Annotated in this window: 50 protein-coding genes and 2 tRNA genes (2 of these 52 cut by a window edge); 39 read left to right on the top strand and 13 right to left on the bottom strand. The window is 71.8% G+C overall.

Features of this window, described 5'->3' with window-relative positions; genetic code table 11:
- On the bottom strand, nt 1–516 hold the 5' portion of the coding sequence (locus ACFYXS_RS36680) for a CGNR zinc finger domain-containing protein (RefSeq protein ID WP_389256121.1). Its footprint begins 69 nt before the window's first position; only the first 516 of its 585 coding nucleotides appear in the window; its start codon is at nt 514–516; its stop codon lies beyond the left edge, outside the window.
- Between the two features lie 157 nt (nt 517–673).
- A complete protein-coding gene (locus tag ACFYXS_RS36675) occupies nt 674–1,087 on the bottom strand; it encodes an SsgA family sporulation/cell division regulator (RefSeq protein ID WP_003959770.1) in 414 nt (137 codons plus the stop codon).
- Between the two features lie 190 nt (nt 1,088–1,277).
- On the opposite strand from ACFYXS_RS36675, the gene ACFYXS_RS36670 reads away from it, so the two are divergent.
- Together ACFYXS_RS36670 and ACFYXS_RS36665 are read left to right on the top strand one after the other, a co-directional pair.
- Nucleotides 1,278–1,757 carry a TIGR02611 family protein gene (locus ACFYXS_RS36670; RefSeq protein ID WP_389256120.1) on the top strand — a complete coding sequence of 160 codons (480 nt, stop codon included), beginning with the start codon at nt 1,278–1,280 and terminating at the stop codon, nt 1,755–1,757.
- A gap of 61 nt (nt 1,758–1,818) precedes the next feature.
- Nucleotides 1,819–1,890: transfer RNA gene (locus tag ACFYXS_RS36665), tRNA-Val, on the top strand.
- Nucleotides 1,891–2,603: 713 nt separating this feature from the next.
- Here ACFYXS_RS36665 and ACFYXS_RS36660 read toward each other — a convergent pair.
- Nucleotides 2,604–4,961 carry an SCO7613 C-terminal domain-containing membrane protein gene (locus tag ACFYXS_RS36660; RefSeq protein WP_389256119.1) on the bottom strand — a complete coding sequence of 786 codons (2,358 nt, stop codon included), beginning with the start codon at nt 4,959–4,961 and terminating at the stop codon, nt 2,604–2,606.
- A gap of 81 nt (nt 4,962–5,042) precedes the next feature.
- On the opposite strand from ACFYXS_RS36660, the gene ACFYXS_RS36655 reads away from it, so the two are divergent.
- Together ACFYXS_RS36655 and ACFYXS_RS36650 are read left to right on the top strand one after the other, a co-directional pair.
- On the top strand, nt 5,043–5,519 hold the full coding sequence (locus tag ACFYXS_RS36655; RefSeq protein ID WP_389256118.1) for an SRPBCC family protein: 477 nt from the start codon (nt 5,043–5,045) through the stop codon (nt 5,517–5,519).
- Nucleotides 5,520–5,558: 39 nt separating this feature from the next.
- Nucleotides 5,559–5,630 (top strand) — tRNA-Val (locus ACFYXS_RS36650).
- Between the two features lie 68 nt (nt 5,631–5,698).
- Here the strand turns inward: ACFYXS_RS36650 and ACFYXS_RS36645 are convergent.
- Nucleotides 5,699–6,442 carry an exonuclease domain-containing protein gene (locus tag ACFYXS_RS36645; RefSeq protein WP_389256117.1) on the bottom strand — a complete coding sequence of 248 codons (744 nt, stop codon included), beginning with the start codon at nt 6,440–6,442 and terminating at the stop codon, nt 5,699–5,701.
- 167 nt (nt 6,443–6,609) lie between these two features.
- Here ACFYXS_RS36645 and ACFYXS_RS36640 point away from each other — a divergent pair, with 167 nt between their 5' ends.
- From ACFYXS_RS36640 to thrS, 3 genes are all read left to right on the top strand, one after another.
- Complete coding sequence (locus ACFYXS_RS36640) at nt 6,610–7,176, top strand: DUF4365 domain-containing protein (RefSeq protein WP_389256116.1); 567 nt, start codon at nt 6,610–6,612, stop codon at nt 7,174–7,176.
- A complete protein-coding gene (locus ACFYXS_RS36635; protein ID WP_389256115.1) occupies nt 7,176–8,363 on the top strand; it encodes a hypothetical protein in 1,188 nt (395 codons plus the stop codon). The genes ACFYXS_RS36640 and ACFYXS_RS36635 overlap by 1 nt, the downstream gene beginning before the upstream one ends.
- A gap of 109 nt (nt 8,364–8,472) precedes the next feature.
- Nucleotides 8,473–10,455 (top strand): threonine--tRNA ligase, encoded by a 1,983-nt coding sequence (thrS, locus tag ACFYXS_RS36630; protein WP_389256114.1) that lies wholly within the window; start codon nt 8,473–8,475, stop codon nt 10,453–10,455.
- Nucleotides 10,456–10,498: 43 nt separating this feature from the next.
- On the opposite strand, the gene ACFYXS_RS36625 is transcribed toward thrS, so the two are convergent.
- Nucleotides 10,499–11,176, bottom strand: coding sequence for a potassium channel family protein (locus ACFYXS_RS36625; protein ID WP_389256113.1), 678 nt, complete (start codon nt 11,174–11,176; stop codon nt 10,499–10,501).
- 66 nt (nt 11,177–11,242) lie between these two features.
- On the opposite strand from ACFYXS_RS36625, the gene ACFYXS_RS36620 reads away from it, so the two are divergent.
- A complete protein-coding gene (locus tag ACFYXS_RS36620; RefSeq protein ID WP_389256112.1) occupies nt 11,243–11,803 on the top strand; it encodes an HIT family protein in 561 nt (186 codons plus the stop codon).
- Nucleotides 11,804–11,845: 42 nt separating this feature from the next.
- Here ACFYXS_RS36620 and ACFYXS_RS36615 read toward each other — a convergent pair whose 3' ends face one another.
- Together ACFYXS_RS36615 and ACFYXS_RS36610 are read right to left on the bottom strand one after the other, a co-directional pair.
- A complete protein-coding gene (locus tag ACFYXS_RS36615; RefSeq protein ID WP_389256111.1) occupies nt 11,846–13,540 on the bottom strand; it encodes a hypothetical protein in 1,695 nt (564 codons plus the stop codon).
- Nucleotides 13,541–13,667: 127 nt separating this feature from the next.
- Nucleotides 13,668–15,881 carry an elongation factor G-like protein EF-G2 gene (locus ACFYXS_RS36610; protein WP_389256110.1) on the bottom strand — a complete coding sequence of 738 codons (2,214 nt, stop codon included), beginning with the start codon at nt 15,879–15,881 and terminating at the stop codon, nt 13,668–13,670.
- Nucleotides 15,882–16,125: 244 nt separating this feature from the next.
- On the opposite strand from ACFYXS_RS36610, the gene pgsA reads away from it, so the two are divergent.
- The 15 genes from pgsA (at nt 16,126) to ACFYXS_RS36535 (ending at nt 31,423) form a co-directional block, all read left to right on the top strand.
- Nucleotides 16,126–16,785 carry a phosphatidylinositol phosphate synthase gene (pgsA, locus tag ACFYXS_RS36605; RefSeq protein WP_360916250.1) on the top strand — a complete coding sequence of 220 codons (660 nt, stop codon included), beginning with the start codon at nt 16,126–16,128 and terminating at the stop codon, nt 16,783–16,785.
- Nucleotides 16,782–17,777 carry a phosphatidylinositol mannoside acyltransferase gene (locus ACFYXS_RS36600; RefSeq protein ID WP_389256109.1) on the top strand — a complete coding sequence of 332 codons (996 nt, stop codon included), beginning with the start codon at nt 16,782–16,784 and terminating at the stop codon, nt 17,775–17,777. Before pgsA ends, ACFYXS_RS36600 begins: the two co-directional genes overlap by 4 nt.
- Nucleotides 17,774–18,934, top strand: coding sequence for a glycosyltransferase family 4 protein (locus tag ACFYXS_RS36595; protein WP_389256108.1), 1,161 nt, complete (start codon nt 17,774–17,776; stop codon nt 18,932–18,934). The genes ACFYXS_RS36600 and ACFYXS_RS36595 overlap by 4 nt, the downstream gene beginning before the upstream one ends.
- 58 nt (nt 18,935–18,992) lie before the next feature.
- Nucleotides 18,993–19,550, top strand: a complete 558-nt coding sequence (locus ACFYXS_RS36590) for a hypothetical protein (protein ID WP_389256107.1) — start codon at nt 18,993–18,995, stop codon at nt 19,548–19,550.
- 58 nt (nt 19,551–19,608) lie between these two features.
- Entirely contained in the window at nt 19,609–20,565 is a 957-nt protein-coding gene (gene pdxS, locus ACFYXS_RS36585) for a pyridoxal 5'-phosphate synthase lyase subunit PdxS (protein WP_389256106.1), read from the top strand.
- 75 nt (nt 20,566–20,640) lie between these two features.
- On the top strand, nt 20,641–21,258 hold the full coding sequence (pdxT, locus tag ACFYXS_RS36580) for a pyridoxal 5'-phosphate synthase glutaminase subunit PdxT (protein WP_389256105.1): 618 nt from the start codon (nt 20,641–20,643) through the stop codon (nt 21,256–21,258).
- A gap of 61 nt (nt 21,259–21,319) precedes the next feature.
- The gene (locus ACFYXS_RS36575; RefSeq protein WP_389256104.1) at nt 21,320–22,072 is read left to right on the top strand and encodes a YebC/PmpR family DNA-binding transcriptional regulator; all 753 of its coding nucleotides are present in this window, start codon (nt 21,320–21,322) and stop codon (nt 22,070–22,072) included.
- Between the two features lie 132 nt (nt 22,073–22,204).
- Nucleotides 22,205–22,741: a crossover junction endodeoxyribonuclease RuvC gene (gene ruvC / locus ACFYXS_RS36570; protein ID WP_389256103.1), complete on the top strand. Its 537-nt coding sequence runs from the start codon at nt 22,205–22,207 to the stop codon at nt 22,739–22,741.
- Complete coding sequence (gene ruvA / locus ACFYXS_RS36565) at nt 22,738–23,349, top strand: Holliday junction branch migration protein RuvA (protein ID WP_389256102.1); 612 nt, start codon at nt 22,738–22,740, stop codon at nt 23,347–23,349. Before ruvC ends, ruvA begins: the two co-directional genes overlap by 4 nt.
- Nucleotides 23,350–23,395: 46 nt before the next feature.
- Nucleotides 23,396–24,460 carry a Holliday junction branch migration DNA helicase RuvB gene (ruvB, locus tag ACFYXS_RS36560; RefSeq protein WP_389256101.1) on the top strand — a complete coding sequence of 355 codons (1,065 nt, stop codon included), beginning with the start codon at nt 23,396–23,398 and terminating at the stop codon, nt 24,458–24,460.
- A 186-nt stretch (nt 24,461–24,646) separates the two neighbouring features.
- Entirely contained in the window at nt 24,647–25,072 is a 426-nt protein-coding gene (yajC, locus tag ACFYXS_RS36555) for a preprotein translocase subunit YajC (protein WP_389256100.1), read from the top strand.
- 125 nt (nt 25,073–25,197) lie between these two features.
- Nucleotides 25,198–26,967: a protein translocase subunit SecD gene (secD, locus tag ACFYXS_RS36550; RefSeq protein WP_389256099.1), complete on the top strand. Its 1,770-nt coding sequence runs from the start codon at nt 25,198–25,200 to the stop codon at nt 26,965–26,967.
- Nucleotides 26,967–28,121 carry a protein translocase subunit SecF gene (gene secF / locus ACFYXS_RS36545; RefSeq protein WP_389256098.1) on the top strand — a complete coding sequence of 385 codons (1,155 nt, stop codon included), beginning with the start codon at nt 26,967–26,969 and terminating at the stop codon, nt 28,119–28,121. Before secD ends, secF begins: the two co-directional genes overlap by 1 nt.
- Nucleotides 28,122–28,147: 26 nt before the next feature.
- A complete protein-coding gene (locus tag ACFYXS_RS36540; protein ID WP_389256097.1) occupies nt 28,148–28,708 on the top strand; it encodes an adenine phosphoribosyltransferase in 561 nt (186 codons plus the stop codon).
- A 234-nt stretch (nt 28,709–28,942) separates the two neighbouring features.
- Complete coding sequence (locus tag ACFYXS_RS36535; protein WP_389256096.1) at nt 28,943–31,423, top strand: RelA/SpoT family protein; 2,481 nt, start codon at nt 28,943–28,945, stop codon at nt 31,421–31,423.
- A 102-nt stretch (nt 31,424–31,525) separates the two neighbouring features.
- Here the strand turns inward: ACFYXS_RS36535 and ACFYXS_RS36530 are convergent, their stop codons facing one another.
- Together ACFYXS_RS36530 and ACFYXS_RS36525 are read right to left on the bottom strand one after the other, a co-directional pair.
- Entirely contained in the window at nt 31,526–32,755 is a 1,230-nt protein-coding gene (locus tag ACFYXS_RS36530; protein ID WP_389256095.1) for a DUF349 domain-containing protein, read from the bottom strand.
- A 218-nt stretch (nt 32,756–32,973) separates the two neighbouring features.
- Nucleotides 32,974–33,804 carry a peptidylprolyl isomerase gene (locus tag ACFYXS_RS36525; protein WP_389256094.1) on the bottom strand — a complete coding sequence of 277 codons (831 nt, stop codon included), beginning with the start codon at nt 33,802–33,804 and terminating at the stop codon, nt 32,974–32,976.
- 214 nt (nt 33,805–34,018) lie between these two features.
- Between ACFYXS_RS36525 and ACFYXS_RS36520 the strand changes: the two genes are divergently transcribed.
- Nucleotides 34,019–34,735, top strand: coding sequence for an MBL fold metallo-hydrolase (locus tag ACFYXS_RS36520; protein WP_389256093.1), 717 nt, complete (start codon nt 34,019–34,021; stop codon nt 34,733–34,735).
- 13 nt (nt 34,736–34,748) lie between these two features.
- Nucleotides 34,749–36,011 carry a histidine--tRNA ligase gene (gene hisS, locus ACFYXS_RS36515; RefSeq protein ID WP_389256092.1) on the top strand — a complete coding sequence of 421 codons (1,263 nt, stop codon included), beginning with the start codon at nt 34,749–34,751 and terminating at the stop codon, nt 36,009–36,011.
- Between the two features lie 706 nt (nt 36,012–36,717).
- On the opposite strand, the gene ACFYXS_RS36510 is transcribed toward hisS, so the two are convergent.
- Entirely contained in the window at nt 36,718–38,844 is a 2,127-nt protein-coding gene (locus tag ACFYXS_RS36510; RefSeq protein ID WP_389256091.1) for a putative bifunctional diguanylate cyclase/phosphodiesterase, read from the bottom strand.
- Nucleotides 38,841–39,647, bottom strand: a complete 807-nt coding sequence (locus ACFYXS_RS36505) for an SAM-dependent methyltransferase (RefSeq protein ID WP_389256090.1) — start codon at nt 39,645–39,647, stop codon at nt 38,841–38,843. The genes ACFYXS_RS36510 and ACFYXS_RS36505 overlap by 4 nt, the downstream gene beginning before the upstream one ends.
- Nucleotides 39,648–39,747: 100 nt before the next feature.
- On the opposite strand from ACFYXS_RS36505, the gene ACFYXS_RS36500 reads away from it, so the two are divergent.
- From ACFYXS_RS36500 to ACFYXS_RS36490, 3 genes are read left to right on the top strand one after another with little or no spacing between them, the layout of a single operon-like run.
- Nucleotides 39,748–41,553, top strand: coding sequence for a glycoside hydrolase family 15 protein (locus ACFYXS_RS36500; RefSeq protein ID WP_389256089.1), 1,806 nt, complete (start codon nt 39,748–39,750; stop codon nt 41,551–41,553).
- A gap of 47 nt (nt 41,554–41,600) precedes the next feature.
- Nucleotides 41,601–42,248 (top strand): vitamin K epoxide reductase family protein, encoded by a 648-nt coding sequence (locus ACFYXS_RS36495; protein ID WP_389256088.1) that lies wholly within the window; start codon nt 41,601–41,603, stop codon nt 42,246–42,248.
- 37 nt (nt 42,249–42,285) lie between these two features.
- On the top strand, nt 42,286–43,635 hold the full coding sequence (locus ACFYXS_RS36490) for a replication-associated recombination protein A (protein WP_389256087.1): 1,350 nt from the start codon (nt 42,286–42,288) through the stop codon (nt 43,633–43,635).
- A 15-nt stretch (nt 43,636–43,650) separates the two neighbouring features.
- Here ACFYXS_RS36490 and ACFYXS_RS36485 read toward each other — a convergent pair whose 3' ends face one another.
- A complete protein-coding gene (locus ACFYXS_RS36485; RefSeq protein ID WP_389256140.1) occupies nt 43,651–44,370 on the bottom strand; it encodes a DUF2470 domain-containing protein in 720 nt (239 codons plus the stop codon).
- A gap of 208 nt (nt 44,371–44,578) precedes the next feature.
- Between ACFYXS_RS36485 and rpsD the strand changes: the two genes are divergently transcribed.
- Nucleotides 44,579–45,190 (top strand): 30S ribosomal protein S4, encoded by a 612-nt coding sequence (gene rpsD, locus ACFYXS_RS36480; RefSeq protein WP_018564200.1) that lies wholly within the window; start codon nt 44,579–44,581, stop codon nt 45,188–45,190.
- A gap of 88 nt (nt 45,191–45,278) precedes the next feature.
- Here rpsD and ACFYXS_RS36475 read toward each other — a convergent pair whose 3' ends face one another.
- Complete coding sequence (locus tag ACFYXS_RS36475; RefSeq protein WP_389256086.1) at nt 45,279–47,471, bottom strand: ATP-binding protein; 2,193 nt, start codon at nt 47,469–47,471, stop codon at nt 45,279–45,281.
- Between the two features lie 137 nt (nt 47,472–47,608).
- On the opposite strand from ACFYXS_RS36475, the gene ACFYXS_RS36470 reads away from it, so the two are divergent.
- From ACFYXS_RS36470 to ACFYXS_RS36425, 10 genes are all read left to right on the top strand, one after another.
- On the top strand, nt 47,609–48,031 hold the full coding sequence (locus ACFYXS_RS36470) for a DUF948 domain-containing protein (protein ID WP_389256085.1): 423 nt from the start codon (nt 47,609–47,611) through the stop codon (nt 48,029–48,031).
- 6 nt (nt 48,032–48,037) lie between these two features.
- Nucleotides 48,038–48,328 carry a DUF6167 family protein gene (locus ACFYXS_RS36465; RefSeq protein ID WP_319664352.1) on the top strand — a complete coding sequence of 97 codons (291 nt, stop codon included), beginning with the start codon at nt 48,038–48,040 and terminating at the stop codon, nt 48,326–48,328.
- Nucleotides 48,328–50,997, top strand: a complete 2,670-nt coding sequence (gene alaS, locus ACFYXS_RS36460) for an alanine--tRNA ligase (protein ID WP_389256084.1) — start codon at nt 48,328–48,330, stop codon at nt 50,995–50,997. Before ACFYXS_RS36465 ends, alaS begins: the two co-directional genes overlap by 1 nt.
- 8 nt (nt 50,998–51,005) lie before the next feature.
- Nucleotides 51,006–51,470 (top strand): Holliday junction resolvase RuvX, encoded by a 465-nt coding sequence (gene ruvX, locus ACFYXS_RS36455; RefSeq protein ID WP_389256083.1) that lies wholly within the window; start codon nt 51,006–51,008, stop codon nt 51,468–51,470.
- A gap of 132 nt (nt 51,471–51,602) precedes the next feature.
- Nucleotides 51,603–53,366, top strand: a complete 1,764-nt coding sequence (mltG, locus tag ACFYXS_RS36450; RefSeq protein ID WP_389256082.1) for an endolytic transglycosylase MltG — start codon at nt 51,603–51,605, stop codon at nt 53,364–53,366.
- A complete protein-coding gene (locus tag ACFYXS_RS36445; RefSeq protein ID WP_389256081.1) occupies nt 53,366–54,202 on the top strand; it encodes a shikimate dehydrogenase in 837 nt (278 codons plus the stop codon). The genes mltG and ACFYXS_RS36445 overlap by 1 nt, the downstream gene beginning before the upstream one ends.
- A 141-nt stretch (nt 54,203–54,343) precedes the next feature.
- Entirely contained in the window at nt 54,344–55,528 is a 1,185-nt protein-coding gene (aroC, locus tag ACFYXS_RS36440) for a chorismate synthase (RefSeq protein ID WP_389256080.1), read from the top strand.
- Nucleotides 55,525–56,040, top strand: coding sequence for a shikimate kinase (locus tag ACFYXS_RS36435; RefSeq protein WP_389256079.1), 516 nt, complete (start codon nt 55,525–55,527; stop codon nt 56,038–56,040). Before aroC ends, ACFYXS_RS36435 begins: the two co-directional genes overlap by 4 nt.
- On the top strand, nt 56,037–57,140 hold the full coding sequence (gene aroB, locus ACFYXS_RS36430; protein WP_389256078.1) for a 3-dehydroquinate synthase: 1,104 nt from the start codon (nt 56,037–56,039) through the stop codon (nt 57,138–57,140). The genes ACFYXS_RS36435 and aroB overlap by 4 nt, the downstream gene beginning before the upstream one ends.
- A 127-nt stretch (nt 57,141–57,267) precedes the next feature.
- A protein-coding gene (locus ACFYXS_RS36425) for an AAA family ATPase (RefSeq protein WP_389256077.1) crosses the window boundary here: on the top strand, nt 57,268–57,360 show its 5' end (the start). Its footprint extends 687 nt past the window's final position; only the first 93 of its 780 coding nucleotides appear in the window; it begins with the start codon at nt 57,268–57,270; its stop codon lies off the right edge, out of view.

Below are 57,360 nucleotides of genomic sequence, written 5' to 3'. Positions count from 1 at the left end.
GTGCAGCCGGTTTCCGCAGGTGCGGCTGTCGCAGTAGCGGCGGGAGCGGTTGCGCGAGAGGTCCACGAAGGCACGGCGGCAATCGGGTGCGTCGCAGTGGCGCAGTCGCTCGCGCTCGCCGGCCACCAGGATGAACGCCAGGGCCATACCGCAGTCCGCCGCCAGGTGGTTGGCCAGCGACGCCCCGGGGGCGAAGTAGTGCACGTGCCAGTCGTAGCCGTCGTGGTCCGTCAGACGCGGAGTGGTGCCCGCCTCGGCCACCAGCGAGTTCACCAGAGCGGCCGCCGCGGGCGTGCTCGGGGCGGCGAACGCCTGGGCGAAACGGCCGCGTATCCTCCGCACGGCCAGCAGGTCCTGCTCGTCGAGCGTGTTCACGTCGCTGATCTGATTGCGCTCCACGAAGACCTGCAGGGCCGTGAGATCGGGGAGACCCTCCTGGCCGTCGCTCTCCGGCGTGGTGTTGATCAGGTCCACCACGCAGTCGAGCGCGCACCTGGTGTCATGGTTGATCAGCACGGAATCGCTCTCTCCCTGGCCTTGTGGGGCGGGCGTTCCGGTGACTGTAGCGCGAGAGCCGCCGTCGTGGAGCGGCACGGCTCCGCGGCGGCGGCTTCGGCGGGTCAGGTCCGCGCCGTACCCCCGAGATGCGTACGGCAGCGGACGGTCGGCGGACTCAGCTCTCGGCGAGGATGTGCGAGAGCTCGGTGTCCAGATCGAAGTGTCGATGTTCGGTACCGGGCGGCACCGCGGCGTCGGTCCGCTTGAGGAACGACTCCAGGGCGCGTGCCGGGGCTTCCAGCAGCGCCTCCCCCTCGGGAGAGCTGAGGGCGATGCACACGACGCCCTGACCGTGACTTCGGGACGGCCAGACCCGGACGTCGCCGGTACCGGTGGGCCGGTGCAGGCCTTCGGCGAGCAGGTCGCGGGCGAAGACCCATTCGACCGTCTCCTCGGCACCGGTGTGGAAAGTGGCGTGCACGGCGTAGGGATCGGCCGTGTCGTACCGCAAGCCCGCGGGCACGGGCAGTGACGATTCGCTCGACACAACGAGGCGCAGGTGCAGCTCGCAGCTGACCGTGGTGTTCATAAGCGCCAGGGCCTTTCGCTCAGTGTGCGCTCGGGGATTCGCACGTCGGCGAAATCGACATGCCACCTGCGGGGACGTTGTAAACCCCTCTGACGGGTTTGTGAGGGTTCCGGTACCTCGTCCGGCCGAGTTCTTTTCCTCCCCGGCGAGCCATTCCGGTGAGGAAGGGAGGTCGGGTAGGTTTGAGAACATGACTGCGGAGAGTGACGAGCGGACGGCGGCCGTGGCCACGGATCCCGCCACCGGCGACAACGACGGCACGGCGGGCGACGCGGCTGGACCGGGCGGTCCGGAACGCCCGCTCGGCTCCCGGGCGCCGCTCTTCATCCGGCGGTCCCGCGCGCTCCACGTGAGCTGGCAGGTGGGCGTCTTCGTCCTCGGCCTCGCCATCGTCGGCGGCGGCATCGTCCTGCTCCCGCTACCCGGTCCCGGCTGGGTGATCATCTTCGCCGGTATGGCCGTATGGGCGACCGAGTTCGTCTGGGCCCAGCTCGTGCTGCGCTGGACCAAGCGCAAGGTCACCGAGGCGACGCAGAAGGCGCTCGACCCGGCTGTCCGGCGTCGCAATGTCATCCTCACCGCCATCGGTCTGGTGATCGTCGGCGCCCTGCTCGGCTACTACCTGTGGCGCTTCGGCTTCGTCATGCCGTGGAGGGCGGGCATGGGGTGAGCGGGCGGGCGGGGCCGCGTCGGGGGCATGGGCTGACATGCGGTAATGTTGTTCCCGCGACGGGCGATTAGCTCAGCGGGAGAGCACTTCGTTCACACCGAAGGGGTCACTGGTTCGATCCCAGTATCGCCCACCGTCACCGAGGCCTCAGGCGTTCCGCCTGGGGCCTCGGCTTTTTTCCCCGCCCGCCCTCCCTCCCCCAACCTTCGGCCGGGGGTGCCCCCAGCCCGGCGAGGTCAGTGACCCCGGCGCGCGTGATGCGTGGGCCGGGTTCGGGGCCTCCGGGGCTGGCCATTCTGGACAGCACATTTTGGTGCCTCGGGCACTGTTCCTTGATCACCCCGGGTCGTGCACCCAAATATGCTCCACAGTCCAGAACACCCACCCTCCCCCAGCCTCCGGCCGGGGGTGCCCCCACCACCCCCGCCCCCTCCGTTTCGTATCGCGCCTGATCCCCGGAGGGTGGGTAGAGACGGCACCGCGCTCGGGCCACCCGTTGGCGCAGCGCCGTCAAAGTGCGCAGCCGTCACCGCCGACAGCACCCCCACCGGCCGTCATGTCGCGCAGCCGACCCGGAAGGGGGTGTGGCGGGGTCCGCCCGCTGGGGGAGCGACGAGCGGTGACCGCGTGGCCCGATGCCGGACGATGTGGACGTAGACCGCGAGCGCTGAGGTGGGGGCACCTCCCAGCGGTAGCTGGGGAGGACCCCGGCGCGGCACCGCCCCCCAAGGCACGCAGCGCAAGGGGGTCACTTACCGCGCCGGGCTGGGGGCACCCCCGGCCGGAGGTTGGGGGAGGGAGGGCGGGTGGGGAAAAACCTGCCCGGGCAGCAAGCGCAGCGCGGGCTCAGCGGAGGCGGAGGAGGCGGCGGCGCAGCTGCCGCACTTCCCGGAGCCGCCGCTCGTACGTCGCGCCGAGCGCGAGGAGCAGGACCCCCGCCACCGCGAGCGGAACCCAGCGCGGCACCGCGCCCAGCGCCTGCGCGATGAAGGGCGCGAGCTCGTGAACCGCGTCAAGGGCGAGTACGGCTCCGCCGAGAAGCAGGGGGGCGGCCAGTCGCCGGGCCGCGCCGAGGAGCGTGACGGCGAGCGCGGCGGCGCCGAGCAGGAGGGGCCGGGGCCACCCCGGGTCGCCCCAGGCGGTGACGAGCGAGGGCAGGAGCGTGACCGCGAGGCCGGGGCCGTAGGCGAGCCAGGAGGAGATCGTGGCGTCGCGGCGCCGCGCGAGGAGGCCGAGGGTGATCGCGACCGCGGTGAGCGGCGCGGTGTAGGCCTCGGGGGTCGTGACGCCGGACGCCGCGAGGCGTGCCCAGAGCGCCGCGACGAAGAGCGCGGTCGCGACGTGGTGGAGGCGGCGCCGTTCGGCCCGGAGCGCGGCGACCGCCGCGACGACCACCCCGGTGCAGGCGAGCGCGAGGGCGAGGGCAGGGGGCTCGTCGGCCGTGAGGCAGACCGCGAGGGCTGCTGCGGCGTACCCGGGGTACTCGAAGGCGCGTGCGGTCCGGGTGAGGGCGAGTGCCTGGGCGGCCGCGGCGACGCTTAGGACGGCGAAGGCGGCGTCGTGCCGCGGCCACCCCGCGACGAGCGGCCCGTCCCACGCGAGGCCCGCCGCGCAGGCGACCGCGCAGGCGGCGCTGACCGCCCGCGTGCGGGCCGCGGCGGCGAAGAGGGCGCCGTAGGCCACGAGGAGCAGCGCGAGCACGGTGAGCGTCATCGGGCCGTCCTCGTGGACCCACCCGACCGTGGTCAGCGCCAGGACGCCCGCCGTGGCGAGCGCGGCCGGGGTGAGGGCGATCGCCGACAGCGCGAGGAGGGCCGCGACGACGGCGACGCGTGCCAGGGGCAGGTCGATCGCGCAGAGGGCGGCCGCGGTCGCCACGATCGCGCCGGAGGCCGCGGGGCGGGAGTCCAGGCGGCGGGCGGTCGCCGCGAGCGTCACGGCGGCGAGCCCGGCGACCGCGGGCGCCGCGGCCGGCCCGTGGAAGTCGGCGGGGGTGAGGAGGGCGACGGTGAGCGGCGGCAGCGCCCACAGCACGGCCACCGCGCCGGCGGCCGCCGCGCCGGACGCGAGGCCGACGGCCACGGCCCGCCGCAGGGGAAGGGCAGCGGCCGCGGCCAGTGCCGCCATCGCGCACAGCAGGTACCCCACGGCGGTCCAGTCGGCCGCCGCCATGAGGCGTACGACCCCGCCGGCCGCCGCGACCGCGGACACCGCGGCGACTCCGGAGAGCATGCCCGCGACGGGCGCGGCCGGCGCCCGCCGCAGGGCGGCCGTCCCCGCGATCGCCGCGGCGCCGAGCAGCAGGCCGCTCGCCCGCAGGGCCGGCCCGGTACCGGTCGCGGCGCCGGACAGGACGCCCGCGGTCAGCAGTCCGCACAGGCCGAGCGCGGTGCCGCACACGGCGGCGGTCAGTCGCGGGCCGGGCCGCTTCGTGTGCAGCGCGGCCACCGTGTCGAGCGCCGCCGTCGCGAGCAGTGCCGCCGCCGTCGCTTCCGCGGACTGCGCGGCCGACGCCCAGAGGAACAGGGGGAGTTGGGCCAGCACGAACGCCAGGGGGCCGGGCAGCACGAGGCGCGGCAGCAGCCGGGCGTAGCTGGTCCAGGCGGCGCTCACGACGGCCAGGGCGACCGCCGCGTAGCGCAGGCCGTCCGGTTCGGGGAGGGCCACCCGCCGCAGGGCGTAGGCGTCGAGGAGCAGCAGCACGAGGGCGAGGCACGCCACGACCTCAGCCGTCGCCACCAGCGAGCGCCGCAGGAGCAGTACGGGGACGGCCGCGGCGGCCAGCGTGAGGACGCCCAGGACCGCGGAGCGGCCGGCGATGCCGAGGTGGCCCCAGCTGATGACGGTGAAGGCGATCGCGGCGACCGCCAGGAGCAGCCCGCCCAGGGTGAGCAGCAGGTTCTGCACCGTCCGCGGCGAGGCGTCGCGTGCCGCAACCGGCGTGCCCCACACGGGAGTCGGCGGGGCCGGGAAGGCGGGCCGCAGATGGGCGAGCAGTTGCGCGCGCCGCATGAGCAGCCGGCCGCGTTCGACGTCCAGGCGCGAGATCGCGCGGTCGGTGTCGCGCAGTTCGTCGGCGGCCGGTCCCACCAGCGTCGTCCCGCACCGGGGGCAGGCCGGTGTCGGCGCCATCGGGGGGACGGCTGCGAGCAGGTACCACCCGCAGCCGGGACAGCGGTCGGTGTGCGGGCGCTTCGGGTCCATGCGTCGGAGTGTGGCGCCGGGCCCGGCCCCCCGTCATGCGCGCGGCTACTCAGATGCGCGCTGAGTACGCACACTGGCTCCATGGACTGGAGCCGCTACCGCTTCCGCACGCTGTGGGAGTTGCCCGCGCCGCCCGAGACGGTCTACGGCCTGCTGGAGCGGCCGGACCAGTACCCGTCGTGGTGGCCGCAGATCCGCGAGGTGCGGCAGACCGGCGAGACCGTGGGCATGATGCGCTTCCGCTCGGTCCTGCCGTACGACCTGCTGGTGACCGCACGGCAGACCCGGCGCGACCCGGCGGCGCGGGTCCTGGAGGCGGCGATGAGCGGCGACCTGGAGGGCTGGGTGCGCTGGACGGTCGGCGCGGGCGGGACGGACGGCGGCACGCGCCTGCTGTTCGAGGAGGACGTGATCGTCAACAAGCCGCTGATGCGGCGGCTCGCCGTGCTGTGCCGCCCGCTGTTCCGGGCCAACCACGCGCTGATGATGCGGCGCGGCAGGCGCGGTCTCGCGGCCCGGCTGGACCGCGACGCGGCGGGCGGCGGCCAAGTGGTTTGAACGCAGTGCCCCGGGCCCTGTATGGTTCAGGACGTTCCCGGGCGATTAGCTCAGCGGGAGAGCACTTCGTTCACACCGAAGGGGTCACTGGTTCGATCCCAGTATCGCCCACGCACCACGGAAGGCCGGTCCTCAGGGACCGGCCTTCCGCCGTTGCGGGCACTGGAGTACCCGAGGTCCTACGCCGCGGGCTCCTCCGACGCGGTGACCGGGGCGGAGGGGCGCAGCGGCCAGGCCGGGTCGACCCGCTCGTCCGTGCCGCTGCGGGCGAACCAGGCCTGCAGCCCCCGTGCCTGGCCGGCGTGCCACAGGGCCTGACGGGCGTGCAGTTCGGCCGGCTGCATCGTGCCTATGCGCTCGGCGAAGCGCCGTCCCAGTTCGCGCACGAGGGCCATCGCGGCGAGCGCGTCCGCGGAGGCGTCGTGCGCGTCGGTCAGGGCCACCCCGTAGTGCGCGCACAGATCGGTGAGTGTGCGGCGGCCCTTGCGGTAACGGTCGACGTACTTGTCCAGCACCCTCGGATCGAGCACCCGCAGCGGCCCGCGCACCAGGTAGCCGTCGAGGGCGGTGCCGCGGTGCCTGCGCAACTCCCGGTCCAGCAGGGTGAGATCGAAGGGCGCGTTCATCACCACCAGGGGCACGCCCAGGGCTGCCTGGTCGGCGAGCGCCCGGGCCATCTCCTCCATGACCGGGCCCGGCCGGCGGCCGTTGGCCTGCAAGTAGGCGTCGTCCAGCCCGTGCACCGCGCGGGCGCCGTCCGGGACCGGGACGCCGGGGTCGATCAGCCAGCCGGTCGTGCGCGGCGGCGCGTGCGGTGTGTCCTGCACCACCAGCGCGGCGGAGACCACACGGTCCCGCTCGACGTCCACGCCGGTGGTCTCGGTGTCGAAGGCGGCCAATGGGCCGTCGTACCAGTGCGGCATGGCGCACCCCCCGTACAAAGGTGACGAATTGACGGATCGCTCACTGTCATGAGTACCCGTGACCGGATGTCACCGAACCCGGCTCGTTTGCGACTTGACGCCGATGGGGATGGACAGGGTACGGGGAATCACCAGGAGTCCCGCGGCCCGGAGAGGCACGGAGAGCGATGGCGCTCGAGCAGCCCATACCGGGCGGGCTGCTGCCGGAGCGGGTCGCACCGCTGCGGGGCGGGCTCGCCACCACCAGTTGCATGGAAACCCTGCAGGTGGGATATCTGCACGCGGTCGCCGCGGCCGCGGGGTGTTCGCTCGCCCAGCCCTTTCCGGACAACGGGATCGACTGGCACATAAGTCACAGCTCACGTGGCCACGACATCGACGACGAGGTCACGATCAAGGTGCAGCTCAAGTGCACCTACCAGGTGGCACCACGTCCGCCCGGGCCGACCTTCGCCTTCACGCTCGAGAACGAGCACCTGGTGAAGCTGGCCCGGTCCCCGGTGTCGGTGCACAAGATCCTGGTGGTGATGCTCGTGCCGCGCACGCAGGAGGACTGGCTGCGGGCCAGCCACGACCGGCTGGAACTGCGACACTGCTGTTACTGGACGAACCTCGCCGGCCACGCCGTGACCGGCAAGCGCAAGACCACCGTGCGGATACCCACCGCGCGGATCTTCGACGACCGCGCCCTGTGCGAGATCATGACCCGGGTCGGGGCGGGAGGGAGGCCCTGATGAGCCGGCCGGCCGACGATGTACTCGTGCCGCCCGACCCCGAGCGGGTCGACCCCGGTGTGCTCACCGCCCTGCTGGCCCGCCACGGCTGGCAGTTGCGCGGCGGCACGCCCGGCCGCTACACGCGCTGGACACCGCCCGGCGACTCCGGGGCCTCCGCGCGGATGAGCCTCCTGGTGCCCGACCGGCGGGGCGAGGCCCGTTACGCGGACCACGAGGAGCTGCTGGGCGAGGCGCTCGACGCCCTCGCCCGCTGCGGTGTGCCCTCGGCGCGCGAGGTGCTGACCGCGCTCGCCGTGCCCGGTGACGAGATCCGCTGGCAGCGTTCGGTGCCGTTGGTCGACGGGGCCGCCGTGACGTGGACCGCTGCCGAGCAGCTGCGTTCGGCCGCCCGGATCATGCTCATGGCCGCGGCCCGCGCCGAGCGGGACCGCTACGGCTACTTCGGCCAGCGGCACACCGGCCATGCCACCGCCTACCTGGAGCAGGTGCTCGTCGGCCCGGCCCCGGCGGGACACCAACTGACCGCCTACTCCCCGGTCCCGGAGGGGCGGTCCGTCACCGCGACACTGCTGCGCGCGCTGCAGGCCGCCCGGGACGCGGTGGACTACCAGCGCACCACCGGCGGCATGGAGGCCTTCGACGCCGCCGTGGGCCTGGGGGTCTGCCATGAGCTGGCCGACTCCCTGATCCGCTTGATACGCGGCACCGAGGGCGTGGTCGTCACCCTCTCCTGGGCCCCGGGGGCCGGGCCACCGGCGGGGTTCGCGGCCGTGCCCGAGCCGGTCGAGTTCTCCCCTGGCGACCTCCCGGCCCTGGAGGCCGCGAGCGAGCGTTATGTGCGGGAGGAACCGTCGGTGGACGTCCGCGTCACCGGGACGGTCACCCGGCTGCGCCGCCCGCGCCCCTCCGGCAGCGGCACGGTGCGGCTGCGGGTCCTGGCGGGGGCGGACGTCCGGCACATCCGGGTGCGCCTGGCCGAGGACGCCTACCGGATCGCCGCCCAGGCGCACCTGGTGGGGCTGCCGATCCGGCTGTCCGGCCGGCTGGAGACCCGTACCGGCTTCCGGCACCTGACGCACCCGGCCGCCCTGACCCCGGTCCACGTCGACGAGGCCGACCGCGACCGGCTGCTGAAGGCGCTGCACGGCGGGGTCGACACCTTCGAGGACTCCTTCGGCGGGTGACGCGCCCTCCCGGCAGCGATCACTTCGCGGCGGACCCGCGGGGCTCGGTAGGATTCAGCGGTGCAGCTTCCGCTGCCGGGCCCAGTGGGACATACGTCAGGAGAGACCGGTGTCAGACGTCCGTGTGACCATCAAACGCGATTCCGATGAGCGGGAAGAGCGCGTGGTGACCACGGGCACGACGGCCGCCGAGCTCTTCGAGGGCGAGCGCACCGTCGTCGCCGCCCGCGTCGCCGGGCAGCTGAAGGACCTCGCGTACGAGATCGCCGACGGCGACGAGGTCGAGGCCGTGGAGATCGGCAGCGAGGACGGCCTCAACATCCTGCGGCACTCCACCGCGCATGTGATGGCGCAGGCCGTGCAGGAGCTCTTCCCGGAGGCGAAGCTCGGCATCGGCCCGCCCATCAAGGATGGCTTCTACTACGACTTCGACGTCGAGACGCCCTTCCACCCCGACGACCTCAAGCGCATCGAGAAGAAGATGCAGGAGATCGTCAAGCGGGGGCAGCGCTTCTCCCGCCGTGCCGTCGGTGACGACGCCGCCCGCGAGGAGCTGGCCGGCGAGCCGTACAAGCTGGAGCTGATCGGCCTCAAGGGCTCCGCCGCCGACGCGGCCGAGGGCGCCTCCGCCGAGGTCGGCGCCGGCGAGCTGACCATCTACGACAACCTGGACGCCAAGACCGGCGAGCTGTGCTGGAAGGACCTCTGCCGCGGTCCCCACCTGCCCACCACCCGGATCATCCCGGCGTTCAAGCTGATGCGCTCCGCCGCCGCCTACTGGCGCGGCAGCGAGAAGAACAAGCAGCTCCAGCGCATCTACGGCACCGCCTGGCCGTCCAGGGACGAGCTGAAGGCGCACCTGGACTTCCTCGTCGAGGCCGAGAAGCGCGACCACCGCAAGCTCGGCGCCGAGCTCGACCTGTTCTCCGTCCCGGAGCAGATCGGTTCGGGCCTCGCGGTCTTCCACCCCCGGGGCGGCATCATCCGCCGGGTCATGGAGGACTACTCGCGCCGCCGGCACGAGGAGGAGGGGTACGAGTTCGTCTACACCCCGCACGCCACCAAGGGGAAGCTGTTCGAGACCTCGGGCCACCTGGACTGGTACGCCGACGGCATGTACCCGCCCATGCAGCTGGACGAGGGCGTCGACTACTACCTCAAGCCCATGAACTGCCCGATGCACAACCTGATCTTCGACGCCCGCGGCCGGTCCTACCGTGAACTGCCGCTGCGGCTCTTCGAGTTCGGCACCGTGTACCGGTACGAGAAGTCGGGCGTCGTGCACGGCCTCACCCGCGCCCGCGGCTTCACGCAGGACGACGCGCACATCTACTGCACCCGCGAGCAGATGGCCGAGGAGCTCGACAAGACGCTCACCTTCGTCCTCAACCTGCTGCGCGACTACGGCCTGACCGACTTCTACCTGGAGCTGTCCACCAAGGACCCGGTGAAGTACGTCGGTTCGGACGAGACCTGGGAGGAGGCCACCGAGGTCCTGCGCCAGGTGGCCGAGAAGCAAGGTCTGCCGCTCGTCCCGGACCCGGGCGGCGCCGCCTTCTACGGCCCGAAGATCTCCGTCCAGGCCAAGGACGCCATCGGCCGCACCTGGCAGATGTCGACCGTGCAGCTGGACTTCAACCTGCCCGAGCGCTTCGACCTGGAGTACACGGCGGCCGACGGCTCCAAGCAGCGCCCGGTCATGATCCACCGCGCGCTCTTCGGTTCCATCGAGCGCTTCTTCGCGGTGCTGCTGGAGCACTACGCGGGCGCCTTCCCGGCGTGGCTGGCCCCCGTGCAGGCGGTCGGCATCCCGATCGGCGACGCGCACGTGTCGTACCTGGAGGACTTCGCCGCCGAGGCGCGCAAGAAGGGCCTGCGGGTCGAGGTGGACGGCTCGGCGGACCGGATGCAGAAGAAGATCCGCAACGCCCAGAAGAGCAAGGTGCCGTTCATGGTCATCGTCGGCGACGAGGACATGGCCGCGGGCACGGTCTCCTTCCGCTACCGCGACGGTTCGCAGAAGAACGGCATCCCGCGCGACGAGGCCCTCGCCGAGATCGCCAAGGCCGTCGAGGACCGCGTCCAGGTCTGACGGCCGGCCCCGACTCTACGGCGTGACGGGGCCCCCGGGAGGACTATCCGTCCCCCGGGGGCCCTTGTCGGTCCCCGCGCTCCTCGGGACGGCGGAAGCTCTTGGTCAGCCAGGACGAGAAGGAGCCGACGACCGCGCCGATCAGGACGACGCCCAGGAACATCACGCCGGCCCCGATCAACCGCCCCTTGACGGTGACCGGCACCACGTCGCCGTAGCCGGTCGTGGTCACGGCGGAGCACGCCCACCACACCGCGTCGCCGTAGGTGCGGATGGTGGCGCCGGGCGCCTGCCGCTCGATCGCGTACACCTGCACGCTCGCCGCGAAGCCCAGCAGCAGCGTGGTGAGCCCTGCGTAGGACATCACCCGGGCCTCCAGGGAGAGCCGGGGCCGTTCCTGGCGGCTCTGCACGGTGGAGTAGTTCTGCAGGATCCGCAGCGGACGCAGCAGGGGCATGATCACGACCACCAGGTCCAGCCAGCGGCGGCGCACATAGGACCAGCGGTGGGGTGCCACCGTCACCCGCAGCAGATAGTCGGCGACGAAGAAGGCCCAGGTCACGAGGGTGATCAGTAACAGGAGGTCGCGCACGTCGTGCGACAGGCCGGTGGCCAGCACACGCACGGCGTAGGTGACGAGGAACACCAGAGACGCCAGGGACAGCGGCACGCTCCCGCGCCGCTCCCACTCCCGCAGCCGCCGCTCGTCTTGCAAGGGCATGGGGCCAGCATCCTGCGCTGCGCGGGGGAGCGCCCCCGGCGACACGCTGAGCGGGGCCGACGCCATATGCTGCAAGGCATGACGAGTGAGCCGGAACTGCAGAACGGAGTGGGGACGCAGGACGCGTTCCAGCGCCTGTGGACGCCGCACCGCATGGCGTACATCCAGGGCGAGAACAAGCCGACCGGCCCCGGGGCCGGGGACGGCTGTCCCTTCTGCGCGATTCCGGAGATGAGTGACGAGGACGGGCTGGTCATCGCCCGCGGCGCCACCGTGTACGCGGTCCTCAACCTCTACCCGTACAACGGCGGCCACCTGATGGTGGTCCCGTACCGCCATGTCGCCGACTACACCGACCTCGCCCTGGCGGAGACCGCCGAGCTGGCGGACTTCACCAAGCGGGCCATGGGCGCCCTGCGGTCGGCATCGGGCGCCCACGGCTTCAACATCGGCATGAACCAGGGCACCGTCGCCGGTGCCGGGATCGCCGCGCACCTGCATCAGCATGTGGTGCCGCGCTGGGGCGGCGACACCAACTTCATGCCGGTGGTCGGGCACACCAAGGTGCTGCCGCAGCTCCTCGCCGACACCCGCAAGATGCTCGCGGACGCCTGGCCCACCGGCTGATCCGGCCTCTTCCGGGGGCTTCCGGCCGCCGGGAGGGCGGCGTCAGTAGACGTCGGCCTCGGACGGGGTGGCGCTCTGCACCGAGGTGCTCAGGAAGAGCGAGCGGGTGGCGAACTTCTCGGTGTTCACACCGTTCTCCTGCATGACCTCGATGGCGGCGGAGTGGACCGCGCGCAGCACCGGGGTCGCCGCGCGCAGGGCGTCGTCGGCCATGAAGCGGTGCGTCCAGGGCGCCGAGGCCCAGGTGTGCCGCAGCCCGAAGGGTTCGGGAAGCACGATCTTGCCGCCCAGGTACTCCAGCACCTGGGGGAAGCGGGACAGCGGCGCGCGGGCGGCGAGCCGCACCACCTCGTCGCTCTCGACCAGCGGCATGGCGACGGTCCTGGTCTCCCAGAACTTCACCGGGTGGCTGACCTTCTTCTCCTTGGGATCGGGCGCCGAGGTGAAGAGCGAGTGCACGGGGCCCAGGGCGTGACCGGTGACCTCGACGCGCAGCGTGCTCGCCAGGACGGTCACGGTGACCAGCAGGGTTATCACCAACTGCCCGTCCCAGAGCACGAACTGGACCCCGAGGTAGTGGCGGTTGCCCTTGCCGAACTGCTGCTCGTTGCAGATCCGCTGTATCTCGAAGTCCCTGACGGTGTAGCCCTCGACGTCCGCCCCGGTGGGCCGGGTGACCTTCTTCGCGCCCTCGCCGATCGGCGCGACGACCCAGTGGCGTATGACCGGCTTGGGGAAGCCGCCCGTGTGCAGCGGGCCGCGCTCCAGCTCGCGCAGCCGGCCGTGCACCGCCTTGATGACGTCCCAGCTGCGGAACGGGTGGATCTCGCCGAGGCCTTCCCGCGGGGTCAGCTCCTCGGCCATCTGCCAGTCGCCCCAGCGGGTGCCCATGCCGAGTATGCCCTTGGGGCCGGCGTAGAAGACCACGTTGCTCTGCTGCTCGGCGGAGAGCTTGGCCAGGCTCTGGCGCAGCTTCTCGGCCCGGGTCTCGTTGGGGGTGCGCGGCACCGCCTCGGGGATCTTGGCGCCCACGCCGCTGCCGGAGACCAGCCCGGCCCAGCGGTCCCGCAGGTCCTTGGCGGTCCGTTCGCAGATCCGCTTCGCCCAGAACCAGCCGAGCACCGGCGCGACCATCATCACGCGCAGGTACTGCGACCAGAAGCCGGTCAGCGGCGGGTTGAGGACGAAGAGGACGGCGAAGAAGCCGACCACCAGCAGGACGACGGAGCCCAGCAGTCCGGTGCGCGACCCCTCGGCCTTCTTTATCGTGCTGCGCAGTTGGAACGCGCCCAGCCAGAGCAGCACGCCCGGCAGGAAGACCAGGCCGAAGACGACCATGATGCCGGTGAGCCGGTTGTCCCGCTCCTGCCGGATGCGGTTGGCGGCCAGGCAGTGCTCGACGACGGTCTGCGGCTCGGCGCCGAAGGACTGCACCAGCTCGTTGCGCGCCGCGCCGAGCATCCGGTTCTGCACGGCGCGGGCGAAGGCCTCGCCCAAGTTGGCCTGCAGCAAGGAGAGTTTGGGTGGGGTGACGACGGTCATGCCGGCGTCCGCCTCGGACAGCGCGTCCAGCTTGCCGTCCCGGTAGGCGGCCGAGGCCAGCGCCTGGGTGGCCGCGGTCTGGCCGTCCGCGCCGCTCAACGGAATCTGTGCGCCCGGGCTCAGGAAGTCGTAACTGTTGCTCACTAGCGCCCCCTCCTCGTGCCGTCCGCGCAGGCGAAAGCCCGTCCGGCACATTCCCCGGCCACAGCCTCGGCATTCCTCCCGTGCTGCCCACACAGCGTATACGGGGTGTGTGACATGCGTCATGGGCCCGGCGGAACTTGATCGTTCCGCCGGGCCGCCGACTTGTGCCGCCTGAGGGCTACTTGGCGCCCACCTCCTGGGCGTGCTGCTCTCTCAGCCTGCTGGCCAGCTGCGGAGGCATCGGCTCGTGACGGGCATGACTGCGCGCGTAGCGACCCATTCCGTGCGAGAGCGAACGCAGATCGACCGCGTAGCGACCGATCTCGATCTCCGGCACTTCGGCCCGTACGAGGGTGCGGCCCTGCCCGACGGGTTCGGTGCCCAGCACCCGGCCCCGGCGGCCGGACAGGTCGCTCATGACCGGCCCGACGTACTCGTCGGGCACCATCACCCGGATCTCGCTCACCGGCTCCAGCAGGTGGATGCGGCACTGCGCCGCCGCCTCGCGCAGCGCGAGCGCGCCCGCGGTCTGGAAGGCCGCGTCGGACGAGTCCACCGAGTGCGCCTTGCCGTCGACGAGCGTGATCCGGATGTCCTCCACCGGGAAGCCCAGCGCCACGCCCCGGGCGGCCTGCGCCCGTACGCCCTTCTCCACCGACGGGATGAACTGCCGTGGTACCGCGCCGCCGACGACCTTGTCGACGAACTCGATGCCGGAACCGACCGGCAGCGGCTCGACCTCGATGTCGCAGATCGCGAACTGGCCGTGCCCGCCGGACTGTTTGACGTGCCGTCCGCGGGCCGTGGCCTTCTCGCCGAAGGTCTCCCGCAGCGCCACCTTGTGCGGGATCGAGTCCACCTGGACCCCGTAGCGGGTGCGCAGCCGCTCCAGCGCGACGTCGACATGGGCCTCGCCCAGGCACCACAGGACCACCTGGTTGGTGTCCGGGTTCTGTTCCAGCCGCATCGTCGGGTCCTCGGCGACCAACCGTGCCAGGCCCATGGACAACTTGTCCTCGTCGGCCTTGCTGTGCGCCTGGATGGCGACCGGCAGCAGCGGGTCGGGCATCAGCCACGGCTCCATCAGCAGCGGGTCGTCCTTGGAGGAGAGCGTGTCGCCGGTCTCCGCCCGGGTCAGCTTCGCCACGCACGCCAGGTCGCCCGCGATGCACTGCGGCACCGGCCGCTGCTGCTTGCCGAAGGGCGAGGACAGCGCGCCGATCCGCTCGTCCACGTCGTGGTCCTCGTGACCCCGGTCCTCCAGCCCGTGCCCGGAGACGTGGACGGTCTCGTCGGGGCGCAGGGTGCCGGAGAAGACCCGTACCAGGCTGATCCGGCCCACGTACGGGTCGGAGTAGGTCTTGACCACCTCGGCGGCCAGCGGCCCGTCCGGGTCGCAGGTCAGCTGGTCGTGCGGCGTGCCCTGCGGGGTGCTGACCCGCGGGACCTCGCGCTCCAGCGGGGTCGGGAAACCGCCCGTGATCAGTTCGAGCAGTTCCACGGTGCCGATGCCCTGCTTGCAGCCCTCCGCCGCGGGGGCGGCGGCGAGCACGGGGTGGAACGAGCCCCGGGCGACGGCCCGTTCGAGGTCCTGGACCAGGGTCTTCAGGTCCAGCTCCTCGCCGCCGAGGTAGCGGTCCATGAGGGTCTCGTCCTCGCTCTCGGCGATGATCCCCTCGATGAGCCGGCCGCGGGCCTCGTCGATCACCGGGACGTCGTCCGGCGCGGGGGTGCCCTCCTCGCGGTCGCCCGAGCAGTAGTCGTAGATCCGCTGCGACAGCAGCCCGATCAGACCCGTCACCGGCCGGTGCCCGTCGCTGCCGGGACTCTCCTCGCCGTGCAGCGGCAGGTACAGCGGCAGCACGGACTCGGGGGAGTCGCCGCCGAAGACCTCGCGGCAGGTCTCGGTCATCTCCTCGAAGGAGGCGCGTGCTGCCTCCAAATGGGTGATGACCACCGCGCGCGGCATGCCGACCGCCGCGCACTCGTCCCAGACCATGCGGGTCGCGCCGTCCACGCCGTCGGCGGCCGAGACGACGAACAGGGCCGCGTCCGCAGCGCGCAGACCGGCCCTGAGCTCACCCACGAAGTCGGCATAGCCGGGGGTGTCGAGCAGATTGATCTTGATTCCGTCCCATTCGACCGGGACGAGCGACAACTGCACCGAGCGCTGCTGGCGGTGCTCGATCTCGTCGTGGTCGGAGACCGTTCCGCCGTCGGCGACGTGCCCGGCACGGTTCACCGACCCTGTGGCCAGGGCGAGTGCCTCGACCAGCGTCGTCTTCCCGGAGCCACTGTGGCCGACCAGCACCACGTTGCGTACGTCGGCGGGCCGGTCGGCCGCCGATGCCCTTCCGGCGGCTCCTGGGCCTGCATCTCTCCTGTCACCCATGTGCCTCGCCTCCCGGTCCGTCACGGCATGGGGACTGCGCGCCACGGGAGACCACCCGACCAGGGCGGCCTCTGCGGCGCCCGCGGTAATTCGACCTTCCCACGCGCGTCACGGTGCGTCCATACGTCGTACGTGTGCCCGTGGGGCGGGAGCCCGGCGCATCCGGAACATCCCACCTGGCTACGATGGGCCAGCCGGGCGGCCGCCGGAGCCGCGCCGGGCACCACCGACCTCCGGGAAGGCCATGCTGAACAAGTACGCGCGTGCATTCTTCACGCGTGTTCTCACACCGTTCGCCGCGTTTCTGCTGCGCCTGGGCGTCAGCCCGGACACGGTCACGCTGATCGGCACCGGAGGCGTGGTCGCGGGAGCGCTGGTCTTCTACCCCAGGGGCGAGTTCTTCTGGGGCACGGTCGTGATCACGCTCTTCGTCTTCTCCGACCTGGTCGACGGCAACATGGCGCGCCAGGCCGGCGTCTCCAGCCGGTGGGGCGCGTTCCTCGACTCCACGCTCGACCGGGTCGCCGACGCGGCCATCTTCGGCGGCCTCGCCCTGTGGTACGCAGGGGGCGGGAACGATCTCGTGCTGTGCGCGGTGACGATCTTCTGCCTCGCCAGCGGCCAGGTGGTGTCGTACACCAAGGCGCGCGGCGAGAGCATCGGCCTGCCGGTCGCCGTCAACGGGCTCGTCGAGCGCGCCGAGCGCCTGGTGATCTCGCTGGTGGCCTGCGGCTTCGCCGGTCTGCACAAGTTCGGCGTGCCGGGCATCCAGTGGCTGCTGCCGATCGCGCTGTGGATCGTGGCCGTCGGCAGCCTGGTCACGCTGGTGCAGCGGGTGATCACCGTGCGCCGGGAGGCCTTCGAGGCCGACGCCGCGGCACGCGAAGGAAGCGGGGCGGCGTGAAGGACCGGCTGACCGACGCGCTGTACGGACTGGGCTGGGGCGCGGTCAAACGCCTCCCCGAGCCGGTGGCGAACGGCCTGGGGCGCGCGGTGGCCGACTTCGCGTGGAGCCGGCGCGGCAAGGGCGTGACCCGGCTGGAGGGCAACCTGGCGCGCGTCGTGCCGGACGCCGACGAGGCCCGCCTGCGCGAGCTGTCCAGGGCCGGCATGCGCTCCTACCTGCGCTATTGGATGGAGTCCTTCCGGCTGCCCGCGTGGAGCACGGAACGCGTCCGCGAGGGCTTCGCCCCCGAGGACCTGCACCACCTGGTGGACGGCCTGGCCGCGGGCCGCGGCGTCGTCCTCGCCCTGCCGCACATGGCCAACTGGGACCTCGCCGGCGCCTGGGTCACCACCAAGCTCGGCGTGCCCTTCACCACTGTCGCCGAGCGGCTCAAGCCGGAGACGCTGTACGACCGCTTCGTGGCCTACCGCGAGGGCCTGGGCATGGAGGTGCTGCCGCACACCGGCGGCGCCGCCTTCGGCACCCTGGCGCGGCGGCTCCGCGACGGCGGGCTGGTCTGCCTGGTGGCCGACCGGGACCTGTCCGCCTCCGGCGTCCCGGTGGACTTCTTCGGCGCGCGCGCCCGGATGCCCGCCGGACCCGCGCTGCTCGCCGTGCAGACCGGCGCGCTCCTGCTGCCGGTGACCCTCTGGTACGACGCGTCGCGGACCCTCCAGGGCCGCGTCCACCCGCCCGTGGAGGTCCCGGGGGACGGCACGCGCACCGAGAGGACCGCCGCCATGACGCAGCGGCTCGCGGACGTCTTCGCCGCCGGGATCGCCGAGCACCCCGAGGACTGGCACATGCTGCAACGGCTGTGGCTCGAGGACCTCGAAGCCCGTCCGGAGCCGGCCGGCACCGCCGTTCCCGGGCAACCCGGCGGGTCCGTCGAGGCGTCCCCCCCGGTGTCCGGCACCGCCTCCGACCGCTCCGGAACGGAGAAATCTTGAGGATCGGGATCGTCAGCCCGTACTCCTGGGACGTCCCCGGAGGCGTCCAGTTCCACATCCGCGACCTGGCCGAGCACCTGATCGCGCTCGGCCACGAGGTCTCCGTCCTGGCCCCCGCGGACGACGACACCCCGCTGCCGCCGTACGTCGTCTCCTCCGGCCGGGCCGTCCCCGTCCCGTACAACGGCTCCGTGGCCCGCCTCAACTTCGGCTTCCTGTCGGCCGCCCGGGTGCGGCGCTGGCTGCACGAGGGCGCCTTCGACGTCATCCACGTCCACGAGCCCTCCTCGCCCTCGCTGGGACTGCTCACCTGCTGGGCGGCGCAGGGGCCGATCGTCGCCACCTTCCACACCTCGAACCCGCGCTCGCGGGCGATGATCGCCGCGTACCCGATCCTGCAGGCCGCCCTGGAGAAGATCAGCGCCCGCATCGCCGTCAGCGAGTACGCGCGGCGCACCCTGGTCGAGCACCTGGGCGGGGACGCCGTGGTCATCCCCAACGGCGTCGACGTGCGCTTCTTCGCCGAGGCCGAGCCCAAGTCCGAGTGGCAGGGCGGGACGATCGGCTTCATCGGGCGTATCGACGAGCCCCGCAAGGGGCTGCCCGTGCTCATGAGGGCGCTTCCCGGGATCCTCGCGGAGCGCCCTGAGACCCGCCTGCTGGTCGCCGGGCGCGGCGACGAGAAGGAGGCCGTGGAGGACCTGCCCGCGGACATGCGCTCGCGCGTGGAGTTCCTCGGCATGGTCAGCGACGAGGACAAGGCACGGCTGCTGCGCAGCGTCGACCTGTACGTCGCGCCGAACACCGGCGGCGAGAGCTTCGGCATCATCCTGGTCGAGGCGATGTCGGCGGGCGCCCCGGTGCTCGCCAGCGACCTGGACGCCTTCCGCCAGGTGCTCGACCAGGGAGCGGCCGGCGAGGTCTTCCCCAACGAGGACCCGCAGGCCCTCGCGGCGGCGGCGGTACGGCTGCTCGGCGACCCCGAGCGCCGGGCCGAGCTGCGCGAACTGGGCTCGCGGCACGTGCGGCGCTTCGACTGGTCGAGGGTGGCCTCGGACATCCTGGCGGTCTACGAGACGGTCACCGCCGGCGCCGCGGCGGTCGCCGCCGACGAGCGCGTCGGGCTGCGCGCCCGGTTCGGCTTCGCCCGCGACTGAGCCGCGGCGGGGGTGACGGTCTGCCGCCCGGCGGGCCGCGCCCCGCGCACCGGTAGCCTTGCCGCCCGTGACCACCATCATCTGGGTGGCCGTGGCGGTCGTCGCCATAGGCCTCTATCTGAGCTGGACCGCGGGCCGGCTGGACCGGCTGCACGCGCGCATCGACGCCGCCCGTGCCGCGCTGGACGCACAGCTGCTGCGCAGGGCCTCGGTGGCCCAGGAGCTCGCGACGGCGGGCGTGCTGGACCCGGCGGCCAGCATCGTGCTCTACGAGGCCGCGCACTCGGCCCGGCAGGCGGAGGACGACCAGCGCGAGGTGGCCGAGAGCGAGCTGAGCCAGGCGCTGCGGGCGGTGTTCTCCGAGGCCGACGCGGTCGACGCCGTACGGCAGGCGCCCGGCGGCGAGAACGCCGCCCAGGAGCTCACGCAGGCGGTCCGCCGCGTGCCGATGGCCCGCCGCTTCCACAACGACGCCGTGCGCGCCGCCCGGGCGCTGCGCGCGCACCGCAAGGTGCGCTGGTTCCGGCTCGCCGGGCACGCCCCGCGGCCGGTGACGTTCGAAATGGACGACGAGCCCCCGGCCGTCCTCACCGCGGACGGCGCGGCAGGCCACTGAGGCGCGATTGGCCCTTTTCCGGTCCACTTCGCGCGGTCCACCATGGGATACAGGGCAAATGCCGCTCCCCCCAGAAGTCCCGTCGCCGAGTGAGGTCACCGTGTCCAGCACGCTTCCCAGCACCCCCCAGTCCCCTGAGACCGGCACCGCGCGCGTCAAGCGCGGCATGGCCGAGCAGCTCAAGGGCGGCGTGATCATGGACGTCGTCACCCCGGACCAGGCGAAGATCGCCGAGGACGCCGGCGCGGTGGCCGTCATGGCCCTGGAGCGGGTCCCGGCCGACATCCGCAAGGACGGCGGCGTGGCGCGCATGTCCGACCCGGACATGATCGAGGGCATCATCGAGGCCGTCTCGATCCCGGTCATGGCCAAGTCCCGCATCGGCCACTTCGTCGAGGCCCAGGTGCTGCAGTCGCTCGGCGTCGACTACATCGACGAGTCCGAGGTCCTCACCCCGGCCGACGAGGTCAACCACTCCGACAAGTGGGCGTTCACCACCCCCTTCGTCTGCGGTGCCACCAACCTGGGCGAGGCCCTGCGCCGCATCGCCGAGGGCGCGGCCATGATCCGCTCCAAGGGCGAGGCCGGCACCGGCAACGTCGTGGAGGCCGTCCGCCACCTGCGCCAGATCAAGAACGAGATCGCCCGCCTGCGCGGCTACGACAACAACGAGCTGTACGCCGCCGCCAAGGAGCTGCGCGCCCCCTACGAGCTCGTCAAGGAGGTCGCCGAGCTCGGCAAGCTCCCGGTCGTGCTGTTCTCCGCCGGCGGTGTGGCCACCCCGGCCGACGCCGCGCTGATGCGCCAGCTCGGCGCCGAGGGCGTCTTCGTCGGCTCCGGCATCTTCAAGTCCGGCGACCCGGCCAAGCGCGCCGCCGCCATCGTGAAGGCCACCACCTTCTACGACGACCCGAAGATCATCGCGGACGCCTCCCGCAACCTGGGCGAGGCCATGGTCGGCATCAACTGCGACACCCTCCCCGAGACCGAGCGGTACGCCAACCGCGGCTGGTGAGCGCCCCGCGACGGGCGGGCCGGTGACGGCCTGCCCGTCCGCCGCGCCCGCCCCAGACCTCCGGAAGGCTCGACCGTGTCACCCCTGTCATCCCGTTCCAGCAGTGCTCCCACCATCGGCGTCCTCGCCCTCCAGGGCGACGTCCGTGAGCACCTCGTCGCCCTCGCCGAGGCCGACACCCTCGCCCGCCCGGTGCGGCGGCCCGAGGAACTCGCCGAGATCGACGGTCTGGTGGTCCCCGGCGGCGAGTCGACCACCATGTCCAAGCTGGCCGTGCTCTTCGGTATGGCGCAGCCGCTGCGCGACCGCATCCGCGAGGGCCTGCCCGTCTACGGGACCTGCGCCGGCATGATCATGCTCGCGGACAAGATCCTGGACGGCCGGGACGACCAGGAGACCTTCGGCGGGATCGACATGACCGTGCGGCGCAACGCCTTCGGCCGGCAGAACGAGTCCTTCGAGACCGCGGTCGAGGTCGAGGGCGTCGACGGCGGCCCGGTGGAGGGCGTCTTCATCCGCGCCCCCTGGGTCGAGTCCACCGGCAGCGGGGTCGCCACGCTGGCCCGGCTGGACGACGGCACGATCGTCGCCGTGCGCCAGGGCAACCTGCTGGCCACCTCGTTCCATCCCGAACTGACCGGGGACCACCGGGTGCACCGGTACTTCGTCGACATGGTGCGCGCCGCCGGGTGACACGATCCCGGTAGGATCGCAGTGTTCGTGAAGCAATCGGTGACGTGAAGGAGACAGGCTGATGTCCGGCCACTCTAAATGGGCTACGACGAAGCACAAGAAGGCCGTGGTTGACGCCAAGCGCGGCAAGCTCTTCGCGAAGCTGATCAAGAACATCGAAGTCGCGGCACGCGCCGGCGGTGCCGACATCTCCGGCAACCCGACCCTCTTCGACGCCATCCAGAAGGCGAAGAAGAGCTCGGTGCCCAACAAGAACATCGACAGCGCGGTCAAGCGCGGTGCCGGTCTCGAGGCGGGCGGTGCCGACTACGAGACGATCATGTACGAAGGCTACGGCCCGAACGGTGTCGCGGTGCTCATCGAGTGCCTCACCGACAACCGCAACCGTGCCGCCTCCGACGTACGCGTCGCGATGACCCGCAACGGCGGCTCCATGGCCGACCCGGGGTCGGTGTCCTACCTGTTCAACCGCAGGGGTGTCGTGATCGTCCCCAAGGCGGAGCTCTCCGAGGACGACGTGCTCGGCGCGGTCCTGGAGGCGGGCGCCGAGGAGGTCAACGACCTCGGTGAGTCCTTCGAGGTGCTGAGCGAGGCCACCGACCTCGTCGCGGTCCGCACCGCACTGCAGGAGGCGGGCATCGACTACGACTCCGCGGAGGCCAACTTCGTCCCCACCATGCAGGTGGAGCTGGACGAGGAGGGCGCCCGGAAGATCTTCAAGCTCATCGACGCGCTCGAGGACAGCGACGACGTGCAGAACGTCTTCGCCAACTTCGACGTCTCCGACGAGATCATGGAGAAGGTCGACGCCTGAGCGGCCACGGCGCCGCACGGCTCGCGCGGCGGCCCGGTGGGGACACACCCCCACCGGGCCGCCGTCGTTGTCGGTGCCACCCGATAACCTCCAGGAACGGCTGAACAGCTGACCGAAGGAGGGAGGGGCGCGGTGCGTGTGCTCGGCGTGGACCCGGGACTGACCCGGTGCGGTGTCGGCGTGGTGGACGGCGCCCCCGGAACACCTTTGCGGATGGCCGGAGTCGGGGTGGTCCGCACCCCCGCGGACGCCGACATCGGCGAGCGCCTCGTCCTCGTCGAACGCGGCATCGAGGCCTGGCTGGACGAGTACCGGCCCCAAGCCGTCGCCGTGGAACGGGTGTTCAGCCAGCACAACGTCCGCACCGTGATGGGCACGGCGCAGGCGAGCGCGGTGGCCATCCTGTGCGCCTCGCGCCGCGGCCTGCCGGTGCACCTGCACACTCCCAGCGAGGTCAAGGCCGCCGTCACCGGCAGCGGCCGGGCGGACAAGGCCCAGGTGGGCGCCATGGTCACCCGCCTGCTGCGGCTGGACGCCCCGCCGAAGCCCGCGGACGCCGCCGACGCGCTCGCACTGGCCATCTGTCACATCTGGCGCGGCACCGCGACCAACCGTCTGCAGCAGGCGCACGCGGCCGCCAAAGCACGAATCCAGGAGCGCACCTCATGATCGCCTTCGTCAGCGGGCCCGTCGCGGCCCTCGCCCCCGACACCGCGGTGATCGAGGTCGGCGGGATCGGCATGGCCGTGCAGTGCGCCCCGGGCACCCTGGCCGCGCTCCGGCTGGGCGAGCAGGCCCGGCTGGCCACCTCCCTGGTGGTGCGCGAGGACTCCCTGACCCTCTACGGCTTCGCCGACGACGACGAACGCCAGGTCTTCGAGCTGCTGCAGACCGCCAGCGGCGTCGGCCCCCGGCTGGCCCAGGCCATGCTGGCCGTGCACACGCCCGACGCCCTGCGCGTCGCCGTCGCCACGGGTGACGAGAAGGCGCTCACCCTGGTGCCCGGCATCGGCAAGAAGGGCGCCCAGCGCCTGCTGCTGGAGCTCAAGGACCGTCTCGGCGCGCCCGTGGGCACCGCGGTCGCCCGTCCCGCCGCGGCCGCAGGGCCCGCCTCCTGGCGCGAGCAGCTGCACACCGCGCTCATCGGCCTGGGCTACCAGCCCCGTGAGGCGGAGGAGGCCGTGGCGGCCGTCGCCCCGCAGGCCGAGGCGAGTGCCGAACCGCACGTCGGCGCCCTTCTGCGGGCGGCTCTCCAGACCCTGAACCGGACCCGCTGACCCCCCGCCCGCTGACCGCAGTCCGCTGACCGTAAGGCGCACCGAAGTGAACTGGGACGACGAGTCCGTACCGACCACCGCCGATCGTCTGGTCGGCGCCTCCGCCGACGGCGAGGACCAGGCCGTCGAAGCGGCACTGCGGCCCAAGGCGCTGGACGAGTTCGTCGGCCAGGAAAGGGTCCGCGAGCAACTGGACCTGGTCCTCAAGGCGGCCCGCCAGCGCGGCGGCACCGCGGACCATGTGCTGCTCTCCGGTGCACCCGGGCTCGGCAAGACCACCCTGTCGATGATCATCGCGGCCGAGATGGGCGCTCCCATCCGCATCACCTCGGGCCCCGCGATCCAGCACGCGGGCGACCTGGCCGCGATCCTGTCCTCGCTCGCCGAGGGGGAGGTGCTCTTCCTCGACGAGATCCACCGGATGTCCCGGCCCGCCGAGGAGATGCTCTACATGGCGATGGAGGACTTCCGGGTCGACGTCATCGTCGGCAAGGGCCCCGGCGCCACCGCCATCCCGCTGGAACTGCCCCCGTTCACCCTGGTCGGCGCCACCACCCGGGCCGGACTGCTGCCGCCGCCGCTGCGCGACCGCTTCGGCTTCACCGGCCACATGGAGTTCTACGCCCCGGCCGAACTGGAGCGCGTCATCCACCGTTCCGCCAGGCTCCTGGACGTCGACATCGAGGCCGACGGCGCCGCGGAGATCGCCGGCCGCTCCCGCGGCACCCCCCGCATCGCCAACCGACTCCTGCGCCGCGTCCGCGACTTCGCCCAGGTCAAGGCCGACGGCAGGATCACCCGGGAGATCGCCGCGCGCGCCCTGGACGTCTACGAGGTCGACGGCCGCGGCCTGGATCGGCTGGACCGGGCCGTGCTGCAGGCGCTGCTGAAGCTCTTCGGCGGCGGGCCCGTGGGGCTGTCGACACTGGCGGTGGCCGTGGGGGAGGAGCGCGAGACGGTGGAGGAGGTGGCCGAGCCGTTCCTGGTGCGCGAGGGGTTGTTGGCGCGTACGCCGCGCGGTCGTGTGGCCACGCGTGCAGCGTGGGCACACCTTGGACTCGTGCCCCCGCAGGGCGGCGGACCCGGGCAAGACGGGCTGTTCGGCCCTTGACGGCGGGGAGACTCGCCGCCGCAGGAACCACGGTGTAATGCTTGGCGTTGTTCCAGCGGCGAACGAACGCTTAGACTCCGCCGACGTCGTCCTCCGGAACGACGACCCAACCCCCGTAGATCGCGCAGATCCCGCAGATCCCGTAGACGAGGCCACCGTGGCCATGCGAAGGACCGTCCTGACACCATGAACCTCATCCAGATCCTGCCTTTCGTTCTGATCATCGGTGTCATGCTGCTGATGACCCGCTCCGCCAAGAACAAGCAGCGCCAGGCGGTGAACATGCGTGACCAGATGGCGCCGGGTGCCGGCATCCGCACCATCGGCGGCATGTACGCGGTCGTCAAGGAGGTCAACGACGACACGGTGCTGCTCGAGCTCGCCGACGGCGTGCACGCGCACTTCGCGAAGAACGCCATCGCCGCCGTGCTGGACCAGGCCGAGTACGACCGCATCGTCCACGGCATCGAGCCCGAGCCGGAGTTCGAGGCCGCCGACGCCGAGCACGCCGACGACTCCGCCGAGGACGAGGACCGCGTCGACCTCGCCAAGTCCACGGACGAGGCCAAGGTGCAGGACGCCCCCAAGACGGACGGCACCGACTCCAAGTAACGCCACCGCCCCGGGACGACACCTGGGGCAGGTACGTTTACGCGTCGGCACGTCCGTACAACACATCGTGCCGCCCTGCTGCGCGCGCAGGTCCGCAGGGCGGTTGGACAGGGAGAATCGAGAAGGTGGCAGCACCGAAGAGGGGCCGCAAGCCCTCGGGGAGCCAGGGATACCCCGGGCGGGCGCTGGCAGTGATCCTGCTGGCCATCGTGGCGCTCACGGGAGGGATGTTCCTCTCCGGCCACACGACGCCGCGACTGGGCATTGACCTCGCCGGCGGCACGAGCATCACGTTGACGGCCAAGAGCGATCAGTCCAACGCGATCAACAAGACCAACATGGACACGGCCGTCGGCATCATCGAGCGGCGTGTCAACGGTCTCGGTGTGTCCGAGGCCGAGGTCCAGACGCAGGGCGATCGCAACATCATCGTCAACATCCCCAAGGGCACGGACTCGGAGCAGGCGGAGAAGCAGGTGGGCACCACGGCCCAGCTCTACTTCCGGCCCGTTCTCGCCGAGGTGGCCAACACCCCGCCCGTTTCGCCCTCTCCCTCGTCCAGCCCCTCCGGGAAGGCGTCGTCCCCGGCCTCGCCGTCCTCGACGGCCTCGACCGGGACGACGAGCACCACCTCCCCGTCCCCGAGCTCCTCGACGCAGGGCCGCGCCGTCACCGACGCGCTGAAGTCCGGCTCGTCGACCACGCCGACCGCGCCGGCCTCGGCGCCCCCGTCGGCTCCGGCGAGCGCGCCGGCCACCACCCCGGCAGCCCCGGGCAGCACGCTGGACACCTCGATCCCGGCCGACCTGCAGGCGAAGCTCGCCGCGCTGGACTGCTCCGACAAGGAAGCCCGCGCGAACCTCAACCTGAAGGCCAAGCCCACCGACAAGATCGTCGCGTGCAGCCAGGACGGCCGCGCCAAGTACGCGCTGGGCCCGTCCGCGGTCGACGGCAAGAACGTCAAGAAGGCGGCCGCCCAGTACGACACCCAGAGCGGCAACGGCTGGGTCGTCACGCTGTCCTTCGACGGCACCGGTTCCAAGGACTTCTCGAAGATCACCTCGCAGCTCTCCCAGCAGCAGCCGCCGAACAACCAGTTCGCGATCGTGCTGGACAACGAGGTCGTCTCCGCTCCCTCGGTGAACCAGACCCTGAGCGGCAGCGCGGAGATCTACGGCAGCTTCACCCAGGAGAGCGCGCAGGACCTGTCCAACGTCCTGTCCTACGGCTCCCTGCCGCTGACCTTCGACAAGTCCGACGTCACCAAGGTCTCCGCGGCGGTCGGCGGCGAGCAGCTGCACGGCGGCATCATCGCCGGCGCGGTCGGTCTCGCGCTGGTCATGCTCTACCTGATCGCGTACTACCGGGGTCTGAGCTTCGTCGCGATCCTCAGCCTCGTGGTCTCCGCGATCCTGACCTACGAGATCATGACGCTGCTCGGCCCGGCCATCGGCTTCGCGCTGAACCTGCCGGCCGTCTGCGGTGCCATCGTCGCCATCGGTATCACCGCCGACTCCTTCATCGTGTTCTTCGAGCGCATCCGTGACGAACTGCGCGAGGGCCGCTCCCTGCAGCCCGCCGTGGCCCGCGGATGGCCGCGCGCCCGGCGCACGATCCTCGTCTCGGACTTCGTGTCGTTCCTGTCCGCCGCCGTCCTGTTCATCGTCTCCGTCGGCAAGGTGCAGGGCTTCGCCTTCACCCTCGGACTGACGACGCTGCTCGACGTGGCGGTGGTCTTCCTGTTCACCAAGCCGCTCATGACGATCCTCGCGCGCAAGAAGTTCTACGCCGGCGGACACCCCTGGTCCGGACTCGACCCGCGCGCCCTGGGCGTCACCCCCCCGCTGCGCCGCACCCGCCGTTCCGCGGGCCGTACCGACGTCAAGGAGGCCTGATGTCCCGGCTCGGAAACCTCGGGCACCGCCTGCACCGGGGCGAGATCGCCTACGACTTCGTGGGCAAGCGCAAGATCTGGTACACCGTCTCGATCCTGATCACGGTCGCCGCCATCCTGGGTCTGGTCGTCAACGGCCTGAAGCTCGGCATCGAGTTCTCCGGCGGCGCGGTGTTCACCACGCCCAAGACCTCGATGTCGGTGTCCCAGGTCCAGGACCGGATCGGCAGCGACACCGACGGGCACCAGGCCCTCGTGCAGAAGCTCGGCACGGGCAGCGTCCGCATCCAGATCAGCGACATCACGCTCGACGAGGCCAAGAAGATCCAGGGCGACATCGCCCAGGACCTGAACATCAAGCCCGGCGACATCGACCCGCAGATCATCGGTCCGAGCTGGGGCGAGGAGATCTCCAAGAAGGCCTTCGAAGGCCTGGTGATCTTCATGGTCCTCGTGACGATCTACATGGCGATCGCCTTCGAGTGGCGCAAGGCCGTGGCCGCCCTGATCGCGCTGCTGCACGACCTCACCATCACCATCGGCGTGTACGCGATCGTCGGTTTCGAGGTCACGCCCGGCACGGTGATCGGTCTGCTCACGGTCCTCGGTTACTCCCTCTACGACACCGTCGTCGTCTTCGACGGTCTGAAGGAGACGACCAAGGACATCACCAAGCAGAACCGCTACACGTACAGCGAGCTCGCCAACCGCAGCCTCAACCAGACCCTGGTGCGGTCGATCAACACCACGGTCGTGGCGCTGCTGCCGGTCGCCGGCCTGCTGTTCGTCGGTGGCGGCCTGCTCGGCGCGGGCACGCTCAACGACATCGCGCTGTCGCTCTTCGTCGGCCTCACCGCCGGTGCGTACTCCTCGATCTTCATCGCGACCCCGCTGGTCGCGGACCTCAAGGAGCGCGACCCGGAGATCAAGGCGCTGCGCAAGCGGGTGCTCGCCAAGCGCGCCGCCGACGCCCGCCGTGCCGAGCAGGGCGGGGACGACCCGCAGGACTCCGCGGAAGCGGCGGACGGCCGCCACGGCGATCACGGCGACCACGACGACGACCCGCACGCCGCCACCGCGGGAGCGGCCGGCGGCCGGCGCGAGACGCCGTCCCGCAACCGCGGCCGCAACCGCCCGTCCGGCAAGCGCCGCTGAAGCAGAAGCACCGAGGAACACCACAGATGACGACGACGGACGCCGCCCGGGGCGAGCTGCGCAGCCTGCTGCTCAGCCGCATCCGGGACGTGCCCGACTACCCCAGGCCGGGCGTGATGTTCAAGGACATCACCCCGCTGCTCGCCGACCCCGCCGCCTTCGGCGCCCTGGTCGACGCCCTCGCCGAGGTCTGCACCCGGCACGGCGCCGACAAGGTCGTCGGACTGGAGGCGCGCGGGTTCATCCTCGCCGCCCCGGCCGCGGCCCGCGCCGGACTGGGCTTCGTCCCGGTCCGCAAGGCGGGCAAGCTGCCCGCGGCCACGCACGGGCGGACGTACGGGCTGGAGTACGGCACGGCCGAGATCGAGGTCCATCAGGACGCGTTCGGGGCCGGCGACCGGGTGCTCGTCATCGACGACGTGCTGGCCACCGGCGGGACGGCCGAGGCCTCCCTCGACCTCATCCGCCGCACCGGCGCCGAGGTCGCCGGGGTCGCCGTCCTGCTGGAGCTCGGCTTCCTGGGCGGGCGCGAGCGTCTCGCCCCGGCCCTGGCCGGGGCCCCGCTGGAGGCCCTGATCGTGGTGTGAGCGGATTCGAACGGATCTGAACGGATCTGAACGGATCCGAGTGGTGCGTCGCTCCGTCCCTGTGGTGCCCGGTCTTCCGACCGGGCACCACAGGCGTTCCCGGCCCGTTCCGGCGTGCCGCGGGGCGGGAGGGACGGGACGGGACGCGGTTCACCCGGTCACATCGCTACCATGGGGTACCGGACCCTCCCTCCTTGCCCGTTCTCGGACAGGAGGGGCCCAGAAGGAGTGCCCTTGCAAGACGAGGCCAGGTCGACCCAGCCGATGACCGCCGCGGAGGGACGCGAGGCGTCCTCCGTCTCCGCGGCTCCTTCCGCCACGCCTGCCGCCCCTGCGGAGAGCACACCTCCCAAGGCCTCGCCGGCGACCCCGGGAGCCCGGCCCGTGCGCACCCCCGGCAGCGTGGCGCCGAACCGGCCCGCGACCTCGTCGAACCGCGTCCGCGCCCGCCTCGCCCGGTTGGGCGTGCAGCGTTCCAGCCCGTACAACCCGGTGCTGGAGCCCCTGCTGCGCATAGTGCGCAGCAACGACCCCAAGGGCGACGCGTCGCAGCTGCGCCAGATCGAGCGCGCCTACCAGGTGGCCGAGCGCTGGCACCGCGGCCAGAAGCGCAAGAGCGGTGACCCGTACATCACGCACCCGCTCGCGGTGACGACGATCCTGGCCGAGCTCGGCATGGACCCGGCCACCTTGATGGCGGGACTGCTGCACGACACGGTGGAGGACACCGAGTACGGCCTGGACGCGCTGCGCCGCGACTTCGGCGACTCCGTCGCCCTGCTGGTGGACGGCGTCACCAAGCTGGACAAGGTCAAGTTCGGCGAGGCCGCGCAGGCCGAGACCGTGCGCAAGATGGTCGTGGCGATGGCCAAGGACCCGCGCGTCCTGGTGATCAAGCTCGCCGACCGCCTGCACAACATGCGCACCATGCGCTACCTCAAGCGGGAGAAGCAGGAGAAGAAGGCCCGCGAGACGCTGGAGATCTACGCACCGCTGGCGCACCGGCTGGGCATGAACACCATCAAGTGGGAACTGGAGGACCTCGCCTTCGCGATCCTCTACCCCAAGATGTACGACGAGATCGTCCGGCTCGTCGCGGAGCGCGCCCCCAAGCGGGACGAGTACCTGGCGGTCGTCACCGACCAGGTGCAGCAGGACCTGCGCGCCGCCCGCATCAAGGCGACCGTCACCGGCCGCCCGAAGCACTACTACAGCGTGTACCAGAAGATGATCGTGCGGGGCCGCGACTTCGCCGAGATCTACGACCTGGTGGGCATCCGGGTCCTGGTCGACACCGTCCGCGACTGCTACGCGGCGTTGGGCACCATCCACGCGCGGTGGAACCCGGTGCCGGGGCGGTTCAAGGACTACATCGCGATGCCCAAGTTCAATATGTACCAGTCGCTGCACACGACGGTCATCGGGCCCAGCGGCAAGCCGGTCGAGATCCAGATCCGCACCTTCGACATGCACCGCCGCGCCGAGTACGGCATCGCGGCGCACTGGAAGTACAAGCAGGAGGCCGTCGCCGGCGCCTCCAAGGTGCGCACCGACAGCCCGAAGTCCGCGAAGAAGGACGACGCGGTCAACGACATGGCGTGGCTGCGGCAGTTGCTGGACTGGCAGAAGGAGACGGAGGACCCGGGCGAGTTCCTGGAGTCGTTGCGCTTCGACCTGTCGCGCAACGAGGTCTTCGTCTTCACGCCCAAGGGCGACGTCATCGCGCTGCCCGCGGGCGCCACCCCCGTCGACTTCGCGTATGCGGTGCACACCGAGGTCGGCCACCGCACCATCGGCGCGCGCGTCAACGGCCGCCTGGTGCCGCTGGAATCGACCCTCGACAACGGCGACACCGTGGAGGTCTTCACCTCCAAGGCCGCCGGGGCGGGGCCGTCCCGCGACTGGCTGGGCTTCGTCAAGTCCCCGCGGGCGCGCAACAAGATCCGCGCCTGGTTCTCCAAGGAGCGCCGCGAGGAGGCCGTCGAGCAGGGCAAGGACGCCATCGCGCGCGCCATGCGCAAGCAGGGCCTGCCGATCCAGCGCGTGCTCACCGGCGACTCGCTGGTCACCCTGGCGCACGAGATGCGCTACCCCGACATCTCCGCGCTGTACGCGGCGATCGGCGAGGGGCACATCACCGCCCAGTCGGTGGTGCAGAAGCTCGTCGAGGCGCTGGGCGGCGAAGAGGGCGCGACCGAGGACATCGCCGAGATCACGATGCCCTCGCGCAGCCGGACCAAGCGGCGGTCGGCCGCCGACCCGGGCGTCATCGTCAAGGGCGAGCGGGACGTGTGGGTCAAGCTGTCGCGGTGCTGCACCCCGGTGCCGGGCGACCCGATCATCGGCTTCGTCACCCGCGGCAACGGGGTCTCCGTGCACCGTGCGGACTGCGTCAACGTCGAGGCGCTGTCGCAGCAGCCGGAGCGGATCATCGAGGTCGAGTGGGCGCCGACGCAGTCGTCGGTCTTCCTGGTCGCCATCCAGGTCGAGGCCCTGGACCGTTCGCGCCTGCTGTCGGACGTCACGCGTGTGCTGTCCGACCAGCACGTCAACATCCTGTCCGCGGCCGTCCAGACCTCCCGCGACCGGGTGGCCACCTCCCGCTTCACCTTCGAGATGGGCGATCCCAAGCACCTCGGCCACGTCCTGAAGGCCGTGCGCGGCGTGGAGGGCGTCTACGACGTCTACCGGGTCACCTCGGCACGCCAGCGCTGACGGCGCGCCCAGGGGGCGGCAGGAAGCCCACGACAACGCGCAGGGCCCGTACGCGATGCGTACGGGCCCTGCGCGTTCGACCGGCGGAGCCGGCGGCCGCTGTCAGCCGCTGAACTCGTCGAGGGACTTCAGCGCCTGGTCGAGCAGCGCCTGCCGCCCGTCCAGCTCGCGCTGGAGCTTGTCCGCCTTGGAGCTGTTCCCCGCGGCGTTGGCCTTCTCGATCTGGTCACGCAGCTTGTCGACGGCAGCCTGCAGCTGGCCGGTGAGGCCCGCCGCCCGCGCCCGCGCCTCGGGGTTGGTGCGCCGCCACTCGTTCTCCTCGGTGTCGTGGATGGCGCGCTCGACCGCGTGCATGCGGGCCTCGATCCGAGGCCGGGCGTCGCGCGGCACGTGACCGATCGCCTCCCAGCGCTCGTTGATGCCGCGGAAGGCCGCACGGGCCGCCTTGAGGTCGGTCACCGGGAGCAGCTTCTCGGCCTCGATGGCCAGCTCCTCCTTGAGCGTGAGGTTCTCGCGCTGCTCGGTGTCCCGCTCCGCGAAGACCTCGGAGCGGGCCGCGAAGAAGACGTCCTGGGCACCGCGGAAACGGTTCCACAGGTCGTCCTCGGCCTCGCGCTGCGCGCGGCCGGCGGCCTTCCACTCGGTCATCAGCTCGCGGTAGCGCGCCGCGGTCGGACCCCAGTCGGTGGAGCCGGAGAGCGCCTGCGCCTCCTCCACCAGCTTCTCCTTGTGCTGCCGGGCCTCCTCGCGCTGCGCGTCGAGCTGCGCGAAGTGGCCCTTGCGGCGCTTGGAGAAGACCGAACGGGCGTGGCTGAAGCGGTGCCACAGCTCGTCGTCGGTCTTGCGGTCCAGCCGGGGCAGGCCCTTCCAGGTGTCGACCAGGGCGCGCAGGCGCTCGCCGGCGGCCCGCCACTGCTCGCTCTCGGCCAACTGCTCGGCCTCGACGACCAGGTTCTCCTTGGCCGACTTGGCCTCCTCGGAGGCCTTGGCCTTGGCCACCTTGCGCTCTTCGCGGCGCGAGTCGACCAGCGCGGTCAGCCCGTCCAGCCGCTCGCCCAGCGCCGCCAGGTCGCCGACGGCGTGGGCCTCGGTCACCGCGGTCCGCAGGTGCTCGATGGCCGTCAGCGCGTCCTTGGCGGACAGGTCGGTGGTCTTCACCCGGCGTTCGAGGAGGCCGATCTCGACGACGAGACCCTCGTACTTCCGCTCGAAGTAGGCCAGCGCCTCCTCGGGGGAGCCCGCCTGCCACGAGCCGACTTCACGCTCGCCCTCGGCCGTACGTACGTACACGGTCCCCGTCTCGTCGACGCGGCCCCACGGGTCGCTGCTCACAGCGCCTCCTCCACGTGATGCCCGGCCGCTTCACGGCACACGGCATCGTCCACAGTTCCATCCGGCCGGGCCGTGCCCTGGCCGGTCCCGACGGGCTGCCACTTGCGCGGTGCAGCCGTCGGCGCAGGCACCCTACACAACGCCAACATAGGCGACCGGTGGCCCGGCTGTCCGCATCCCGCACCCGCGAATTCACCGCGCGGGTGCGGGGACACGGCTCAGGACGCGCTGACCGTCGCCTTGTTGATCACCACGGTCGCGTTCGGCGCACCGTCACCGGCGCCCGTCGAGTCCCCGGCGGCGGCGATCTTCTTGAGCACGTCCATGCCACCGGCCGTGATCGTTCCGAACGGCGTGTAGGACGGCGGCAGCGGGCTGTCCTGGTAGACGAGGAAGAACTGGCTGCCGCCGGTGTGCGGCTGGCCGGTGTTCGCCATGGCGACGGTGCCCGCCGGGTACGTGCCCTTGGCGACCGCCGTCGCCTTCAGGTTCTCGTCCGGGATCGTGTAGCCGGGACCGCCGGAGCCGGAGCCCGTCGGGTCGCCGCACTGCAGCACGTAGATGCCGGAGGTGGTGAGCCGGTGGCACTTGGTGTGGTCGAAGAAGCCCTTGCCGGCCAGGAAGGCGAAGGAGTTCACCGTGTGCGGCGCGTTCTTCGCGTCGAGGTCCAGTGCGATGTCGCCGCAGGTGGTCTGCAGGTCGAAGGTGTACTTCGCGGCCGCGTCGATGGTGACCGCGGGCTCCTTCTTCCACTGCTCGGTGCCGGGGGCGCCCGCGGCGGGCTTGGCGCACGGGTCGGGCACCTTGCTGGGCGCGGCGCTGGACGCCGCGCTCGGGGAGGCCTTGGCGGCCGCCTCGTCCTGCTTCGAGTCGCCGCTGAAGGCGCCGACCGCCCAGGCGGTGGCCCCGGCGGCCAGGACGACCGCCACGACGGCGGCGATCACCGCGTTGCGCTGCCGTGCGCGGCTGCGCGCACCCACCCGGCGCTCCTGCTGGCGCTCGAACTTCTCCCGGGCGAGCTGGCGCCGCCGCTGATCCTTGGTGACCACTGAGCCGTCTCCCGATGCCCTCTGCTCGAACTGTCGAATGTGCTTGTACGCACTTGTACGTCTGTCTGTACGTCGTGGCCGATCTTCGCGCCCGCCACGCCCACAGTCCAGCGACGTTACTGGTTCGCGATGGCCGCGTTCACGCCGGTAGGCTCAGGACGTCGCCCTCGGGCGGCACGACCTGCCGCGAACGACAGCCGACAGAAGGACGAACGTGCTCATTGCCGGGTTCCCCGCCGGGGCCTGGGGCACCAACTGCTACGTGGTGGCCCCCGCCGCCGGTGAGGAGTGCGTGATCATCGACCCGGGCCACGAAGCGGCCCAGGGTGTCGAGGACACGCTCGCCAAACACCGTCTCAAGCCCGTCGCCGTCATCCTCACCCACGGCCACATCGACCATGTGGCCTCGGTCGTTCCGGTCTGCGGGGCGCACGGCGTCCCGGCCTGGATCCACCCCCGCGACCGCTACATGCTGGACGACCCGGAGAAGGCCCTCGGCCGTTCCATCGGCGCCCAACTGCTCGGCGAAATCACCGTCGGCGAGCCGGACGACCTGAGGGAGCTCTCCGACGGCAGCAGCCTGGAGCTGGCCGGTCTGGAGCTGACCGTGGCGCACGCGCCCGGCCATACCAAGGGGTCGGTGGCCTTCAGGCTGCCCGAGACCGCCGAGATCCCCTCGGTGTTCTTCTCGGGCGACCTGCTGTTCGCCGGCTCCGTCGGACGCACCGACCTGCCCGGCGGTGACATGGACGAGATGTACGCGTCGCTGGCCCGTGTGTGCCTGCCGCTCGACGACTCGACCGTGGTGCTGTCCGGTCACGGTCCCCAGACGACCATCGGCCGTGAGCGCGCCTCCAATCCGTATCTTGCGGAGTTGGCCCGCGGCCTCGGAGAGGCCGGTCAGACGGCGCCTCCGCGACGAGGAATGTGACGAGAGACTTCCTGTGAGCACCTTCAAGGCCCCCAAGGGCACCTATGACCTCCTGCCGCCCGATTCCGCCGTGTTCCTGGCGGTGCGCGAGGCGATCTCCGCGCCGCTGCGGCGGGCCGGCTACGGCTACGTGGAGACCCCCGGTTTCGAGCAGGTGGAGCTGTTCTCGCGCGGCGTCGGCGAGTCCACCGACATCGTGACCAAGGAGATGTACACCCTCACCACCAAGGGCGGTACGGAGCTCGCCCTGCGCCCCGAGGGCACCGCCTCCGTGCTGCGCGCCGCGCTGGAGGCCAACCTGCACAAGACCGGCAATCTGCCGGTCAAGCTCTGGTACTCCGGCTCCTACTACCGCTACGAGCGTCCGCAGGCGGGGCGTTACCGCCACTTCTCCCAGGTCGGCGCCGAGGCGATCGGCGCCGAGGACCCGGTGCTGGACGCCGAGCTGATCATCCTGGCCGTGGACGCGTACCGCTCGCTCGGGCTGCGCGACTTCCGGCTGCTGCTCAACTCCCTGGGCGACAAGGAGTGCCGTCCGGTCTACCGGGCCGCGCTGCAGGACTTCCTGCGCGGTCTCGACCTCGACGAGGACACCCGCCGGCGGATCGAGATCAACCCGCTGCGCGTCCTGGACGACAAGCGCGACACCGTCCAGAAGCAGCTCGTCGGCGCCCCGATGATGCGTGACCACCTGTGCGAGGCCTGCAAGGCCTACCACGAGCAGGTGCGCGAACTGCTGACGGCGGCGGGCGTGGAGTACGAGGACGACCCCAAGCTCGTGCGCGGTCTGGACTACTACACCCGCACCACCTTCGAGTTCGTCCACGACGGCCTGGGCTCGCAGTCCGCGGTGGGCGGCGGCGGCCGCTACGACGGCCTGTCGGAGATGATCGGCGGCCCGGCGCTGCCGTCCGTGGGCTGGGCGCTCGGTGTGGACCGCACCGTGCTCGCGCTGAAGGCCGAGGGCGTGGAGCTCGAACTGCCCGCTCCCACGCAGGTGTTCGCGGTCCCGCTGGGCGAGGAGGCGCGCCGGGTGCTGTTCGGCGCGGTCACCGAGCTGCGCCGGGCCGGTGTCGCCACCGACTTCGCCTTCGGCGGCAAGGGCCTGAAGAACGCCATGAAGTCCGCGAACCGTTCGGGCGCCCGGTTCGCGATCGTCGCCGGTGAGCGCGATCTCGCCGAGGGCGTCGTGCAGGTGAAGGACCTGGAGAGCGGCGAGCAGACCGCCGTGCCCGCCGACGGGATCGTCGGCGCGCTGCGCGAGCGGCTCGGCTGAGCCCGGCGCCGATGCGGTCCGGCCGGGGGAAACCGGCCGGACCGCGTGCGTTCGGTCGCAGGGGAGGTCGCGAAGGGCGGCGTCGACCGGCGCACGGCCCACTCCGGCGGGAGCGCCGGGGCGTACCGTGGGGAGTGTCCATCCCGAGCGGGTGTCCATGCAGCCGCTCCCACGCCAACACGCGTCTGTCCGTGTCGGCGGCACCGAACGGATCCGTACCACCCGGCGAGTGGAGTTCGCCGGGGACGGTCAGAGCCGGTTCGACGACGCGCGCAGCGGTGTAGAGCGAGTCTCGGGCGGCGGGGCAGGGGCAGGCCGCGAGGGCGCGCCGGTCGGCGCCGCTCATCGCTTCCCCGCCGCGAGCAGCCACCAGGCGGTGCCTGGGGGTCCGCCCGGGCGGGGAAGTGCCTGGTTCGGCATCCCGGTGGGGGCCGGGAACCGTCGTTGCTTCTGCCCGGATCTGCCGGCGGAGAGTTCCGCGAGGCGGGCGGTCCGCGCGGGGGTGCCGGTGACGGGGTCTGCTGTCATGAGAGGGGTCCATGACGGGTGGGCGACGGTGTGCTCGATCCAGGACGCCGGAGCGTCGACCATCACGCGGGGCAATCACCGGGATCACTCATGCACGGTGAATCGGGGCGATCCGGATCAATTGCCTCCGGAACTTCATCTAACTCGCGGCCCTCACGCAGAGTCAAGATTTCGGCCCTTACTTTGCCTCGCTTTTGCCCGCGGGGTACGCAGAGTGACCTTTGGTGATTCTCCGGGCGATCTCCTCCGGCGCCACGGGCCGGCCGAAGTACCACCCCTGCCCCCAGTCGCAGCCCAGCGAGCGCAGCCACCGCGCGTGCTGCGGGGTCTCCACGCCCTCCGCGGTGACGGTGAGGCCCAGCGCGTGCGCCAGCGACACCAGCCCGCCGACGATCCGCCAGCCCAGCGGCTCCTCCGACCCGTCCTCGTGGGTGTCCGACACGAAGGCACCCGCGATCTTCAGTCCGGACACCGGGAGGTTCCGCAGATAGGCCAGGTTCGACCAGCCGGTGCCGAAGTCGTCCACCGCCAGCGACACGCCGGCATCGGCAAGTGCCTGCAGCGCCCGCAGCGACTCGTCCTCGGGTCCGATGACCGTGCTCTCGGTGATCTCCAGTTGCAGCCGGCGGGGATCCAGGCCGCTGCTGTCCAGGATGCGGGTGATGTCGTTCACCAGCCCCGGGTTGCGCGCCTGGCGCACCGCCAGGTTGACGTTGATCTGCGGTGCCGCGTCCCCGAACCGGCGCACCCACTCCGCGGCCTGACCGATCGCCCGCTCCAGGATCCACCGTCCCAGCGGCATGATCAGCCCGGTCTCCTCGGCCGTCGCGACGAACTCGTCCGGGCCCAGCACACCGAACTGCGGGTGACGCCAGCGCACCAGGGCCTCGACCGCGGCCAGGCTGCCGTCGGAGAGTGCGCACAACGGCTGGTAGTCCACGAAGAACTCGCCGCGGTCCAGCGCCACCGGCAGCCGTACGGAGATCGCGTACCGGCTCACCGCGCGCGCGTTCTGCGTCGGGTCGAACAGGGTCCAGCGGCCGCGCCCGGACTCCTTCGACCGGTACAGCGTCAGATCGGCCGCGCGCACCGCGGCGCCCGGCGTGGTCGCCGCCACCGTGCGCGCCAGGACGCCCACGCTGGCGCCGATGGCCAGTTTGTGACCGGCGATCAGGAACGGCCTGGCGAGGGTCGTCAGCACGAGCTTGGCGACGGCCACCGCCTCCTCCTCGCCCCGGCAGTTCTCCAGGAGCACCACGAACTCGTCGCCGCCGAGCCGGGCCACCAGGTGCCCCAGCGGGGTGAGCGCGCAGTCCAGGCGCTCGGCCACCGCCGTCAGCAGCCGGTCCCCGGTCTCGTGGCCCAGGCTGTCGTTGACGACCTTGAAGCCGTCCAGGTCGACGTAGCACAGGCCGAAGCGGGCGCCCGGCCGCGGGTCCTCGAACAGCGCCTCCAGCCGCTCGAAGAACGCCGCCCGGTTCGGCAGCCCGGTGAGCGGGTCGTGGGTCGCCTGGTGGCGCAGCCGCTCCTGCAGCCGGTAGCGGTCGGTGATGTCCTCCACCATCGCCACCTGGTAGCGGGGTTCGCCGTTCTCGCCGCGGATCAGCGAGACCGTCAGATGCGTCCAGACCACCTCGCCGTCGCGCCGGTAGTACGGCTTGTCGCACGCGAAGCGGTCCCGCCGGCCCTGCACCAGGTCCTCGTACGCCTCCCACACCCCCGGCGCGTCCTCCGGATGCACCAGGTCGGTCACCCGGCGGCCCCGCAGGTCCTCCGACCGGGCGCAGAACAGCTCCCGCAGCGCCCGGTTGACCTGCAGGATCGTGCCGTTCACATCGGCCATGCCGATGCCGATGGCGGCGTGCTCGAACAGGGCGCGGAACCGGGCCTCCGAGGCCCGCCAGGCCCGCTCGGCCTCCTCCCGGGCGTCGAAGGCGGCGCGCTGGATCGACTCCTGCTCGCGCAGCGTCCGCTCGCGCAGGGCCGACGCCCAGCCGGCGGCGAACGCGCCGGAGACGGCCGCCACGCGGCCCGGTGCGGCCCGCTGCGTGTGCAGCAGCGCGACGGCGTGCGCGAGGATCTCGGGATCGGTGAAGTGGGCGTCCACCAGCAGCGCCGCCGCCTCGTCGGCCAACGGGGTGTCCGCCGCGGTCCCGGCCAGCGAGCGGCGCAGCAGCTCCGCCGTGCGGCCGGCCACCTGCGCCAGCGTCGGCGGCGGCAGGGCCAGCCCCTGGCCGGAGCGGAGCAGCCGGTACCAGGCCTCGGTGAAGTCGCGGGTGCCCACGGGGGTCATCGGCTCCGTCACGGCCGTATCCCCACCCCGGTCAGACCCGACAGCATCTCGGGGTGCGGGCCGACCGACTCCGGGTCGTCGGGGTGCCACTCGGTCAGCCACACGATGCCGGGCTCGACCATCTCGAAGCCCTCGAAGAACGTCGCAACCTGCTGCCGGGTGCGCATGGTCAGCGGCGTCGGGGTCCGGGCGTAGAGCGCCTCCAGGGGGGCGGCCTGTTCGGGGCGGGACTCCTGGGAGGCGTGCGAGAGCACCAGGTAGCTGCCCGGGGGCATGGCCTCCCGGAGCGTGGCCACGATCTTGGCGGGGGCGGCGCTGTCCGGGACGAAGTGCAGGACGGCGACGAGCAGGACGGCGACCGGTTCCCCCGGCCGCAGCAGGTCCTCGATCTCGGGCCGGGACAGCAGGTCGACGGGGTCGGTCATGTCGGCGGCCACCATCGCGCAGCGCGGGTCGTCCTTCAGCATCAGCCGGCTGTGCGCCACGGCGATCGGATCGTCGTCGACGTACACCACCCGGGCGTCGGGGCGGACCGGGCGCGCCACCTCGTGGACGGCGCCGTAGGTCGGGATGCCCGATCCGATGTCGATGAAGCGGCTCACGCCCTGGGCCGCGACGTACTGCACCGAGCGGCGCAGGAACGCGCGGTTGGCCCGCATGATCTCCGCGAGGTCGGGCCACAGCGTCAGGGCCTCGCGGGCCATGTCGCGGTCGGCCGCGAAGTTGTGCGACCCGCCCAGGTAGTAGTCGTAGACCCGTGCGGCGTTGGGGGTCTCCACGTCGGTCCCGGCCGGCACCCATTCCGGACGTTGCATCGTGCACCTCTCCCGAGCCGGCGGGAGGCCCCGGCTCACCGGATCAGCCTAAAATCCTTAATGTCTAATATGTACGCATTCTCGCAGTGATCGGTTCACTATGAGCGGGCTCATCGAGGACTACGGCCTCATCGGGGACCTGCAGACGGCCGCGCTCGTCGGCCGGGACGGCTCCGTCGACTGGCTCTGCCTGCCCCGTTTCGACTCCCCGAGCTGCTTCGCCGCCCTCCTGGGCGACGACCGCCACGGCAGCTGGCGGCTGTCCCCCGCGGAGGGCGGGCCGTGCGAGAGCCGCGCCTACCGGCCGGGCACCCTGGTGCTGGAGACGTTCTGGCGCACCCCCGGCGGCACCGCCAAGGTGATCGATTTCATGCCCCAGCGCGGGCGGGCGCCCCACCTCATCCGCATCGTGGAGGGACTCAGCGGCACCGTGGACATGCGCAGCGAGCTGCGCCTGCGCTTCAACTACGGCCGAACCGCACCCTGGGTGCGGCGCACCGGGCACCACCGCGTCGCCGTCGCGGGCCCCGACTCCGCCTGGCTGCGGGCGACACCGGGCGTCCACACCTACGGCTCCGACGGCTGCACCCGCTCCGACGTCACCGTGGAGGCCGGGCAGCGCGTGCCCTTCGTGCTCACCTGGCAGCCCTCGCACCTGAGCGCCTCGCACCGCACCGACCCGGAGGCCGCGCTGCGCTGCACCGCCGAGCGCTGGCAGGCCTGGGCCGCCGGATTCCGCTACGAGGGCGACTACCCGGGCGCCGTACTGCGCTCGCTGATCACCCTCAAGGCCCTGGCCTACCAGCCCACCGGGGGCATCGTCGCCGCCCCGACCACCTCACTGCCCGAGCGCATCGGCGGTGTCCGCAACTGGGACTACCGCTTCTGCTGGCTGCGCGACTCCAGCATGACCCTGTCCGCCCTGCTGCGGGGCGGCTTCCGCGAGGAGGCCGCGGCCTGGCGCCAGTGGCTGCTGCGGGCGATCGCCGGCGACCCCGGCGACCTGCGCAGCCTGTACGGCGTGGCGGGGGAGCGCCACCTGCCCGAGACCCACGCCGACTGGTTCCCCGGCTACGAGGGCTCCGGCCCGGTCCGGCTCGGCAATGCCGCGGTCGGTCAGTTCCAGCTCGACGTGTACGGCGAGGTCGTCGACACCCTGCACCTGGCACTGCGGGCCGGCATTCCCATGGAGCGCCAGGTGTGGGCCTTCCTGCGCAGGATGCTGACGCACCTGGAGGGTCACTGGCGCGAGCCGGACGAGGGGCTGTGGGAGGTGCGCGGCGGGCGCCGGCACTTCGTCCACTCCAAGGTGATGTCCTGGGTCGCCGCCGACCGGGCCGTGCGCATGGCGGAGGCGACCGGGCTGCCCGCGCCCGTGGAGCGCTGGCGGGCACTGCGCGACGAGATCCACGCCGACGTCTGCGCCAACGGCTACGACGCCCGGCGCGGGGTCTTCGTCCAGCACTACGGAGGCCGGGCCCTCGACGCGGCGACGCTGTTCATCGTCAAGACCGGCTTCCTGCCGCCCGACGACCCGCGGGTGACCCGCACCGTAGAGGCCGTGCGCGACGAGCTGGACCTGCACGGCTTCGTCCGCCGCTACACCGAGCCCGACGGCGTGCCGGGAGCGGAGGGGGCCTTCCTGGCGTGCTCCTTCTGGCTCGCCGACGCCCTGGCCGCGCAGGGCCGGGAGGACGAGGCCCGGGCCCTGTTCGCCCGCGTCCTGGACAGTGCCAACGACCTCGGACTGCTCCCGGAGGAGTGGGACCCGCTCGCCGCCCGGCATCTCGGTAACACTCCGCAGGCGTTCACGCACGTAGCGCTCGTCAACACGGCGTTCATTTTGTCTCGTTGTCCCTCGTACGGGGGACACGGCACCATGGAACCCGGCACTTCCCGCGCATGAGGCGCGTTGGGCAGTGCGGCAGATTTCCCGACCTACGGAACGGCGACATGGTGACTTCGGCGGTTGACACGACCCTCACCGACGGCGGGCACCTGGAGGAGCCAGCCCAGGAGCGCATCGGCGCGGGCAGGGCCTTCACCTGGTTGCTCGTGGTCTGCGGTGCCCTCGGCCTGCTGGCCTCGTGGGTCATCACGATCGACAAGTTCAAGCTGCTGGAGGACCCGAACTTCGTCCCCGGCTGCAGCCTGAACCCGATCATCTCCTGCGGCAACATCATGAAGAGCGAGCAGGCGCACGCCTTCGGTTTCCCCAACCCGATGATCGGCATGGTCGCCTACCCGGTGGTCATCGGCATCGGCATGGGCATCCTCGCCGGGGCCCGCTACCGCCGCTGGTTCTGGCTGGGCCTGCAGGCCGGCACGGTCTTCGGTGTCGGCTTCGTCACGTGGCTGCAGTACCAGTCGCTCTACAACATCGGTTCGCTGTGCCTGTGGTGCTCGCTGGCCTGGGTCGTCACGATCGCGCTGTTCTGGTACACCCTCGTGCACAACCTGAAGAACAAGATCATCCCGGCGCCCGCGGCACTGCGCAACGCCGTGCTGGAGTTCCACTGGGTCATTCCCGTGCTCTGGTACGGCGTGATCGTCCTGCTGATCCTGACCCGCTGGTGGTCGTACTGGAGCACCCTGATCTGACCGGGGCTGTCAGTGCGGTGACATAGGCTTTCGTGCCGTGGAGCCCGACCTGTTCACCGCCGCCGCAGAGGAACGTCAGTCGAGGGAGCCGGGAGGCAGTCCCCTCGCGGTACGGATGCGTCCGCGCACCCTGGACGAGGTCGTGGGGCAGGGGCATCTGCTCCGCCCCGGCTCGCCGCTGCGCCGGCTGGTCGGCGAGGGCGGCGGCGGCCCGGCCGGGCCGTCCTCGGTGATCCTGTGGGGGCCGCCCGGCATCGGCAAGACGACGCTCGCGTACGTGGTCAGCCATGCCACCAACAAGCGCTTCGTCGAGCTCTCGGCGATCACCGCGGGCGTCAAGGAGGTCCGCGCTGTCATCGAGAGCGCCAAGCGCGAGTCCGGTGGCTACGGCCGGGACACCGTCCTGTTCCTCGACGAGATCCATCGCTTCAGCAAGGCGCAGCAGGACTCCCTGCTGCCCGCCGTCGAGAACCGCTGGGTCACCCTGATCGCGGCGACCACCGAGAACCCGTACTTCTCGATCATCTCGCCGCTGCTGTCGCGGTCGCTGCTGCTCACCCTGGAGTCGCTCACCGACGACGACCTGCGCGGCCTGGTGCGGCGGGCCCTGGAGGACGAGCGCGGCCTGAAGGGCGCGGTCGCCCTGTCCGGGGAGGCCGAGGACCACCTGCTGCGCATCGCAGGGGGCGATGCCCGCCGGGCGCTGACCGCGCTGGAGGCCGGCGCGGGAGCGGCCCTCGCCAAGGGCGAGCAGGAGATCTCCCTGGCCACGCTGGAGGAGTCCGTCGACCGCGCCGCGGTGAGGTACGACCGTGACGGCGACCAGCACTACGACGTGGCCAGTGCCCTGATCAAGTCCATCCGCGGCTCCGACGTGGACGCGGCGCTGCACTACCTGGCGCGCATGATCGAGGCGGGGGAGGACCCGCGGTTCATCGCGCGACGGCTGATGATCTCGGCGAGCGAGGACATCGGCCTCGCGGATCCGACCGCGCTGCCGACGGCGGTCGCCGCCGCCCAGGCGGTGGCGATGATCGGCTTCCCCGAGGCGGCGCTGACCCTGAGCCACGCCACCATCGCGCTGGCCCTCGCGCCCAAGTCGAACTCCGCGACCACGGCCATAGGCGCGGCGCTGGCGGACGTCCGGGCGGGCAAGACCGGGCCGATCCCGGCGCATCTGCGCGACAGCCACTACAAGGGCGCCGCCAAGCTGGGCCACGGCAAGGGCTACCTGTACCCGCACGACCTGCCCGGCGGCATCGCCGCCCAGCAGTACGCCCCGGACGAGATCCACGGCACGCACTACTACGAGCCCACGCGCCACGGCGCGGAGGCGCGCTACGCCGACGTCCTGGACCGGGTCCGGGAGCGGCTCGCGGGGGAGTAGCGGGCCGGTGGCCGGTCAGCGGTCCCGCCGCCCGAGGGCGGCCTCCTCGGCGGCGTCGAAGAGCGCGTGCATCGCCCGGTGCAGGTCCTGGTGGCCGCGCACCGGCTCGGGGAACTCGAAGCGGGCGTCGAAGACGTCCTCCGCCCCGGTGAAGCGCACCCGCAGCCCGAACCGGTCGAGCGCCAGCGGCACCGCGCCGGTGGGCGCCCGGTGGGTCCCGCCCGCGTCGCCGACGAGGGCGCACAGCCAGGCCACCTGGTCGGCGTGGCCCGCGGCGAGGTGCTGCAGCAGTTCCGCCTCGTGGGCGATCAGCGGGTCGGCCTCGGCCGTGGCGAAGTCGTCGGGCTCGACCTGCCCCGTGCCCCACAGGTCGTCCAGCGAGGCCTCGCCGACCTCCAGGCGCAGCCGGACCCGCCCCGCGGGGGTCGGCAGATCCCGGGCCACCGTGAGCCATCCGCTGATCCAGGCGCGCCCGCGGATGCGTGCGCGCACCGCCACGGGAGCCACATCGGTGATCTCCAGCACAGCGGACAGCTCGTCGGCCTCGGCGTGCGCGGCGGCCCGTGCCGCCGGTGAATCGGCGGAGAACAGCAGGAAGAGGTCGCCGTCGGTGCCCACGATGCGTTCCAGCGGAATCATCGACTCCGGGCGCTCCACGTGAACACCTGGAACGACCAGTACCGCGGAGGCGGTACTCTGTACGAGAGTTCGTGTGCGTTCGGCTGCTGACGGCAGTCGAACGGTTTCATGCCCGCTGGGACGCGGCTGACCATGAGCTGATCGGACCTCCGTCAAGTCGGTGCCTGATGAGGCGTCGACGGCGCCCTGTGTGGCGTTGGCACTGTCTGTGATGTCCGTGATGCGCGTGGTGTTCCCAGGGCGAGACATACGATCTCCTTCGCTAAGGTAAGGCTAACCTAACTTACATGGAGGTCCGGGAAACGTGAATCAGTCGCGTCCCAAGGTCAAGAAGTCGCGTGCGCTCGGCATCGCCCTGACGCCGAAGGCTGTCAAGTACTTCGAGGCCCGTCCCTACCCGCCGGGCGAGCACGGCCGCGGCCGCAAGCAGAACAGTGACTACAAGGTCCGACTGCTGGAGAAGCAGCGCCTGCGTGCGCAGTACGACATCTCCGAGCGCCAGATGGCCCGTGCCTACGACCGCGCCCGCAAGGTCAGCGGCAAGACCGGTGAGGCCCTGATCGTCGAGCTCGAGCGCCGCCTGGACGCCCTCGTCCTGCGCGCCGGCCTGGCCCGCACCATCTACCAGGCCCGCCAGATGGTCGTCCACGGCCACATCGAGGTCAACGGCCACAAGGTCGACAAGCCGTCCTTCCGTGTGACCCCGGACGACGTCGTCATGGTCCGCGAGCGCTCGCGCGCCAAGACCCCGTTCCAGGTCGCCCGCGAGGGTGGCTGGGCCGGCGAGGGCGAGACCCCGAAGTACCTGCAGGTCAACCTGCAGGCGCTGGCGTTCCGCCTCGACCGTCTGCCGAACCGTCGCGAGGTCCCCGTGATCTGCGACGAGCAGCTCGTCGTCGAGTACTACGCGCGCTGACGCACGCTCTCGACAAGACGTACGAAGGCCCGCCGCGCACTGCCCCCCGGGGCGTGCGCGGCGGGCCTTCGCCGTTTCCGCGGGGGTGTCAGTCCGGCGCTGTGCGCGGGCGGGCCGAGCCGCGGTGACCGCCGCTCACCCGGTCGGGGTCCGGCGTGGCGGAATCGCCCACCGGAGCCGGGCCCCGGGGGCGGCGGTGGGTGCCCGCGAGCGCCGGCGGGCACCCGTCGAGGGCACGGGCCACGGCCGAGTCCAGATCCAGGGCGCCGCCCTCCGCGAAGGCCCGTTCGTATCCCGCGCGGCCCAGCTCCGCGCGGCTGAGCTCCTCGCAGCGGCTGTGCGGGATGCCGAAGTAGCGCGAACCGAAGACCGGCAGGCCCACCGCGTCCCAGATGCTGCCCGCGGCACCCTGCAGGACCGCCGCCTCCTGGGCGTCGTGCGAGGCCGTCAGCGCCGCCAGTAACTCGATGCCCAGCACGATGCCGACCAGGTCGCGGAAGGCGTGGTTGATGCGGACGCACTCCGCCGCCAGCTCCGCCGCCAGGCGCGGGTCCTCCTGCCACCAGGCGATGACGGCCCGCGTGTACAGCGCGTACGCCAGCGCCCAGCGCTCCCCGTGGTCCTCGCAGGTCTCCCGGATGCGCTCGCACAGCTCGATCCCGCCCTCCAGGTCGCCCAGGAAGGCCACCGCCATGGCGAGTTCGACCTCGGCCATGATGACGTTGCTGTTGAGCTCGCCCAGCGTCCGGTAGTGGCCCAGCGCCTCCTCGAACAGCGCCTTGGCGCGCGGGAGGTCGTCGCTGAGCAGCGCCCCGCAGCCCATCCGGTGCACCGCGTAGGCGACGGCCGCCGCGTTGCCGGTCTCCAGGGCCTGCGCGCGGCACTCGTAGAGCATCCCGAGCGCGGCCGTGCCGTCCCCCTGCAGGATCGAGACGTAACCGCACACCCACAGCGCCTTCGCGCGCTGCCCGGTCGGTGAGGAGTCGGCCGTCAGCGCCCGCTCCAGCCAGTAGCGGCCCTCGGCGAGCCGCCCGCAGCCGACCCAGAAGAACCACAGGCTCGCCGCGAGGTACTGACCCGTGCGGAACTCCTCGGGGAGCTCCAGCGAGAACTCCAGCGCGGCCCGCAGGTTGGCCAGTTCGCGCTCGGTGCTCGACGAGACCTCCGCCTGCCGGGCGCTGAACCACTCCATCTCGCCCCAGGTGGCGAAGCCCAGGTACCAGTCACGGTGCCGGCCCCGCAGCCGCCGCTCCTCGCCCAGCTCGCGCAGCCATCCGAGCCCGTAGTCGCGCACGGTGTCCAGCAGCAGGTAGCGGACCACGCCCGCAGCCTCGCGGCGCAGCACCACCGACTTGTCGACCAGGTCCGCCAGTACGTCGACCATGGCCTCGGCGGGCACTTCGGCACCGGCGCACACGTATTCCGCCGCCTCCAGGTCGAAGTCGCCCGCGAAGACCGACAGCCGTGCCCAGAGCAGGCGTTCCTGGGGGGTGCACAACTCGTGGCTCCAGCCGATCGCCGTGCGCAGCGCGCGGTGCCGCTCGGGCCCGCCGGAGCCGCGCCGGGTCAGCAACCGGAACCGGTCGTCCAGCCGTCCGGTGATCTGCGGCACCGACAGCGCGCGCACCCGGCCCGCCGCCAGTTCCAGCGCGAGCGGGATGCCGTCCAGCCGCCGGCACAGCTCCTCGACCTCGGCGCGGTTGCGGTCGTCCACCCGGAACCCCGGCTGCGCGGCGGCCGCCCGCTCCGCGAACAGTTCCACCGCCTCGTGCGGATCGGCCAGCGGCTCCAGGGACAGCACGTGCTCGCCCGGTACGCCGAGCGGCTGCCGGCTCGTGGCCAGCACCCGCAGGCCCGGCGCCTGCCGCAGCAGTGCCTCGGCGAGGTCGGCCGCGGCGTCCACCTGCCCCTCGCAGCAGTCCAGGACGAGCAGCAGTTCGCGGTCGGCCAGAAAACCGACGAGCGCGGCCCGCGGGCCGCGCATCGTGTGGTCGGTCAGGTCGAGGGCGGCGGCGACCGCGTGGTCCACCAGTCCCGGATCACGGACGGCGCCGAGCTCCGCCAGCCACGCGCCGCCGCCGAACCCCGCCGTTGACCCTGCGGAAGCTGCCGACGCCGCCGCGCGCAGCGCGAGACGGGTCTTGCCGACCCCGCCGACCCCCGTCAGCGTCACCATCCGGGCCTTGCCCAGCAGGTGGTTCACCTCGCCGAGTTCACGCCGCCGGCCGACGAAGTGGTTCAGCTCGCCCGGCAGGTTGCCGGGCGTCCTCTCTTGGTGCATGGGTCACGGAGGGTATCGTCAAATAAGCGGAACGTACAGCCGGGCGGCGCCACCGGGCGGTATTGCGGTACGGAGTGCGGGGCCCGTCACGATAAGGTCGTTACCTGGTTGACGCGGCGATCCGAGGGAGCAGCAACGTGTCCGGTGGAGAGGTGGCCGGCCTCATCGTGGCCGTCTTCTGGGCGATCCTGGTGTCGTTCCTCGCCGTGGCGCTCGTGCGGCTCGCCCAGGCGCTCCGGCAGGCCACCCAACTGGTCGCCGAGGTGACCGACCGGGCCGTGCCGCTGCTCGGCGAGGCATCCGAGGCGGTGCGCTCCGCGCACGCGCAGCTCGCCCGCGTCGACTCCATCACCTCCGACGTCGCCGAGGTGACCGCCAACGCCTCCGCGCTCTCCACGACCGTCGCCTCCACGTTCGGTGGCCCCCTGGTGAAGGTCGCGGCCTTCGGCTACGGCGTGCGACGCGCGGTCAACCTGCAGACCAAGGGTGCCGGCAAGAAGCGCACCGTGGTCCTCGGCCGGACGCTCCCGTCCGCCCGCAGCCGTAAGTCGAGGGGCTGACCTGCCATGTTCCGCCGTGCCTTCTGGTTCACCGCCGGTGCCGCCGCCGGAGTGTGGGCCACCACCAAGGTCCACCGCACGATTCGCAGCCTGACCCCGGAGAGCCTCGCCGCCAAGGCGGCCGACAAGGCACTGGAGGCCGGGGGCCGGCTGCGCACCTTCGCGCAGGACGTCCGCGCCGGCATGGCCGAGCGTGAGGACCAGCTGAACGACCAACTGGGCCGCACGGCCCCCGAACTCGACATGCCGGCACAGCGCCCGGCGATCACGTACCACCACCGGAAGGACGATCACTGATGGAGTCGGCAGAAATCCGCCGCCGCTGGCTGCGCTTCTTCGAGGAGCGCGGGCACACCGTCGTGCCGTCGGCGTCGCTCATCGCCGACGACCCGACCCTTCTTCTGGTGCCCGCGGGCATGGTCCCGTTCAAGCCCTACTTCCTGGGTGAGGTCAAGCCGCCCTTCCCGCGCGCCACCAGCGTGCAGAAGTGCGTCCGCACGCCCGACATCGAAGAGGTCGGCAAGACCACGCGGCACGGCACCTTCTTCCAGATGTGCGGCAACTTCTCCTTCGGCGACTACTTCAAGGAAGGCGCCATCAAGTTCGCCTGGGAGCTGCTCACCGCTCCCGTGGCGGACGGCGGTTACGGCCTCGACCCCGAGCGGCTGTGGATCACCGTCTACAAGGACGACGACGAGGCCGAGCAGATCTGGCGCGACGTCGTGGGCGTGCCCGCCGAGCGCATCCAGCGCCTGGGCATGAAGGACAACTTCTGGTCCATGGGCGTCCCCGGCCCCTGCGGTCCGTGCTCCGAGATCAACTACGACCGCGGCCCCGAGTTCGGCGTCGAGGGCGGCCCTGCGGTCAACGACGAGCGGTACGTGGAGATCTGGAACCTGGTCTTCATGCAGTACGAGCGCGGGGAGGGCACCGGCAAGGAGGAGTTCCCGATCCTCGGCGACCTGCCCGCCAAGAACATCGACACCGGCCTCGGTCTCGAACGTCTCGCCATGATCCTGCAGGACGTGCAGAACATGTACGAGACCGACACCCTGCGCGTCGTCATCGACAAGGCCACCGAGCTCACCGGCGTCGCCTACGGTGCCGCCCACGAGTCCGACGTCTCGCTGCGCGTGGTCGCCGACCACATGCGCACGTCCGTCATGCTCGTCGGCGACGGCGTCACCCCCGGCAACGAGGGCCGCGGCTATGTGCTGCGCCGGATCATGCGCCGCGCCATCCGCAACATGCGCCTGCTGGGCGCCACCGACGCGGTCGTCCTCGACCTGGTCGACGCCGTCATCAAGACGATGGGCCAGCAGTACCCGGAGCTGGTCCAGGACCGCAAGCGCATCGAGACGGTCGCCGTCGCCGAGGAGAACGCCTTCCTCAAGACGCTGAAGGCCGGCACGAACATCCTCGACACCGCCGTCACCGAGACCAAGGCCGCCGGCTCCGCCGTGCTGCCCGGCGACAAGGCCTTCCTGCTCCACGACACATGGGGCTTCCCGATCGACCTCACCCTCGAAATGGCCTCCGAGCAGGGCCTGTCGGTGGACGAGGAGGGCTTCCGCCGCCTGATGAAGGAGCAGCGGGACCGCGCCAAGGCCGACGCCCTGGTGAAGAAGAGCGGTCACGCCGACCTGTCGGCCTACCGCTCCGTCGCCGACTCCGCCGGCACGACCGTGTTCACCGGCTACAGCGACAACGAGGGCGAGGCCAACGTCGTCGGCCTGCTGGTGGACGGCGTGCCGTCGCCCGCCGCCAACGAGGGCGACGAGGTCGAGGTCATCCTCGACCGCACCCCCTTCTACGCCGAGGGTGGCGGTCAGCTCGCCGACACCGGCCGCATCCGCACCGACTCCGGCGCCGTCATCGAGGTCCGCGACGTGCAGCAGCCCGTGCCGGGCGTCACCGTGCACAAGGGCAGTGTGCAGGTCGGTGAGGTCACCGTCGGATCCGGCGTGCTGGCCAAGATCGACCTGGGCCGCCGCCGCGCCATCGCCCGCGCCCACAGCGCCACGCACCTCACGCACCAGGCGCTGCGCGACGCCCTCGGCCCGACGGCCGCCCAGGCCGGTTCGGAGAACTCCCCGGGCCGCTTCCGCTTCGACTTCGGCTCGCCGACGGCCGTGCCCGGCAGCGTGCTGACGGACGTCGAGCAGAAGATCAACGCCGTCCTCTCCCGTGAACTCGACGTCAGCGCCGAGATCATGAGCATCGACGAGGCCAAGAAGGCGGGCGCGATCGCCGAGTTCGGCGAGAAGTACGGCGAGCGCGTGCGCGTCGTGACCATCGGCGACTACTCCAAGGAGCTGTGCGGCGGCACGCACGTCCACAACACCGCGCAGCTGGGCCTGGTGAAGCTGCTCGGCGAGTCCTCGATCGGCTCCGGCGTGCGCCGTGTCGAGGCCCTGGTCGGCGTGGACGCGTACAACTTCCTCGCCCGCGAGCACACGGTCGTCGCCCAGCTCCAGCAGCTGGTCAAGGGCCGCCCGGAGGAGCTTCCGGAGAAGATCGCCGGCATGCTCTCCAAGCTCAAGGACGCCGAGAAGGAGATCGAGCGCTTCCGCGCCGAGAAGGTGCTGCAGGCCGCCGCCGGGCTCGCCGAGTCCGCCCAGGACGTCAAGGGCGTCGCCGTGGTGACCGGGCAGGTCCCGGACGGCACGAGCGCCGACGACCTGCGCAAGCTCGTCCTGGACGTCCGCCAGCGGATCACCGGCGGCCGGCCGGCCGTCGTGGCGCTGTTCACTGTGGCCAATGACCGCCCGCTGACCGTGATCGCCACCAATGAGGCGGCCCGCGAGCGCGGCCTCAAGGCCGGTGACCTGGTCCGCGCTGCCGCCAAGACCCTCGGCGGCGGCGGTGGCGGCAAGCCGGACGTCGCCCAGGGCGGCGGCCAGAACGCCGACGCCGTCGGTGACGCCGTGGCCGCGGTGCAGCGACTGGTCGCCGAGACAGCCTGATGTCGCTCATGCGCAGGGGTCGCAGGATCGCGATCGACGTCGGGGACGCCCGCATCGGGGTCGCCTCCTGCGACCCCGACGGGGTCCTCGCCACGCCGGTCGAAACGGTGCCCGGCCGGGACGTCCCGGCCGCGCGCCGGCGCATCGCGCAGATCGTCGAGGAGTACGAGCCGATCGAGGTCCTGGTCGGCCTGCCCCGCTCACTCAGCGGGCGGGAGGGAGCGGCCGCGGCCAAGGCACGCGGCTTCGCCGAGGATGTGGCTAAGATCATCTCGCCGGTCCCGGTGCGGCTGGTGGACGAGCGGATGACCACGGTGACCGCCACCCAGGGGCTGCGTGCTTCGGGTGTGACGGCGAAGAAGGGACGTTCGGTCGTCGATCAGGCTGCCGCTGTCGTTATCCTGCAGAGTGCCCTGGAGACCGAACGGGTGTCCGGGAAAGCTCCCGGAGAGAGCGTCGAACCTTTTATCTGATCGCGGTACGGTAACGTTCCGCGCGACACAGCGGCTCCGCAGCGGAGCCGAGGTGCCCAGGGGCCGGCCGACCTGGGCCGCGTCACAAGCGCCGGCCTGTTGCCGCCTCGCGAACCGAACCGTAGGGGATCGATGACTGACTATGGCCGGAGCTCAGGCTCCGAAGCATGGCACCCCGAAGACCCTCTCTTCGGTGACCAGTGGGGCGACCAGCAGCACCCGCAGCAGCAGCCTCAGCGGCATGCCCAGCACCCGCAGCACCCGCAGCACCCGCAGCATCCTCAGCAACAGCAGCAGCAGTACCCGCAGCAATATTCCCAGCAGCAACAGCAGTACCCCCAGCCTCAGCAGCAGCACCCGCAGGCCCAGCAGGCGCAGTACCAGCAGCAGGGCGGCTGGGACCCGTACGGCGGCACCGGGCAGCAGCCCCAGTACCCGTACGACGCCCAGCAGCAGCAGTACGACTCCTGGGGCACCCCGGCCGGCTACGGCGGCGACCCCTACGGCGGCCAGCCGCAGCAGCCCGACTACTACGGTCAGAACGGCTACCCGCCGCCGCAGCCGCCGGACCAGCGGTACCAGGAGCAGCAGCAGGCCCCGCAGGGGTACGAGCAGGCGCCTCCGCAGCAGGTCCCGCAGCGCCCCCAGCCCCAACGCCCGCAGCCGCAGCGCCGGCAGCCCGAGCCGTCCCGTCCCGAGTGGGACGACGAGACGGAGGCCGCCGACGACCACGCCTTCTTCTCGGGCGGCGGTGACGACGACGAGGACGGCGACGACCACGCCTCCGGCCGCGGCGACCGCCGAGGCGGCAAGGCGGGCAAGGGCGGCGGCAAGAAGCGCCGCAGCGGTATGGCCTGCATGGTCGTGCTCGTGGTGCTCGGCGGCGGCCTGGCCGGCGTGACGTACTTCGGCTACTCGTACTACCAGTCGCATTTCGGCCCGGCGCCCGACTTCGCGGGCCAGGGCACCGGAGAGGTGCAGGTCGAGATCCCGCAGGGCGCCAGCGGCATCGAGATCGGCAACATCCTCAAGAAGTCCGGCGTGGTCAAGAGCGTCGACGCGTTCACCACCGCCACGAATCAGAACCCCAAGGGCAAGCTCATCCAGGCCGGCGTGTACGTCCTCCACAAGGAGATGTCCGCCGCCAGCGCCGTGAAGATGATGCTCGACCCCAATTCCCAGAACGTGCTGATCATCGCCGAGGGCCTGCGGGACGCGCAGATCTACTCGACGATCGACGCCAAGCTGGGACTGGACGAGGGCACCACCAAGAAGGTCGCCACGGCCGATGCCGACAAGCTCGGCATGCCGTCCTGGGCGGACGACGGGGCCGACATAAAGGACCCGCTGGAAGGATTCCTCTTCCCCTCCCGCTACAGCATCGCCAAGGACATGAAGCCCGAGGAGCTGCTGAAGCAGATGGTCAAGCAGGCGACCGCCGAGTACGAGAAGGACGACCTCCAGGCGCAGGCCAAGAAGGTCGGAATGTCGCCGCACGAGGTCATCACCATCGCCAGCCTGGTACAGGCCGAGGCGAAGGAGGACGACGAGTTCGGCAAGGTCTCGCGGGTCATCTACAACCGCCTCGACCAGAACATGTTCCTGGGCTTCGACTCGACGATCAACTACGCCAAGGGCCGCAGCACGCTCAACACGTCGACGGCCGACACCAAGGACCCGTCGCCGTACAACACGTACAACCACAAGGGCCTGCCGCCGGGGCCGATCGGCAACCCCGGGCACCAGGCGATCGACGCGGCGCTGCATCCGACGAAGGGCAACTGGCTGTTCTTCGTGACGGTCAAGCCGGGTGACACGCGCTTCACCAACAGCCAGGCCGAGCACGACAAGAACGTCGAGGAGTTCAACAAGTACCAGCGGGAGCACGGCGGTTGATGAGTGAGGGCAAGCGGGCGGCGGTCCTCGGATCGCCCATCGCCCACTCCCTGTCGCCCGTGCTGCACCGCGCCGCCTACGCGGAGTTGGGCCTGGACGACTGGACGTACGACCGGTTCGACGTCGGTGAGGAGGCCCTGCCCGGATTCCTGACGGAACTGGGGCAGGGCGACGGGCGCTGGGCCGGACTGTCGCTGACGATGCCGCTGAAGCGCGCGGTGATCCCGCTGCTCGACGGGATCAGCGGCACAGCGGCCTCGGTGGAGGCCGTCAACACCGTGGTGTTCGCCGAGGACGGCCGCCGCACGGGCGACAACACCGACATCCCCGGCATGGTGGCGGCCCTGCGCGAGCGCGGCGTCGGGCGGGTGGCGGCGGCATCGGTCCTGGGAGCGGGCGCGACCGCGTCCTCCGCCCTGGCCGCACTGGCGCAGATCTGCGACGGCGAGGTCACCGCCTATGTGCGCAGCGCGGCGCGCGCGGCCGAGATGCGGCAGTGGGGCGAGCGGCTGGGCGTGTCCGTGCGCACCGCGGCATGGGAGGACGCGCACCGCGCCTTCGACGCCCCCCTGGTGGTCGCCACGACCCCGGCCGGCACCACGGACGCGCTCGCCGCGGCCGTGCCGCAGACGCCGGGCACGCTCTTCGACGTGCTGTACGACCCCTGGCCGACGGCCCTGGCCGCCGCGTGGTCCGCCCGCGGGGGAGCACTGGTCGGCGGGCTCGACCTGCTCGTGCACCAGGCGGTGCTCCAGGTGGAGCTGATGACCGGCCGCCGGCCCGCGCCCCTGGCGGCGATGCGCGCCGCGGGGGAGGCGGCGCTGCACCGCTCCTGAGCCTCGGCGCCGGCGACGCCTGGTGTCCGCTCGGCGGACCGTGCTCGGTCCTCGCGCGCGGACGTGAAAGGATTCGGAGTACGCACGGCCGGTCCGGCCCGCCTTGCCGCGGGCCGGCCCATGGAGAAGGAGCGAGCACCGTTGAGCACGTTGCGCTGGCTGACCGCGGGGGAGTCGCACGGCCCCGCACTCGTCGCGACGCTGGAGGGACTCCCCTCCGGTGTGCCGATCACCACCGCTATGGTGGCGGACCACCTCGCGCGGCGGCGGCTGGGCTACGGCCGCGGTGCCCGCATGAAGTTCGAGCAGGACCAGGTCACCTTCCTCGGCGGCGTCCGCCACGGGCTGACCATGGGCTCGCCGGTCGCGATCATGGTCGGGAACACCGAGTGGCCCAAGTGGGAGCAGGTCATGTCGGCCGACCCGGTCGACCCCGAGATCCTCGCCGGACTCGCCCGCAACGCCCCGCTGACCCGCCCGCGCCCCGGCCACGCCGACCTCGCCGGCATGCAGAAGTACGGCTTCGACGAGGCCCGGCCGATCCTGGAGCGCGCCTCCGCCCGTGAGACCGCCGCCCGCGTCGCGCTGGGCGCCGTGGCCCGCTCGTACCTCAAGGAGACGGCCGGTATCGAGATCGTCTCCCACGTCGTGGAACTCGCCTCGGCCAAGGCACCGTACGGCGTCCTGCCCACTCCGGCCGACGTCGAGAAGCTCGACGCCGACCCCGTGCGCTGCCTCGACTCCGACGCGAGCAAGCGGATGATCGCGGAGATCGACCAGGCGCACAAGGACGGCGACACCCTGGGCGGCGTCGTGGAGGTGCTGGCGTACGGCGTGCCGGTCGGCCTCGGCAGCCACGTCCACTGGGACCGCCGTCTGGACGCGCGCCTGGCCGCGGCCCTCATGGGCATCCAGGCCATCAAGGGCGTCGAGGTCGGCGACGGCTTCGAACTCGCCCGCGTCCCCGGCTCCAAGGCGCACGACGAGATCGTGGCCACCCCCGACGGCATCCGCCGCTCCTCCGGTCGCTCCGGCGGCACCGAGGGCGGCCTGTCCACCGGTGAACTGCTGCGCGTGCGCGCCGCGATGAAGCCCATCGCCACCGTGCCGCGCGCCCTGGCCACCGTGGACGTGACCACCGGCGAGGCCACCCAGGCCCACCACCAGCGTTCCGACGTCTGCGCCGTGCCCGCCGCGGGCATCGTGGCCGAGGCGATGGTCGCCCTGGTGCTGGCCGACGCGGTGGCCGAGAAGTTCGGCGGCGACAGCGTCACCGAGACCCGCCGCAATGTGCGCGGCTACCTCGACCACCTGGCGATCCGGTGAGCGCGCCGGTCGTCGTCCTGGTCGGGCCGATGGGCGTCGGCAAGACCACCGTCGGCGAACTGCTGGCCGAACGCCTGGGTGTGACCTGCCGCGACACCGACGCGGACATCGTCGAGGCCGAGGGCCGCCCGATCTCCGACATCTTCGTGGAGGACGGCGAGGAGCACTTCCGGGCCCTGGAGGCCCGGGCGGTGCGGACCGCGCTGGCCGAGCACCCCGGGGTGCTCGCCCTGGGCGGCGGCGCGATCCTCAGCGAGGACACCCGGGGGCTGCTCGCCGGCCTGCCCGTGGTCTTCCTCGACATGGACGTCGCCGAGGCCGTCAAGCGCGTCGGCCTCGACGCCGCCCGGCCGCTGCTCGCCGTCAACCCGCGACGGCAGTGGCGGGAGCTGATGGACGCCCGGCGCCCGCTGTACACCGAAGTAGCCCGGGCCGTGGTGAGCACGCAGGACCGTACCCCCGAGGACGTCGCCGAGGCCGTCCTGGACGCACTGGAGCTGAAGACCGCATGACCGAGCACGCCGCCCACGCCACCGTCCGCATCCCGGTCGGGGGCAGTGCGGGCACCGAGCCGTACGAGGTCCTGGTCGGCCGGCAGCTGCTCGGCGAGCTGCCCGGCCTGATCGGCGAGAAGGCGGCCCGCGTCGCCGTCATCCACCCCGAGGCGCTCTCCGCCACTGGCGAGGCGCTCCGCGACGACCTGGCCGAGCAGGGCTACGAAGCCGTCGCCATCCAGGTGCCGAACGCGGAGGAGGCCAAGACGGCCGAGGTCGCCGCGTACTGCTGGCGGGCGCTCGGCCAGTCCGGCTTCACCCGCACGGACGTCGTCGTCGGCGTCGGCGGCGGTGCCACCACCGACCTGGCCGGCTTCGTCGCCGCCACCTGGCTGCGGGGCGTCCGCTGGATCGCGGTCCCGACCACGGTGCTGGGCATGGTGGACGCCGCCGTCGGCGGCAAGACCGGCATCAACACCGCCGAGGGCAAGAACCTCGTCGGCGCCTTCCACCCGCCCGCCGGCGTGCTGTGCGACCTCGCCGCCCTGGAGTCCCTCGCGGTCAACGACTACGTCAGCGGCCTCGCGGAGATCATCAAGGCGGGCTTCATCGCCGACCCGGTCATCCTCGACCTGATCGAGGGCGACCCGGCCGCCGCCCGCACCCCCGACGGCGTGCACACCGCCGAGCTGATCGAGCGGGCCATCCGGGTCAAGGCCGAGGTGGTCTCCGCGGACCTCAAGGAGTCGGGTCTGCGGGAGATCCTCAACTACGGCCACACGCTCGGCCACGCCATCGAGAAGAACGAGCGGTACGACTGGCGGCACGGCGCGGCCGTCTCCATCGGCATGGTCTTCGCCGCCGAACTCGGCCGTCTCGCCGGGCGGTTGGACGACGCCACCGCGGACCGCCACCGCACGGTGCTGGAATCGGTGGGACTGCCGCTGACCTACCGCGGCGACCAGTGGCCGCGACTGCTGGAGACCATGAAGGTCGACAAGAAGTCCCGCGGCGACCGGCTCCGCTTCATCGTCCTGGACGCCCTCGCCAAGCCCACCGTGCTGGAGGCACCCGACCCGGCTGTGCTCCTCGCCGCCTACGCGGAGATCTCCAAGTAGCGACCGGCACCACTGTCGCCGAACGGCCGGGCACCCTGCGGGTGACCCGGCCGTTCACACAACTACGGCCGTTGACGGTACCGTTCGGTCGAACCTGAAAGCACTTGTACGGGACGGAGTGGCCGCGATGCAGCATGGCGTGGGCGCGCCTCTGCCACCGCCGCACGGCGGACAGCCAGCCGGCCAGCCGGGTCCGCCGCCTCAGCCCCCGGCGGCGACC

The sequence above is a fragment of the Streptomyces sp. NPDC002574 genome, assembly GCF_042889545.1.
Classification (GTDB): Bacteria; Actinomycetota; Actinomycetes; order Streptomycetales; family Streptomycetaceae; genus Actinacidiphila.
This window is presented reverse-complemented; position numbering and strand designations above follow the sequence as displayed.

Bases quoted from the DNA above. Each gene is read 5' to 3' on its own strand.
- ACFYXS_RS36675 (WP_003959770.1), bottom strand. From the start codon at position 1,087: ATGAACACCACGGTCAGCTGCGAGCTGCACCTGCGCCTCGTTGTGTCG.
- ACFYXS_RS36670 (WP_389256120.1), top strand. From the start codon at position 1,278: ATGACTGCGGAGAGTGACGAGCGGACGGCGGCCGTGGCCACGGATCCC.
- ACFYXS_RS36660 (WP_389256119.1), bottom strand. From the start codon at position 4,961: ATGGACCCGAAGCGCCCGCACACCGACCGCTGTCCCGGCTGCGGGTGG.
- ACFYXS_RS36655 (WP_389256118.1), top strand. From the start codon at position 5,043: ATGGACTGGAGCCGCTACCGCTTCCGCACGCTGTGGGAGTTGCCCGCG.
- ACFYXS_RS36645 (WP_389256117.1), bottom strand. From the start codon at position 6,442: ATGCCGCACTGGTACGACGGCCCATTGGCCGCCTTCGACACCGAGACC.
- ACFYXS_RS36640 (WP_389256116.1), top strand. From the start codon at position 6,610: ATGGCGCTCGAGCAGCCCATACCGGGCGGGCTGCTGCCGGAGCGGGTC.
- ACFYXS_RS36635 (WP_389256115.1), top strand. From the start codon at position 7,176: ATGAGCCGGCCGGCCGACGATGTACTCGTGCCGCCCGACCCCGAGCGG.
- ACFYXS_RS36625 (WP_389256113.1), bottom strand. From the start codon at position 11,176: ATGCCCTTGCAAGACGAGCGGCGGCTGCGGGAGTGGGAGCGGCGCGGG.
- ACFYXS_RS36620 (WP_389256112.1), top strand. From the start codon at position 11,243: ATGCTGCAAGGCATGACGAGTGAGCCGGAACTGCAGAACGGAGTGGGG.
- ACFYXS_RS36615 (WP_389256111.1), bottom strand. From the start codon at position 13,540: ATGTGCCGGACGGGCTTTCGCCTGCGCGGACGGCACGAGGAGGGGGCG.
- ACFYXS_RS36610 (WP_389256110.1), bottom strand. From the start codon at position 15,881: ATGGGTGACAGGAGAGATGCAGGCCCAGGAGCCGCCGGAAGGGCATCG.
- pgsA (WP_360916250.1), top strand. From the start codon at position 16,126: ATGCTGAACAAGTACGCGCGTGCATTCTTCACGCGTGTTCTCACACCG.
- pdxS (WP_389256106.1), top strand. From the start codon at position 19,609: ATGCCGCTCCCCCCAGAAGTCCCGTCGCCGAGTGAGGTCACCGTGTCC.
- ACFYXS_RS36575 (WP_389256104.1), top strand. From the start codon at position 21,320: ATGTCCGGCCACTCTAAATGGGCTACGACGAAGCACAAGAAGGCCGTG.
- ruvA (WP_389256102.1), top strand. From the start codon at position 22,738: ATGATCGCCTTCGTCAGCGGGCCCGTCGCGGCCCTCGCCCCCGACACC.
- yajC (WP_389256100.1), top strand. From the start codon at position 24,647: ATGAACCTCATCCAGATCCTGCCTTTCGTTCTGATCATCGGTGTCATG.
- secF (WP_389256098.1), top strand. From the start codon at position 26,967: ATGTCCCGGCTCGGAAACCTCGGGCACCGCCTGCACCGGGGCGAGATC.
- ACFYXS_RS36540 (WP_389256097.1), top strand. From the start codon at position 28,148: ATGACGACGACGGACGCCGCCCGGGGCGAGCTGCGCAGCCTGCTGCTC.
- ACFYXS_RS36505 (WP_389256090.1), bottom strand. From the start codon at position 39,647: ATGCAACGTCCGGAATGGGTGCCGGCCGGGACCGACGTGGAGACCCCC.
- ACFYXS_RS36500 (WP_389256089.1), top strand. From the start codon at position 39,748: ATGAGCGGGCTCATCGAGGACTACGGCCTCATCGGGGACCTGCAGACG.
- ACFYXS_RS36495 (WP_389256088.1), top strand. From the start codon at position 41,601: ATGGTGACTTCGGCGGTTGACACGACCCTCACCGACGGCGGGCACCTG.
- ACFYXS_RS36475 (WP_389256086.1), bottom strand. From the start codon at position 47,471: ATGCACCAAGAGAGGACGCCCGGCAACCTGCCGGGCGAGCTGAACCAC.
- ACFYXS_RS36465 (WP_319664352.1), top strand. From the start codon at position 48,038: ATGTTCCGCCGTGCCTTCTGGTTCACCGCCGGTGCCGCCGCCGGAGTG.
- alaS (WP_389256084.1), top strand. From the start codon at position 48,328: ATGGAGTCGGCAGAAATCCGCCGCCGCTGGCTGCGCTTCTTCGAGGAG.
- ruvX (WP_389256083.1), top strand. From the start codon at position 51,006: ATGCGCAGGGGTCGCAGGATCGCGATCGACGTCGGGGACGCCCGCATC.
- mltG (WP_389256082.1), top strand. From the start codon at position 51,603: ATGACTGACTATGGCCGGAGCTCAGGCTCCGAAGCATGGCACCCCGAA.
- ACFYXS_RS36445 (WP_389256081.1), top strand. From the start codon at position 53,366: ATGAGTGAGGGCAAGCGGGCGGCGGTCCTCGGATCGCCCATCGCCCAC.
- aroB (WP_389256078.1), top strand. From the start codon at position 56,037: ATGACCGAGCACGCCGCCCACGCCACCGTCCGCATCCCGGTCGGGGGC.